43 protein-coding genes and 1 pseudogene (1 of these 44 running past the window's edge) are annotated in these 57671 nt (G+C 72.4%); 23 read left to right on the top strand and 21 right to left on the bottom strand.

Going from position 1 to position 57671, the window contains the following annotated elements; all coding sequences use genetic code 11:
• Positions 1–60, bottom strand: partial view of an LVIVD repeat-containing protein gene (locus ACYVOM_RS11520; protein WP_460303282.1) — the beginning only. 1365 nt of this gene lie to the left of the window's left edge; only the first 60 of its 1425 coding nucleotides appear in the window; the start codon lies at positions 58–60; the stop codon falls past the left edge of the window.
• Positions 61–229: 169 nt separating this feature from the next.
• Here ACYVOM_RS11520 and ACYVOM_RS11515 point away from each other — a divergent pair, with 169 nt between their 5' ends.
• Together ACYVOM_RS11515 and ACYVOM_RS11510 are read left to right on the top strand one after the other, a co-directional pair.
• A complete protein-coding gene (locus ACYVOM_RS11515; RefSeq protein WP_460303281.1) occupies positions 230–847 on the top strand; it encodes a DUF305 domain-containing protein in 618 nt (205 codons plus the stop codon).
• 91 nt (positions 848–938) lie between these two features.
• Positions 939–1415, top strand: coding sequence for a hypothetical protein (locus tag ACYVOM_RS11510; protein WP_460303280.1), 477 nt, complete (start codon positions 939–941; stop codon positions 1413–1415).
• Here the strand turns inward: ACYVOM_RS11510 and ACYVOM_RS11505 are convergent.
• A complete protein-coding gene (locus ACYVOM_RS11505; protein WP_460303279.1) occupies positions 1408–2373 on the bottom strand; it encodes an AraC family transcriptional regulator in 966 nt (321 codons plus the stop codon). The genes ACYVOM_RS11510 and ACYVOM_RS11505 overlap by 8 nt on opposite strands.
• A gap of 111 nt (positions 2374–2484) precedes the next feature.
• Between ACYVOM_RS11505 and ACYVOM_RS11500 the strand changes: the two genes are divergently transcribed.
• The gene (locus ACYVOM_RS11500) at positions 2485–2958 is read left to right on the top strand and encodes an anthrone oxygenase family protein (protein ID WP_460303278.1); all 474 of its coding nucleotides are present in this window, start codon (positions 2485–2487) and stop codon (positions 2956–2958) included.
• An 81-nt stretch (positions 2959–3039) separates the two neighbouring features.
• Here ACYVOM_RS11500 and ACYVOM_RS11495 read toward each other — a convergent pair whose 3' ends face one another.
• Positions 3040–4329, bottom strand: coding sequence for a cation:dicarboxylate symporter family transporter (locus ACYVOM_RS11495; RefSeq protein WP_460303277.1), 1290 nt, complete (start codon positions 4327–4329; stop codon positions 3040–3042).
• A 176-nt stretch (positions 4330–4505) separates the two neighbouring features.
• Here ACYVOM_RS11495 and ACYVOM_RS11490 point away from each other — a divergent pair, with 176 nt between their 5' ends.
• Entirely contained in the window at positions 4506–5414 is a 909-nt protein-coding gene (locus ACYVOM_RS11490) for a LysR family transcriptional regulator (protein WP_460303276.1), read from the top strand.
• A 48-nt stretch (positions 5415–5462) separates the two neighbouring features.
• Here ACYVOM_RS11490 and ACYVOM_RS11485 read toward each other — a convergent pair whose 3' ends face one another.
• The 9 genes from ACYVOM_RS11485 to ACYVOM_RS11445 form a co-directional block, all read right to left on the bottom strand.
• Positions 5463–6425 (bottom strand): fumarylacetoacetate hydrolase family protein, encoded by a 963-nt coding sequence (locus tag ACYVOM_RS11485; protein WP_460303275.1) that lies wholly within the window; start codon positions 6423–6425, stop codon positions 5463–5465.
• Positions 6425–7360, bottom strand: coding sequence for a VOC family protein (locus ACYVOM_RS11480; protein ID WP_460303274.1), 936 nt, complete (start codon positions 7358–7360; stop codon positions 6425–6427). The genes ACYVOM_RS11485 and ACYVOM_RS11480 overlap by 1 nt, the downstream gene beginning before the upstream one ends.
• Positions 7357–8358, bottom strand: a complete 1002-nt coding sequence (locus ACYVOM_RS11475; protein WP_460303273.1) for an amidohydrolase family protein — start codon at positions 8356–8358, stop codon at positions 7357–7359. Before ACYVOM_RS11475 ends, ACYVOM_RS11480 begins: the two co-directional genes overlap by 4 nt.
• Positions 8355–9455, bottom strand: coding sequence for an FAD-dependent oxidoreductase (locus ACYVOM_RS11470; protein ID WP_460303272.1), 1101 nt, complete (start codon positions 9453–9455; stop codon positions 8355–8357). The genes ACYVOM_RS11475 and ACYVOM_RS11470 overlap by 4 nt, the downstream gene beginning before the upstream one ends.
• A 16-nt stretch (positions 9456–9471) precedes the next feature.
• On the bottom strand, positions 9472–10428 hold the full coding sequence (locus ACYVOM_RS11465; RefSeq protein WP_460303271.1) for a cyclase family protein: 957 nt from the start codon (positions 10426–10428) through the stop codon (positions 9472–9474).
• Positions 10428–11399 carry a fumarylacetoacetate hydrolase family protein gene (locus tag ACYVOM_RS11460; protein WP_460303270.1) on the bottom strand — a complete coding sequence of 324 codons (972 nt, stop codon included), beginning with the start codon at positions 11397–11399 and terminating at the stop codon, positions 10428–10430. The genes ACYVOM_RS11465 and ACYVOM_RS11460 overlap by 1 nt, the downstream gene beginning before the upstream one ends.
• 134 nt (positions 11400–11533) lie before the next feature.
• Positions 11534–12736: an MFS transporter gene (locus tag ACYVOM_RS11455; protein WP_460303269.1), complete on the bottom strand. Its 1203-nt coding sequence runs from the start codon at positions 12734–12736 to the stop codon at positions 11534–11536.
• Between the two features lie 121 nt (positions 12737–12857).
• Positions 12858–13304, bottom strand: a complete 447-nt coding sequence (locus ACYVOM_RS11450; protein WP_460303268.1) for a TetR family transcriptional regulator — start codon at positions 13302–13304, stop codon at positions 12858–12860.
• 231 nt (positions 13305–13535) lie between these two features.
• A complete protein-coding gene (locus tag ACYVOM_RS11445; protein ID WP_460303267.1) occupies positions 13536–14483 on the bottom strand; it encodes a hypothetical protein in 948 nt (315 codons plus the stop codon).
• 143 nt (positions 14484–14626) lie between these two features.
• Here ACYVOM_RS11445 and ACYVOM_RS11440 point away from each other — a divergent pair, with 143 nt between their 5' ends.
• The 8 genes from ACYVOM_RS11440 to ACYVOM_RS11405 all read left to right on the top strand — a co-directional run bounded on the left by ACYVOM_RS11440 (position 14627) and on the right by ACYVOM_RS11405 (position 23334).
• On the top strand, positions 14627–15460 hold the full coding sequence (locus tag ACYVOM_RS11440) for an EamA family transporter (protein WP_460303266.1): 834 nt from the start codon (positions 14627–14629) through the stop codon (positions 15458–15460).
• Between the two features lie 140 nt (positions 15461–15600).
• The gene (locus ACYVOM_RS11435) at positions 15601–16920 is read left to right on the top strand and encodes an ABC transporter substrate-binding protein (RefSeq protein ID WP_460303265.1); all 1320 of its coding nucleotides are present in this window, start codon (positions 15601–15603) and stop codon (positions 16918–16920) included.
• Complete coding sequence (locus ACYVOM_RS11430; RefSeq protein WP_460303264.1) at positions 16910–17860, top strand: carbohydrate ABC transporter permease; 951 nt, start codon at positions 16910–16912, stop codon at positions 17858–17860. Before ACYVOM_RS11435 ends, ACYVOM_RS11430 begins: the two co-directional genes overlap by 11 nt.
• Positions 17857–18678, top strand: coding sequence for a carbohydrate ABC transporter permease (locus tag ACYVOM_RS11425; RefSeq protein WP_460303263.1), 822 nt, complete (start codon positions 17857–17859; stop codon positions 18676–18678). Before ACYVOM_RS11430 ends, ACYVOM_RS11425 begins: the two co-directional genes overlap by 4 nt.
• Positions 18675–20681 (top strand): alpha-xylosidase, encoded by a 2007-nt coding sequence (gene yicI / locus ACYVOM_RS11420; protein WP_460303262.1) that lies wholly within the window; start codon positions 18675–18677, stop codon positions 20679–20681. Before ACYVOM_RS11425 ends, yicI begins: the two co-directional genes overlap by 4 nt.
• Positions 20678–21907 (top strand): GH1 family beta-glucosidase, encoded by a 1230-nt coding sequence (locus ACYVOM_RS11415; protein ID WP_460303261.1) that lies wholly within the window; start codon positions 20678–20680, stop codon positions 21905–21907. Before yicI ends, ACYVOM_RS11415 begins: the two co-directional genes overlap by 4 nt.
• 36 nt (positions 21908–21943) lie before the next feature.
• The gene (locus tag ACYVOM_RS11410) at positions 21944–22948 is read left to right on the top strand and encodes a LacI family DNA-binding transcriptional regulator (RefSeq protein ID WP_460303260.1); all 1005 of its coding nucleotides are present in this window, start codon (positions 21944–21946) and stop codon (positions 22946–22948) included.
• A gap of 23 nt (positions 22949–22971) precedes the next feature.
• A complete protein-coding gene (locus tag ACYVOM_RS11405; RefSeq protein ID WP_460303259.1) occupies positions 22972–23334 on the top strand; it encodes a YybH family protein in 363 nt (120 codons plus the stop codon).
• A 15-nt stretch (positions 23335–23349) separates the two neighbouring features.
• Here ACYVOM_RS11405 and ACYVOM_RS11400 read toward each other — a convergent pair whose 3' ends face one another.
• The 3 genes from ACYVOM_RS11400 to ACYVOM_RS11390 all read right to left on the bottom strand — a co-directional run bounded on the left by ACYVOM_RS11400 (position 23350) and on the right by ACYVOM_RS11390 (position 25710).
• A complete protein-coding gene (locus tag ACYVOM_RS11400; RefSeq protein WP_460303258.1) occupies positions 23350–23775 on the bottom strand; it encodes a hypothetical protein in 426 nt (141 codons plus the stop codon).
• A 147-nt stretch (positions 23776–23922) separates the two neighbouring features.
• On the bottom strand, positions 23923–24789 hold the full coding sequence (locus ACYVOM_RS11395; protein WP_460303257.1) for an LLM class flavin-dependent oxidoreductase: 867 nt from the start codon (positions 24787–24789) through the stop codon (positions 23923–23925).
• A gap of 177 nt (positions 24790–24966) precedes the next feature.
• Positions 24967–25710 carry a sporulation protein gene (locus ACYVOM_RS11390; RefSeq protein WP_460303256.1) on the bottom strand — a complete coding sequence of 248 codons (744 nt, stop codon included), beginning with the start codon at positions 25708–25710 and terminating at the stop codon, positions 24967–24969.
• A 148-nt stretch (positions 25711–25858) separates the two neighbouring features.
• Between ACYVOM_RS11390 and ACYVOM_RS11385 the strand changes: the two genes are divergently transcribed.
• The 7 genes from ACYVOM_RS11385 (at position 25859) to ACYVOM_RS11355 (ending at position 46620) form a co-directional block, all read left to right on the top strand.
• Positions 25859–26422, top strand: coding sequence for an HAD domain-containing protein (locus tag ACYVOM_RS11385; protein ID WP_460303255.1), 564 nt, complete (start codon positions 25859–25861; stop codon positions 26420–26422).
• Between the two features lie 87 nt (positions 26423–26509).
• Entirely contained in the window at positions 26510–26878 is a 369-nt protein-coding gene (locus tag ACYVOM_RS11380) for a hypothetical protein (RefSeq protein ID WP_460303254.1), read from the top strand.
• 57 nt (positions 26879–26935) lie between these two features.
• Positions 26936–27442, top strand: coding sequence for a carbonic anhydrase (locus tag ACYVOM_RS11375; protein ID WP_460303253.1), 507 nt, complete (start codon positions 26936–26938; stop codon positions 27440–27442).
• 567 nt (positions 27443–28009) lie between these two features.
• A complete protein-coding gene (locus ACYVOM_RS11370; RefSeq protein ID WP_460303252.1) occupies positions 28010–40981 on the top strand; it encodes a hemopexin repeat-containing protein in 12972 nt (4323 codons plus the stop codon).
• A gap of 12 nt (positions 40982–40993) precedes the next feature.
• Positions 40994–43756 carry a hypothetical protein gene (locus tag ACYVOM_RS11365; protein ID WP_460303251.1) on the top strand — a complete coding sequence of 921 codons (2763 nt, stop codon included), beginning with the start codon at positions 40994–40996 and terminating at the stop codon, positions 43754–43756.
• Between the two features lie 104 nt (positions 43757–43860).
• The gene (ligA, locus tag ACYVOM_RS11360) at positions 43861–45924 is read left to right on the top strand and encodes an NAD-dependent DNA ligase LigA (RefSeq protein ID WP_460303250.1); all 2064 of its coding nucleotides are present in this window, start codon (positions 43861–43863) and stop codon (positions 45922–45924) included.
• A gap of 366 nt (positions 45925–46290) precedes the next feature.
• Positions 46291–46620 carry a hypothetical protein gene (locus ACYVOM_RS11355; RefSeq protein ID WP_460303249.1) on the top strand — a complete coding sequence of 110 codons (330 nt, stop codon included), beginning with the start codon at positions 46291–46293 and terminating at the stop codon, positions 46618–46620.
• Positions 46621–46781: 161 nt separating this feature from the next.
• Here the strand turns inward: ACYVOM_RS11355 and ACYVOM_RS11350 are convergent, their stop codons facing one another.
• A complete protein-coding gene (locus ACYVOM_RS11350; RefSeq protein WP_460303248.1) occupies positions 46782–48140 on the bottom strand; it encodes an MFS transporter in 1359 nt (452 codons plus the stop codon).
• A 186-nt stretch (positions 48141–48326) separates the two neighbouring features.
• On the opposite strand from ACYVOM_RS11350, the pseudogene ACYVOM_RS11345 reads away from it, so the two are divergent.
• A pseudogene (locus ACYVOM_RS11345) lies at positions 48327–49205 on the top strand (LysR family transcriptional regulator).
• Positions 49206–49233: 28 nt separating this feature from the next.
• Here ACYVOM_RS11345 and ACYVOM_RS11340 read toward each other — a convergent pair.
• Entirely contained in the window at positions 49234–49605 is a 372-nt protein-coding gene (locus tag ACYVOM_RS11340; protein WP_460303247.1) for a hypothetical protein, read from the bottom strand.
• A gap of 177 nt (positions 49606–49782) precedes the next feature.
• On the opposite strand from ACYVOM_RS11340, the gene ACYVOM_RS11335 reads away from it, so the two are divergent.
• The 3 genes from ACYVOM_RS11335 (at position 49783) to ACYVOM_RS11325 (ending at position 53746) form a co-directional block, all read left to right on the top strand.
• Complete coding sequence (locus ACYVOM_RS11335) at positions 49783–50241, top strand: hemerythrin domain-containing protein (RefSeq protein ID WP_460303246.1); 459 nt, start codon at positions 49783–49785, stop codon at positions 50239–50241.
• Between the two features lie 32 nt (positions 50242–50273).
• Positions 50274–50474, top strand: a complete 201-nt coding sequence (locus ACYVOM_RS11330; RefSeq protein ID WP_460303245.1) for a hypothetical protein — start codon at positions 50274–50276, stop codon at positions 50472–50474.
• Between the two features lie 161 nt (positions 50475–50635).
• Positions 50636–53746, top strand: a complete 3111-nt coding sequence (locus tag ACYVOM_RS11325) for an ATP-binding protein (protein WP_460303244.1) — start codon at positions 50636–50638, stop codon at positions 53744–53746.
• 14 nt (positions 53747–53760) lie between these two features.
• Here ACYVOM_RS11325 and ACYVOM_RS11320 read toward each other — a convergent pair whose 3' ends face one another.
• The 4 genes from ACYVOM_RS11320 to ACYVOM_RS11305 form a co-directional block, all read right to left on the bottom strand.
• Positions 53761–54603, bottom strand: coding sequence for an ABC transporter permease (locus ACYVOM_RS11320; protein WP_460303243.1), 843 nt, complete (start codon positions 54601–54603; stop codon positions 53761–53763).
• Positions 54600–55571: an ATP-binding cassette domain-containing protein gene (locus ACYVOM_RS11315; protein WP_460303242.1), complete on the bottom strand. Its 972-nt coding sequence runs from the start codon at positions 55569–55571 to the stop codon at positions 54600–54602. The genes ACYVOM_RS11320 and ACYVOM_RS11315 overlap by 4 nt, the downstream gene beginning before the upstream one ends.
• 224 nt (positions 55572–55795) lie before the next feature.
• Positions 55796–56740 (bottom strand): ADP-ribosylation family protein, encoded by a 945-nt coding sequence (locus tag ACYVOM_RS11310; RefSeq protein WP_460303241.1) that lies wholly within the window; start codon positions 56738–56740, stop codon positions 55796–55798.
• Positions 56741–56941: 201 nt separating this feature from the next.
• Positions 56942–57466, bottom strand: coding sequence for a winged helix-turn-helix transcriptional regulator (locus ACYVOM_RS11305; protein WP_460303240.1), 525 nt, complete (start codon positions 57464–57466; stop codon positions 56942–56944).
• Positions 57467–57671: the final 205 nt, after the last annotated feature.

Genomic DNA, 57671 nt, shown 5'->3' with positions numbered 1-57671 from the left:
CGCGGCGAGCAGGGCGGTCACGAGGCGGGCGGTCGGTCTGTGTAGGACTCTGGAGGCCATACGGGAGCTCCTTTGGCGGACACTGATCGATCGCCGCGAGTATCACCTTTTTCCCGGCATGTAAGGGAAGTTCGAACAAGGCTGTAATGATGTTGGTACGACGCGATATGCCCACTGGGCGTCCCGGGTTGTTACCTTCACGTCGCGAGCGGTGAAGGGAGTGCGTCGAATGGGTGTTGTCGGACGCGGTACGGGTGCCCTGGCCGTCGCGGCGCTGGCCGCCGCGCTGCTGGCCGGATGCTCCGGCGGCGAGGAGCCGGTCGCGGGTCCCACCGCGACGATGCTGGCCCCGGGCCGCCCCGGCGAGCCGAACGCGACGATCACCTCGGGCCCGACGGCCGAGCCGGAACCCGCCGAGGCCGACGTCGCGTTCATGCGCATGATGATCGTGCACCACGGCCAGGCGATCGAGATGTCCGACCTTGCCCCGACCCGTGCCGCCGATCCCCGGGTGAAGTCCCTGGCGTCCCGCATCAGCGCGGCCCAGACCGGCGAGATCGCCGTCATGCGCGACTGGCTGCGCGACCGCAAGAGGCTTCCCGCGACGGGCCACGACCACGCCATGCCCGGCATGATCACCGAGCAGGAGTTCGACGCGCTGGAAGAGGCCCGCGCCGCGGAGTTCGACCGCCTCTACCTCACCCTCATGATCAAGCACCACGAGGGCGCGCTCGCCATGGCCGACACCGTCCTGGCCTCCGGAACCGACACCCTCTCCCTCCAGCTCGCCAAGGACGTCGCCACCACCCAGCAGTCCGAGATCAACCGCATGCGCGACCTCCTCTGAGCACCCCACGGCAAGCCCGGGATCTCTGTATTGTGCGCATCGTCAGCGGCATGTGCCCTGGCGTACCAGACCTCCCAGAAAGGCACTCTTCGTGCGTAAAGCCGTCGCCGTGCTCGCCGCCTGCTCCCTCTTCGTCGCGCTTCCGGCACCGCCCGCCGCCGCGGCCGCGCCCAAGCTCACCTCGCAGGGCTACGGCAAGCTGAAGATCGGCCAGACCAAGGCCAAGGCCCTCAAGACCGGCCTGATCAAGCTGACGGGCGACGCGGGCTCGGGCTGCACCACCTTCGTCTTTAAGAAGAAGCCGAAGGCCGCGAGCGGTTACCTCTCCAACAAGTACGGCGTCATCGCCATCTTCGCGGCGAAGTCCATGAAGACCCCGAAGGGCATCGGCATCGGCTCCACCAAGGCCGCCGTGAAGAAGGCCTACCCCAAGCTCAAGGACACCGTGAACGTCTCCTGGGTCCCCGCCCCCGGCAGCAAGGTCGCCCAGTACAACTTCCTGTTCGGCCCCGACAAGAAGGTCTACGAGATGGGCCTCGTCCACAAGAAGCAGCACTGCTTCAACTGACCGCGGCCTCCCGGCCGGCCTGCGCGGCGCTGACCGCGCGGTGTTCGGCCGGGGTCGTCCCGCGGACGCGTTTGAAGGCGGCGCTGAGCGCGAACGACGTGCCGTAGCCGACCCGGCGGGCGATGGCGCCGAGGGTGAGGGACGGGTCGGCGAGGAGGTCGGCGGCCAGGTCGAGGCGGTGCCCGGTCAGGTGGGCCATGGGGGGCGCGCCGACCAGCGCGGTGAAGCGGCGGGTCAGGGTGGAACGGGAGACGGCGAGTTCGGCGGCCAGGGCGTCGACCGTCCACGGGTGGGCGGGGTTGTGTTCGAGCAGGCGCAGCGCCCGGCCGACGAGGGGGTCGGACTGGGCGCGGTACCAGGCGGGCGGCTCGGCGTCGGGGCGGGTGAGCCAGGCGCGCAGCACGGTGACGGTGAGCAGGTCGAGGAGGCGGTCCAGGACCGCGGACTGGCCGGGCGCCTCGGTGGTGATCTCCGCGGCGAGCGCCGAGACCAGCGGCTCGCGGGACGCCTCGGCGGGGAGCACGAGCAGCGGAGGCAGCGCCGACAGGAGGTCGCGCGAGGTCTCGGCGGCGGTCTCGTACGTGCCGGTGAGCATGACCGTCCGGCCGTCGCGGCTGTTCCCCCAGGTGCGCAGGCCCTGCGACATGCGCTCCTCCAGCCGGGTGCCGTCGAGGGAGGCGCAGACCTGGCCGGGGCCGATGGAGATCTGCGGCGAGGTGTCCGGCGCGTCCGCGACGGTGTACGGATCCGGGCCCCGCGCCACCGCGACGGCCCCGGGCGTCACCTCGACCGGCGGTCCGGCGGCGGGCGTGAGCCAGGCCGTCCCGCAGGCGAGGACGACGACGGTCAGCGGCGCGCCGTCCTCGATCCGCATCGACCACGGAGGGTCCATGACCGAGCGCAGCAGGAACGCGCCGCGGGCGCGTTGACCGTTCAGGAGTGCGGCGAGGGCGTCCATGCCAGGACGGTAGCGCGTGACCCGCGCGCGTATGCCGCCGCGCGTCTCGGCGATGGAGCCTGGGCCGCTCCGGCGGTGGGATGGAGGCATCCGAGATCCCGAGGGGGAAACATGGTCCGCGCACTGCTGCTCGTCTCGACCGTCGGCGCCGGGGTCGGCGCCGGCGTCTTCTTCGCCTTCTCCACGTTCGTCATGCGCGCCCTCGGCACGCTGCCGCCCGCCGAGGGCGCGGCCGCCATGCAGGCGATCAACCGGGCCGCGCCGCATCCGCTGTTCATGCTGGTGCTGTTCGGCTCCGCCGCGACGGGCGTCGCCGCCGGGATCTCCGCGCTGCGCGACATCTCGGCGCCCGGAGCCTGGTGGACGGTCGCCGGGGCCGTGCTCGTCCTCGTCCCGGTGATCCTGACGATCGTCTACCACGTGCCCTACAACGACCGGCTGAACGCCCTCGACGCGTCGGCCCCGGCCACCGCCGACTTCTGGGCCGCCTACCTGTCGAGGTGGACGGCCGCCAACCACGTCCGCTGCCTGAGCGGCATCGCGGCGGCCGTCTCCTTCGCCGTCGCCTACCGGTCCGCCCGATGACGCCCGCCTCCCGGGCGGGGGAGGGTCGCTCGGCCTCGACCTGCGGCGGGGCAGGAGGACCCCTGCGACGAGGTCGGGCCGTCAGGTGGTGGCGGGCTCCGGGGACGCGGCCGGGCGGTGCGCGAGGGTGGCGCGGGCCCGGCCGAGGTCGAGGGTGCCGGTCCACTTGGCGATGACGAGGGCGGCGACGGCGTTGCCGGAGAAGTTGACGAGGGCGCGGCACTCGGACAGGAACTTGTCGATGCCGAAGATGAGCATGATCCCGGCGGCCGGGACCGTGCCGAGGGTGGCGAGGGTCGCGGTGAGCGCCAGGAAGCCCGCGCCGGCCACGCCCGCGGCGCCCTTGGACGTCAGCAGCATGACGGCCAGGAGCGCCACCTGGTCGCCGACGCCCAGGGGAGTGTCGGTGGCCTGGGCGATGTAGAGGGTGGCCATCGACAGGTAGAGGGCCGCGCCGTCGAGGTTGAAGCTGTAGCCGGTCGGGACGACGAGGCCGACCACGGACCGGTCCGCGCCGAGCGCGGTGAGCCCCCGCATGAGCCCGGGCAGGGCGGGCTCCGACGTGGACGTGCCGAGGACGAGGAGGTACTCCTCCTTGAAGTAGCCGATCAGGCGGAAGATGTTCAGCCTCAGGTACACCGCGAGCAGCCCGCCCAGCACGACGACCACGAACAGGACCGACGTCGCGTAGAACAGCGCGATCAGCGCCCCCAGGCCGGTGAGCGCGGTGAGGCCGAACGCGCCGACGGAGTAGGCCATCGCGGCGAACGCCCCCAGCGGCGCGGCCCTCATCACCATGCCGAGCACGTGGAAGACGACCTCGGTCAGCCGCCGCACCCCGTCCAGGAGTGGTGCGCCGACCGGCCCGACGGCCTGGAGCGCGACGCCGAACAGCACCGCGAGGAAGATGATCTGCAGGATGTTCCCCTCGGTGAACGCCCCGAAGAAGCTGTCGGGCACCAGGCCGGTGAGGAACTCCCACCAGCGCCGCTCCCGCCCGCCGTCGATGTAGCGCTGCGCCGTCTCGGTCGCGGCGAGTGCCGACGGGTCGGCGTGCACGCCCTCGCCGAGCCGGAACACGTTGCCGGCGACGAGCCCGGTGAGCAGGGCGACGAGGGTGCCGACCTGGAAGTAGGCGAGGGCCCTGACGCCGGTCGCGCCGACCTTCCTCAGGTCGGAGACGCCGCCGATGCCGCCGAGGACCGTCAGGAAGACGATGGGGCCGATGAGCATCTTCATCGCGGCGACGAAGGTCGTCCCGACGGGTTCGAGCGCCTTGCCGAGCTCGGGCCACTGCCCTCCGACGAGGACGCCCGCGCCGATGGCGACCACCACTTGGGCGTAGAGCCGCCGGTACCAGGGTCTCGCCATCGGGCCTCCTCGCTCGGGCGCTGCCGCGACCACGGTGGCGGTGGCCGCGGAGCCCGTCAAAGACCGACGCCCCGCCGATCCCGCGGCGAGGGGCCGCCTTGACGCGGACGCGACCCTGATGATCGGTAAGAAAGATGGTCTAGGGCTGGGGTATCGGTCCGGTCTATGCTGGGTGGGTGCAACTCGAAAGCCTCGACCTCAACCTCCTGATGGCCCTGCACGCGCTGCTCGAAGAGCGCAACGTCACCCGCGCGGGCCGCAGGCTCGGCCTCAGCCAGCCCGCGATGAGCGCCAACCTCGCCCGGCTGCGCCGCCACTTCGGCGACGAGCTCCTCATCCGCACCGGCAACGTCTACGAGCTGACGCCGCTCGCCACCGCCCTCGTCGACGCGACCACCCACGCCGTGGGCGTCGTCGAGCGCGTCTTCTCGGCCCGCCCGTCGTTCGATCCGGCCACCAGCGACCGCGAGTTCACCCTCGTCACCTCCGACTACGCCGTCAGCGTCATGGGCGAGGAGCTGATGCGCGTCCTCGGGGAACGCGCCCCGAACGTCCGCATCCGCTTCCTCCAGATCAACGTCCCGCGCATCGACGACGTGGACACCACGCTCCGCTCCTCCGACGGCGTGATCATGCCGCACGGCTTCATCACCGGCTACCCGTCGGTAGACATCTACGAAGACCGCTGGGTCGTCCTCGCCGATCCCGGCAACCCCGCTCTGGCCGACGGCCTGACCATGGACCACCTCAGTACCCTCCCCTGGGTGGCGACCTTCCGCGGCCCGACAGCCGGCGCCTCGGCCGCCCGCCAGCTCAACCTCCTCGGCGTGAAGCCCCGGGTGGAGATCGTCGTGGAGAACTTCCAGTCCCTGCCCTTCCTCATCGCCGGCACCGGCCGCATCGCCCTCATCCAGGAACGCCTCGCCCGCAAACTCGCCCCCTCCACCCCCTGCGCCATCCACCCCGCCCCCTACGAGGCGGTCCCCGTCCTCGAAGCCCTCTGGTTCCATCCCGTCCACCAGTCCGACCCGACCCACCGCTGGCTCCGCGAGACCCTCATCGAAGTGGGCGCCGGCATCCCCTGATCCTGCGGGCCCGCCGGAAGGGCCGCCGCGGTGCGGCGGCCCTTCCGGTCACCCGCGGGGGCGGGTTCTCGGCCGGGGGCGTGCTGCGGGGATCGGGACCGGGGCGGCCCCGGGGACGATCCTGTTCACGAGGGCGCCGATGCCCTCGACCGTCAGGGTGACCTCGTCGCCGGGGCCCAGGGGCGGCGGTTCGGAGGCGCCGGCGCGGCCCCAGAGTTCGGCGAGGCAGCCGCCGTTGCCGCAGGTGCCGGAGGCGAGGACGTCGCCGGGGCGGAGCTCGGCGCCTCGGGAGGCGTAGGCGACGAGCTCCTCGAAGGGCCAGCCCATGTTCGACAGCAGGTCGCGGCCCACCTCCTCGCCGTTGACCTCGGCCGTCAGGCCCAGGCCGAGGAACCCGTCGGCGTCGCGGTACGGCTCCAGGTCGGCGGCGGGAACGATCCAAGGGCCGAGGGTGGAAGCGAAGTCCTTGCCCTTGCAGGGGCCGAGGCCGACCTTCATCTCCAGGGACTGCAGGTCCCGGGCGGACCAGTCGTTGAAGACCGTGTAGCCGAAGATGTGGTCGCGGGCCTGTTCCGGGGTGAGGTCGCGGCCCGCCTTGCCGATGACGACCGCCACTTCGAGTTCGAAGTCGAGGACCGCGCTGCCGGGCGCCATGGCCACCTCGTCGCCGGTCGCGACCAGCGAGTGCGGGTTCGTGAAGTAGAAGGTGGGGGCCTCGTACCACCGGTCGGGGACGCCCGACACGCCGTCGACGCTCTTGCGGACGCCCTCGACGTGCTCCTCGAACGCCACGAAGTCCCGGACCGTCGGCGGATCGAGCGGGGGGAGCAGCCGGACTTCCGCGACCGGAACACCGGGCTCACCCAGCGCGCGCCCCACGGCCGCCTCCTGCTCGGCGGCGGTCCACCCGACGAACTCCCGCATCGAGGCGGCGTCGAGCGCGTGCACCGTCTCGTCCGCCGCGACGCCGCACAGGGTGCGGCCCGCGTGGACATAGGTGAGGTACCGCATCAGACGGGCGGGGCGACGAAGATGCCGCGGTCGACGTCGTTGAACGATTCCTTGGCGACGAGCTCGTTCATCGGGTTCGCCGTCCCCCACTGGTCGGTGACCTCCGGCTGGGAGAAGTCATGGACGGACGGGTGCCAGGTGTCCTCGTCGAGGAGTTCCAGCTCGGTCGTGTACTCGACGGTGTTGCCGTGCGGGTCGAGGAAGTACGTGAAGGTGTTGTCGCCCGCGAGGTGTCGCCCCGGCCCCCAGATCTTCTTCGCGCCGGAGCGGATGACGCGCCCGGAGCCGCGCATGTACTCGTCGACGCCGCGCAGCTCGAACGACAGGTGGTGCACCGACGTGTGCGGCCCCTTGGCGATGGCGAGGCTGTGGTGCTGCGGGTTGCAGCGCATGAAGTGCATGACGTCGCCCATGTGCGGGCTGGACAGCGTGTCGGAGAGCGCGAAGTCCAGGTGCGTCTCGTACCAGGCGCGGGTCGCGGCGAGGTCGGGGGAGTTGAGCACGACGTGCGACAGCCGGACCGGAACCGACTCCTTCTCCTCGATCTTGCGGTGCGCCCGCACCGCGACGTCGGCGGAGATCTCGATGGTCCGCCCGTCGAGGTCGAAGAACCGGAAACCGTAGCCGCCGCCGGGCGTGTCCAGTGTCCCCGGCTCGGTGACGAGCCTGACGTCCGCGGCCCGCAGCCGCGCGGCCAGCGCGTCCACGTCGGCGGGCGTCTGCGCGCCGAACGCCACGAGGTCGAGCCGCTTCTCGGCGGCCTCCCGGATCCGCACGACGTACTGCTCCGGCGAGCCCGCGGCGGCGAGGAACGACAGTCCGGTGTCCGTCGCGACCTCCTCCAGCCCCCAGACGCCGGCGTAGAACTCGCGCTGCTTGGCGAAGTCGGGCACGGCGAGGTCGACGTGCCGCAGATGGGTGATCAGTCGTGTCACGGGGTCACTTCCTTGATTCCGAAGAGTCGGGCGGCGGTCTCTCCCGCGACCGCCGCGCGCTCGGCGGCGGTGAGGCCCGCCGCGTCGAGCCGGGCCAGCGGGTCTTCGACGCCCATGTCGAAGGGGTAGTCCGAGCCGAGGACGACCCGGTCGGCGCCTGCGGCGGCGACGAGGGCGCGCAGTACGCCCGCGTCGTGGACGAGCGAGTCGCACCAGAGGCGGCGCAGGTAGGCGCTCGGCTTCTCCGCGCAGGTACGCGCCTCGGGCCGCACCTCCCAGCCGTGGTCGGCACGGCCCAGGTACGTCGGCAGGTAGCCGCCGCCGTGCGCGGCGACGATCTTCAGCGCGGGATGCCGGTCGAGGACCCCGGCGAAGATCAGGTGCGAGAGCGCGACGGCGTTCTCCACGGGCTGCCCGACGATGTTCGACAGGTAGTACCTGTCGAGCCGCTCGTCCAGCGTGCAGCCGAAGGGGTGCACGAAGACGACGGCCCCGGTGGCGGCGGCGTGCGCCCAGAACGGCTCAAGGCGTTCGTCGGAGAGCTCGACGCCGGGGGCGTGCGAGGAGATCTCGACGCCCTTCAGACCGGCGGCGAGCGCGTGGTCCAGCGCCTCGACCATCAGCGAGGGGTGCTGGAGCGGCACGAGCCCGAGCCCGTGCAGCCGTTCGGGGGCCTGCGCGCAGTGCGCCGCAGTGCCCGCGTTCGCCAGCTCCCAGACGGTCCGGGCCGCGGTTTCGTCCGTCCAGTAGTGGTAGTGCGATGGCGAGGGGCTCACGATCTGCACGTCGACGCCCTGGGCGTCCATGTCGGCGAGCCGCACCGGCACCTGGGTGAGCTTCGGGATCCGCGAGCCGACCATCGGCCCGGAGACCGCCAGGGAGGCGGCCCCGTTGCGCCGCGCGTCGAGCGCGCGGTGCTCGGCGAGGCCGGGCAGGTCGGCGACGGCGGCCTCGATCTCGGGGAGGATGACGTGCGCGTGCACGTCCACGGTGGTCACGGCAGCTCCGTCAGCAGCGCGGAGGTGCGGCCCATGGTGCCGGGCACGTCGCCCTGCTCGCCCGCGAGCTGCCACGCGCAGATCTGCACCGACGCCTCCACCACGGCCCGCACGCGCGGCAGCCGCCGCTCGGTGTACCCGTCGAGGGGCTTGCCGGCCAGGAGCGTCTCGGCGAGGACCGCCGCGTCCTCCAGGCACATCGCCGCGCCCTGCGCGATGGTCGGCGGGCAGGCGTGCGCGGCGTCGCCGACCAGCACGACCCGGCCCCGGTGCCACGGCTCGTCGACGAGCAGCGCCTCGAACCAGGTGTAGTTCACCCGCGCCCCCTCGGTGAGGTCGGCGCGGATCTCGGCCCACTCGCCGCCGTAGCCCTCGGCGAGCCGCCGCATCTCCGCGATCGGGTCGAGCCCGGCGACCTCCTCCTTCGACCGGGCCTTCTCCACGAGGTAGGCGTACATCTCGGTCGGGCTCGTCGGGCAGTACCCGGCGATAAAGCAGGGCCCGCCGTACGCGAGGTCGGTACGGGTGACGCCTTCGGGCCGGCGGGTGTGCACCCGCCAGATGCCCATTCCGACGGGCTCGGGCCGCGCCTCGATCCCGATGAGCTCCCGGACGTGGGAGCGGATGCCGTCCGCGCCCACCACGAGGTCGTAGGAGCCGGTCGTGCCGTCCCGGAAGACGACGTCCACGCCGTCACCGGTGTCCGTCAGCGCGTCCACGGTCGTGCCGAACCGGACGGTGACGCCCGCCTCCAGCACCGCCGCGTGCAGGATCTCGGCGAGTTCCGGCCGGTTCATCCCGAGGGTGGCGGGCAGGTCAGGCCCGCCGGTGCGGACGTCGGGGATCTCGGCGAGCACGGTGCCGTCCGGCAGCCGGATGCCCAGCTCGTCGAACGCGAAGCCCTTGGCGCGCACCGCGTCCCACACGCCGAGGGCGCGGAGCTGGCGCAGGGCGTTGCCCTGGAGGGTGATGCCGGAGCCGAGCGCGGACACGTCGGCGTTGATCTCGGCGATCTCGACGGCGACGCCGCCGCGCGCGAGCAGGACGGCGAGCGCCGACCCGGCGACGCCGCCGCCGACGATGAGGACTGAACGCATGGGGTGGTCGCTCATTTCACTTGAGGGCGAGGGGATTCACGGGGGAGCCGACCGCGCCGGTGATCGGCAGCGGCGGGGCGGCGAGGAGGAACGCGTACGAGCCGTCGGCCGCGCAGTCGGCCGCGAGCTCCTCGAAGTCCCACATCTCGCCGATCAGCAGGCCCATGTTGGGGATGACGACCTGGTGCAGGGGTTGGAAGGCGTTGTCGAATTCGTTGGGGCGGACTTCGAAGCCCCAGGTGTCGGTGGCGATGGCGGCGATCTCGGTGCGGTGCAGCCAGCCCGCCGTGGTGAACGAGAGGCCGGGGGCGGGTCCTCCGGCGTATTCGCCCCAGCCGTCGCGGCGGGCGCGGGCGAGTTGTCCGGTGCGGACGCAGACGATGTCGCCGGTGCCGATCGTGACGCCGTGGGCCTCGGCGGTGGCCGTCAGATGCGCCTCGGTGATCGCGAAGCCGTCGGGGAGCTCGCCGTCGCCGATCACCCGGCCGACGTCCAGCAGCACACCGCGTCCGACGACCGGCGCGGCGAGGGTCTCGATGCCGGTGACGAGGTCGCCGTCGGAGGTGACGACGCGTTCGGCGGGGCGGCCGTTCCAGGCCTTGCCGTGGTCGAAGATGTGGCCGAGGCCGTCCCATTGGGTGGAGCACTGGAGCGGCATGGCGATGACGTCGTCGGCGCCGCCGATGCCGTGCGGGAAGCCCTGGTTGCCCAGGGCGGCGTCGGTGCCGGTGTCGAGCATGGTGTGCACCGGGTTGGTGCGCCGCCGCCAGCCCTTCTGCGGCCCGTTCATGTCGAAGGACTGCGCGAGGGAGAAGCTCACGCCGCGCCGCACCAGGGCCGCCGCCTCGCGCCGCTTGGCCTCGGTGAGGAAGTTGACGGTCCCGCGCACGTCGTCGTCGCCCCAGCGCCCCCAGTTGGAGTACGCGGCGGCGGCCTTGGCGATCTCGCCTTCGGGGTCGGTCCGGTCGAGCATCAGCCTGCCTTCCGCACGATCCGGTTGCGCTGCGCGCCGAGGCCCGTGATGGAGCCCTCCATGACGTCGCCGTCCTGGAGCAGGACGCCCCAGTGCATCCCGTTCCCGGCCGGGCTGCCGGTGAGCACGAGGTCGCCGGGCAGCAGGCGCGCGGACTGGGAGATGTACGACACGAGCCGCGCGACGCCGAAGATCATGTCCTGGGTTGACTCGTCCTGGTAGGTCGTGCCGTTCACGTCGAGGCGGACGGTCAGGTCCGCGACGTCTCCGACGAATCCGGCGGGCACCAGGAACGGGCCGAGCGGCGTGAAGCCGGGGATGTTCTTCGAACGCTGCCAGTCGGTGCCGATCTCGGGCATGTCCCGCCGGAACACCGCCTCGCGCGCGGTCAGGTCGTTGGCGATCGTGTAGGCCGCGACGTGGTCGAGGGCGTCGGCCTCAGAGACCTGGTAGGCCTCCTCGCCGATGACGGCCGTCAGCTCCAGTTCCCAGTCGGGCTTGGCGACCCAGTCGGGCACCGCGATGTCGTCGTACGGGCCGGTGATCGCGCTGGGCAGGCCGGTGAAGACGTAAGGCAGGTCCTCTGCCGCACGGCGGTCCATCAGCGCTGCGGTGTCGCGGCGGATCTCGTCCGCGGTGCGCGCGTCGTCGGGGGCGCGGTGCGCGACGGCCAGGTCGATGACGTGGGTGCGGTAGTTCGCGCCGGACTGGAAGACCTGCCGGGGCTCGACCGGGGCGAGGACGCGCAGGTCGGCGAGGGCGAGCCGGGGCGCGTCGGACGCGGCGAGCGCGGCGAGGCGGGGGAGCGCGGCGGCCCAGTCGGCGAGCAGGCCGCGGGTCGTCTCGGGCAGGCCGGAGCCGGTGAGGTCGAGGACCCGGTCGCCGGTGACGAGCCCGGCGAACCCGCGGCCGTCGGCGTCCTGGAAAGTGCCGACCGCGAACGGCCCGGCGGGTGAGGCAAGAGCGGACATCAAGGGTTCCTTCCGTGAATGCGCTTCCACTGTGGCCGCCGTCACGTGATTTGGGAAATCGATAACGGGTATGTCTTTCATCCGTTCCATGGATGATTAGGACGGGCGGGCCCGGTGCGGACCCGCCCGCAGGGTCAGGCCGAGGCCCGGCCGAACGCTGCCGCGTGCTGCCCGGAACCGTCCCTGAGCAGCACCGCGACCGCCAGCGCCAGCGCCAGCGAAGCGCCGCCGACGATCCCGAGCGCACCGCCGAGCCCGGCCGTCGCCGCGGCGAGTCCGCCGACGGCCAGCGGCGACAGGAACTCGCCGAGGAACAGCGCCGAGGTCCACACGCCCGTGCCGCGTCCGCGCTGGGCGAACGACAGCCCGTCCACCGCCCAGGTGAGCAGCGTCGGCAGCAGCAGGCCGGTGCCGAACCCGGTGAGCACCGCTCCCGCGACCACCACCGGCACCGACCCGGCCGCGCCCACCAGCAGCAGCCCCGCGCCGGAGATCGCGAACTCCGCGACGAGCAGCGGCCGCAGCCCCAGCCGGGTCGCCTTCGCGAACAGCCCGGCCCCGACCGCCGTCGCCAGCGACATCAGCGCGGTGACGCCACCGATCGCGGCGCTGTCGGAGACACCGGCCTCGTCGAGCACGTACGAGAGCTGCACGATCAACGTGTAGAACACCAGCCCGCCCGCGACCGTCACGAGCACCGGGACGGCGAGGCGGCGGGCCGGCACCGGCTCGCCGGTGTCCTGCTCGGGCCGCTCCGGCTGCCATAGGAACCGCGCCATCGGCAGCGCGACGACCGCCGCGACGAGGTACAGCCAGAACACCGTGCGCCAGCCGCCCGCGCCGAGCGCCCCGCCGAGCGCGAAGAACACGGTGGCCGAGACCGTCGTGACGAGGGTCTGCACGCCGAGGTAGCGGATGCGGCGCGCGCCCGTCCAGTAGTCGGCGATGAGCGTGGTGCAGCAGGTCATGATCGCCGCCTCGCACACGCCGACCAGCGCGCGGCTGACGAGGATCGCGTGCAGCGAGTCGAGGTAGAGGGGCGCGGTGCCGAACACCGAGTAGGCGACCATCGTGCCGAGCAGCAGCCGTCTGCGGTCGAAGCGGTCGGCGATCGCGCCGGCGAAGGGCGCGCCGAGCGCGATGAACAGCGCGGGCAGCGTCAGCACGACCGGCACGAGGATCTCCGCGCCGCCGACCGACGCGAACTCCTCCTCCATCCGCGGCAGGACGGGCGACAGCAGCACGGCGCCGAGCACCGGCATACAGCTCCCGACCAGCAGCAGGACGAGCTGGACGGGCCCCGCCGCACGCGGGGGCACCGAAGGGGGATGGGACATGGGGTGGCCTCACCAGAGCGTTCCGGGGATGTGATGGCCATCACTATGTGCCGGAAGCCCGGGATGCGGAAGGCGGCTCTTTCGTATGTCTCCCATCCACCGGGTGGATACCCCGTGCGGCTCAGCCGAGGATCGCCTCGACGCCGAAGGCGAAGCGGTCGGCGAAGGAACCGGTGTCGAGGTGGGGCAGGACGCGGCGCAGCGCCGGATGCGCGTCGGCCGGCAGCGCGGCGGCCAGCCGGGACTCGCCGGGCGCGGCCTGCTCCTCCTGGGTCAAGCCGAGGGTGAAGTACAGCAGGGTCCAGGCCGTCCAGGCGGCCTCCTTCTCGGGGCGGCCGGTGTCCAGGAGGGCCGCCCGGAACCGGCCGACCAGCTCGCGGACCCGCTCGCGCGGCGCGTCGGGCAAAGCGTCGAGGGGCGCCTCCCCGGTGACGGCGTCGGCCATCAGCTCAAGCAGCCGGGTCTTGGTCTTCACATGCCACAGGACGGTGTTCATCCGGACCCCGAGGCGGTCGGCGACGGCCCGGGTGGACAGGCCGTCCAGCCCTCGGTCCTCCAGGACCTCCACGGTGCGGCCATGGAATCTCGCAAAGAAGAACAGCACTCTCGGCTGATCGCCGGGGCGGCGATGAGGGCCGGGGGAGCGGGGCCTCGGGGCGCGACCGCGACTTCGAGCCGCATGCGTTGGGCGCCGGGGAGCGCGGTCTTCGGTTCGCCTCGGACCCCCGTCTTCGCGGCAGGCGTCCATGACGGCCTGGCGGCGCTGGTCCGCGCGGGCGGCCCCGTGCGGGCCGCCGGGTCAGCGCGGGAGGCCGAGCCGCTGGAGTGACAGGGCGGCGAAGCCCTGGAGGGAGCGGTCCCAGGGGAGCGGGAAGGAGTCGGCGGGGACCGGATGGGCCGGAGCCTCGACGAGGAGGGTGAGGGCGCGTTCGGGGAAGGGGTCGGCGGCCCGGTGGGCGAGCGCGACCGCGGCGGTGAGGGCGACGGCCCGGTGCGGGGCGTCGAGCAGGCCGGTCAGGACCTCTGCGACGGCAGGGTCGGCGGCGGGCAGATGGGCGAGCGCGAGGTTGGCGCTGGCCCGGACGGTTTCGCGCCCCTCGGCGGGGACGGCGAGGAGCGCGGCCACCGCCGCGGGAGAGGCGGGATACCAGGCGAGGAGTTCGGCGGCGCCCGCGGCCACGACCGGATCGGGATCCGCGGTCCAGGCGACGATCCGGTCGTGGACGCGGCCCGCGGCCCGATGGCAGTCGCGGGCCCAGAGGACGACGACGTCGTTCATATCCGCCTCATCCGCCTCATCCTCCTCGGGCAGGTCGTCCTCCGCGTCTTCGTCTTCATCGTCCTCTTCGTCATACCCGTAGAGCCTGCGGGTCGCGGCTTCGGCGCGCTCCGGCGTCAGGCGCTCGGCGCGGGCGAACGCCGCGCCGACGTCGAAGGGCAGATCGGCGTCGTCGCGGTCGCCGAGCGCGACCGCCCGCAGCAGCCCCATGACGGAGCCGCGCCCGGGCGTCCCCGGATCGTCCAGGAGCGCGGCGAGGAACGGCACGACGTACGGGCTGGCCTCCCAGCGTGTGCCCTGATGGTAGACGTTCCCGTAGAGCCCGCGCGCCGCCTCCCGCGCCTCCGGATCGGCCGACGCCAACGCCCGGAGCTGCCCCGGCACGTCCTCGGCCGTCCCGTACGCGTGGTGCAGCGACGCCCACGCCACCTCGTCCAGCCCGTCCAGCGGACCCGTTCTCCCGGCCACCCGCGCAAGGCTAGTGCCGGAGGGCGATCACGCGCCGGTGAACCGGGTGACGAGGACGGCGACGCGTTCGGCGACGCCGGTGCGTCCACGATCGAGGGCCGGTATCCCTTCCCGTATCCGTCGCGGCACGGTGAAGTGCCCTCATGGTCACCGCAGCAGCCGTGCTCTTCGCCGGCTTCCTTCACGCCGTCTGGAACGCCCTGGCCAAGGCGGTCCCGGACAGGTACTTCGCCTTCGCCGTCATCGGGCTCGCCTCTTCGCTGGTCTGCCTGCCGCTCGCGCTGACGGGCCTGCCCGCCGCCCCCGCGTGGCCGTACCTGCTGGCCTCGGTGGTGATCCACATCGGCTACCTGCTGCTCCTCGCCCGCAGCTACACGCTCGGCGACTTCAGCCAGGTCTACCCCGTCGCCCGCGGCAGCGCCCCGCTGGTCGTCGCCCTGGCGGCGGCTCTGCTGGGCGAGCATCTGAGCGGCCTCCAACTCGTCGGCCTCGCCGCGGTCTGCGGCGGCCTCGCCGCCCTCGCCCTCGTCGGCCGGAGCGCGGCCCCCACCGGACCCGCCCTCGCCGCCGCCCTCGCGACGGGCCTTGCGATCGCCGCCTACACCGTTGTGGACGGCCTCGGCGTACGTGTGGCGGACGGAGCCCACAAGTACACCGCCTGGCTCTTCCTCCTCGAAGGCTCCCTCACCGCCCTGGGCGTCGTCCTCCTCCGCGGCCGCCGCGTCCTGTCCGCCCCCCGCAAGCTCTGGGCCATGTCGGCGATAGGCGGCCTGGTCTCCACCCTCTCCTACGGCATCGTCATCTGGGCCCAGACCCGCGGCGCCCTCGCCGAGATCGCCGCCCTCCGCGAGACCGGCGTCATCTGGGGCGCCGTCATCGGCGCCCTCTTCTTCGCCGAGCGCCTGGGCCCCCGCCGCATCACCGCAGCCGCCATCGTCGCCCTCGGCGTCATCCTCCTCAACCTCCCCCCGGCCTAGGCGCGTTCTGGGAGCGCTCCCAAATGCTGGGAATTGGGGGGTTGTGTCGTGGGTCACGGCGGCCTAGTCTGTCGAAGCGCTTCGAATCGAAGCGCTTCGACAGCAGACGTCGGGGGCGCTACCCACCCCTGGAGGACCCGATGCAGAAGAAGAGCAGGATCCCCGTCCTGCGTGGGCTGGCCGCGCTGGCGGTCGGCATGCTGGCGCTGACCGCGTGCGGCGGCGGAGCCGAGGACGAAGGGCCGTCCGGTGCCAAGGAGCTGCGGCTGTGGCACTACGAGAGCGCCGACGGCGCGATGGGCAAGGCCTGGGCGGCGGCCATCGCGAAGTTCGAGGAGACGCACCCGGGCGTCAAGGTGAAGTTCGAGGAGAAGTCCTTCGAGCAGATCAACCAGAGCGGCGCGATGGCGCTGAACTCCAATGAGGCCCCGGACATTCTCGAATACAACAAGGGCAACGCGACCGCGGGCCTCATCGCCAAGCAGGGCCTGCTGACGGACCTGTCCGACGAGGTGGCCGAGCGCGGGTGGGACAAGCTCCTCAGCCCGTCCCTCCAGACGACGGCCAGGTACGACGAGCGCGGCATCATGGGCGCGGGCAACTGGTACGGCATCCCCAACTACGGGGAGTTCGTCACCGTCTACTACAACAAGGATCTCTTCGAGAAGTACAAGCTCGAAGTCCCCACCACCCTCGACGACTTCACCAAGGTGATGGACGCGTTCGTCGCCGAGGGCATCACCCCGCTGGGCAACGCGGGCGCGGAGTACCCGGCGCAGCAGTACCTGTACCAGCTCGCCCTGTCCAAGGCCGACCGCGCCTGGGTGGACAAGTACCAGCTCTACAAGGGCAAGAACGACTTCAAGGACCCGGCCTGGACCTACGCGGCGACGACCTTCGCCGACTGGGTGAAGAAGGGCTACATCGCCAAGAACTCCGCGGGCACCAAGGCCGAGGACATGGGCGTCGCGTTCATGAAGGGCGACTTCCCGATCCTGGTCTCGGGCAGCTGGTGGTGGGGCCGCTTCCAGCAGGAGGTCAAGAACTTCGAGTGGGACTCGTTCCTGTTCCCCGGCAACGCGCTCAACGCCGGATCGAGCGGCAACCTGTGGGTCGTCCCTGAGAACTCTAAGGCCAAGGACCTGGCCTACGACTTCATCGACATCACGATGAGCAAGGAGATCCAGAACATCCTCGGCAACGAGGGCGGCGTCCCCGTGGCGGCCGACCCCGCGGCCATCGAGGACCCCAGGTCCAAGCAGCTGATCGAGCTCTTCGGCAAGGTGAACTCCTCCGACGGCCTCGCCTTCTACCCCGACTGGCCCGCGCCCGGCTACTACGACGTGCTGGTCCAGAACACCCAGAAGCTCATCAACGGCAGCGCCACCCCGGACCAGTTCCTCGACGGGATCGCGGGCCCGTACGACGAGAACATCGAGGATCAGGGCCTTGGCGACTGAGGTCCGCAAGGGCGGGCGGGCGGCGGACGTCTCCAAGGGGACCCCGCCGCCCGTGCGGCCCAAGCGCACCGCGTCCTACTGGCTGTACCTGGTGCCGAGCGCGGTCCTGTTCACTGTCGTCATCGGCGCCCCGTTCGTCGCCAGCACCGTGCTCGGCTTCACCCGCTGGCAGGGCATCGGGACGCCGGAGTGGATCGGCTTGGAGAACTACTCCCGGCTCTTCCAGGACGAGCGGTTCTGGCAGTCGTTCGAGCACAACCTCGTGCTGATCCTCGCGATGGCCGTCATCCCAACGTTCCTCGGCCTGGTCCTCGCCTCGGTCCTGTTCGACTTCGTCGGCAGGTTCTACGGCCCTCGGACGGCGAGCGGACTGCGCGCGGCGTTCTACCTCCCGCAGGTGCTGCCCGTCGCCGTCGCCGGCGTGGTGTGGACGTGGATCCTGAACCCGACGGCGGGCGCGCTGAACGCCGTCCTCGAAGCGATCGGGCTGCCCGGCCAGGACTGGCTGGGCGACGAGAGCCTCGCGCTCCCCAGCGTCGGCGGCATCCTCGTGTGGCTCCAGATCGGCTACCCCGTCGTCATCTTCATGTCCGGCCTCCAACGGGTGGACCCGTCGCTTTACGAGGCCGCCGAGATCGACGGCGCGGGCTGGTGGCGCAAGTTCCGGCACATCACGATCCCGCAGATCCGCCCGGAGATCTTCGTGGTGCTGCTGACCTGCACGATCGCCGCGCTGAAGGTGTTCGGCCCGATCTACGTGCTGACGCGCGGCGGGCCCGGCGGGGCGACGAACGTCCCGTCCTACTTCTCCTACCAGAACTTCTTCCAGAAGACGCAGGTCGGCTACGGCTCGGCGATCGCGACGGTGCTGACGCTCGTCATCGTCGTCGTGACGTTCCTGTTCCTGCGCGCCCAGCGACGAGGGGAGGAGACGCCGTGATCGCCCTGCGCAGGCACGCCGTCCTCACCGCGCTCATCGTGCTCGCGGTCGTCATGCTCGTGCCGTTCGCCATCGTGCTCATGAACGCGGTGAAGACCCCTGCCGAGTACTCCTCCGGAGGCCCGCTCGCGCTGCCGGAGTCCATCCATATAGAGGCGCTGAAGACGTTCTGGGAGCGGGTCGACTTCGGCCGCAAGCTGTGGAACAGCGCCCTCATCGCCGGGACCGTCGCGGTCCTCGCGGTGCTGCTGTCGGTGCTGAACGCCTATGCGTTCGGGATCGGCAGGGTGAAGGGCAGCACCTGGATCCTCGCGGTGTTCCTGCTGGCCAACACGCTCCCGCAGGAGCAGCTCGTCTACCCGCTGTACTACGGCGCGAAGTGGCTCGGCCTGTACGACACGAGGCTGTCGGTGATCATCATCATGACGGTCATCCAGGCGGCGTTCGGGACGTACCTGCTGTCGGCCGTCTTCGGCACCTTCCCGCGCTCGCTGCTGGAGGCGGCCGAGCTCGACGGGGCGGGCCGCTGGCGGGTGCTGTGGCGGGTCGTGGTGCCGATCAGCCGGCCCACCCTCACCGTTCTGATGATCTTCTTCTTCATCTGGACGTGGAACGAGTTCTTCCTGCCACTGGTGTTCCTCATCTCCAACGACAACCAGACCGTCCCGGTCGCGCTGGCGACCACGGCGGGCGACAAGTACATGGACGCCACGATGCAGAGCGCCGCATCGCTCCTCGGCGTCCTCCCCGCGATCGTCTTCTTCCTGCTCTTCCAGCGGACGCTGACGCGCGGCATCACAGTGGGGGCCATCAAGTGAAGTTCACCGACGGGTACTGGCTCATGCGCGAAGGGGTCGAGGCCGCCTACCCGGCCGAGATCCTCGATGCCTCCGCCGGTCCCGGCTCGCTCACCCTTCGCGCGCCGGTCGTGCACGTGCGGCACCGGGGCGACCTCCTCAAGGGCCCGATGCTCACCTTCGAGTGCTCCGCGCCTGCCCCGGACGTCGTCGGCGTGAAGATCACCCACTTCGCGGGCGGGTTGGACCGGGGGCCGGAGTTCCCGCTGGACACGGCGCCGCCGGAGACGTCGGGGGAGATCGGTGACGAGTACGCCTCGCTCACCTCCGGCGCGCTGACCGTCCGGTTCCGGCAGGGCGACTCGGCTTGGCGGATGGAGGCCGTCGCGGAAGGCAAGGTCCTCACCGCGACCTCAGCCAAGTCCACCGCCTACCTGACGACGCCCGAGGGCGCGTTCGTGCGCGAGCAGCTCGACCTCTCCGTCGGCGCACACGTGTACGGCCTCGGCGAGCGGTTCGGCCCGCTGGTGAAGAACGGCCAGACCGTCGACGTCTGGAACGCCGACGGCGGCACCGCGTCCGAGCAGGCGTACAAGAACGTCCCCTTCGTGCTCACCGACGACGGCTACGGCATCTTCGTCGCGCATCCCGGCCACGTCTCGTTCGAGGTCGGTTCGGAGAACGTCTCGCGGCTCCAGTTCTCCGTCGCGGGCGAGTCCCTCGCGTACTACGTCATCTACGGGCCCACGCCGAAGGACATCCTGCGCAAGTACACCGCGCTGACCGGCCGCCCCCCGCTGCTGCCGGACTGGTCGTTCGGCCTGTGGCTGTCCACGTCCTTCACCACCTCCTACGACGAGCAGACCGTCACGTCCTTCATCGACGGGATGGCCGAGCGGGACATCCCGCTGTCGGTGTTCCACTTCGACTGCTTCTGGATGAAGGAGTTCCAGTGGTGTGACTTCACCTGGGACTCCCGCACGTTCCCCGACCCGGCCGGGATGCTGAAGCGGCTGAAGGACCGGGGATTGAAGATCTGCCTCTGGATCAACCCCTACATCGCGCAGGCGTCCCCGCTGTTCGAGGAGGGCAAGGCCGGCGGCTACCTTCTGAAGCGCCTGGACGGCTCAGTCTGGCAGTGGGACCACTGGCAGCCCGGCCTCGCGATCGTCGACTTCACCAACCCGGACGCCCGCGCCTGGTACCAGGGCAAGCTCGCCGCGCTCCTCGACATGGGCGTCGACTGCTTCAAGACCGACTTCGGCGAGCGCATCCCCGTGGACGTCGCCTGGCACGACGGCTCCGACCCCGAGCGGATGCACAACTACTACACCCAGCTCTACAACGAGGCGGTCTTCGACCTGCTGCGCGAGCGGCGCGGCGAGGGCGAGGCGATCCTGTTCGCCCGCTCCGCGACGGCCGGCGGCCAGAAGTTCCCGGTGCACTGGGGCGGCGACTGCGAGTCGACGTTCTCGGCGATGGCCGAGAACCTGCGCGGCGGCCTCTCGCTCGGCATGTCCGGCTTCGGTTACTGGAGCCACGACATCGGCGGCTTCGAGGGCACACCCGACCCCGAGCTGTTCAAGCGCTGGACGGCGTTCGGCCTGCTGTCCTCGCACAGCCGCCTGCACGGCAGCCAGTCCTACCGGGTGCCGTGGGCGTTCGACGAGGAGGCCGTGGACGTGCTGCGGCACTTCACGAAGCTCAAGGAGCGGCTGATGCCGTACCTGCGCGGCGTCGCCCGCGAGGCCCACGAAGAGGGCCTGCCGATGATGCGGGCGATGGTGCTGGAGTTCCCCGAGGACCCCAACTGCGCCTACCTGGAACGCCAGTACATGCTCGGCTCCGACCTGCTCGTCGCGCCGGTGTTCGCCGCTTCGGGGGACGTCACGTACTACGTCCCTGAGGGAGAGTGGACGCACGTCCTGTCGGGGGAGACGTTGACGGGGCCGCGCTGGGTGACCGAGAACCATGACGTCATGAGCCTGCCGCTGCTGGCGCGGGCCGGAGCGGAGGTGCTGTGACCTTCCCGGAGGACTTCGTCTGGGGCGCGGCGACCGCCGCGTTCCAGATCGAGGGGGCGCTGGACGCGGGCGGGCGCGAGCCCTCGATCTGGGACGCGTTCCCGCACGTCCTGAACGGCGACACCGGCGCCGTCGCCTGCGACCACTACCACCGGTACCCCGAGGACGTGAAGCACCTCGCGGACCTGGGCGTCACCGCCTACCGGTTCTCGATCTCCTGGCCCCGGGTCACGCCCGGCGGCAGGATCGAGCCGCGCGGCCTCGACTTCTACTCGCGGCTCGTCGACTCCCTCCTGGAGCACGGGATCACCCCGTACGCCACGCTCTACCACTGGGACCTGCCGCAGCGGCTCCAGGACCGGGGCGGCTGGACGAACCGGGAGACCGCGTACCGGTTCGCCGGATACGCGGCGGTCGTCGCGGGCGCGCTCGGCGACCGGGTGTCCGACTGGATCACGTTGAACGAGCCGTGGTGCTCGGCGTTCCTCGGGCACGACACCGGCGACCACGCGCCGGGGCACCGGTCGCGGGTCGAGGCGCTGACCGCCGCGCACCACCTCAACCTCGCGCACGGCCTCGCCGCCCGGGTCCTGCCGGGCCGCGTCGGCGTCACCCTCAACCCGCACGTGTTCCGGGGCGAGGCCGAGGCGGTCCGCCGGGCCGACGCGCTCGGCAACCGGATCTTCTTCGGCCCGATGCTGGACGGCGCCTACCCGGCCGACCTCATCGCCGACACCGCGTCCGTCACGGACTGGTCGTTCGTGCACGACGGCGACGAGGCCACCGCGCACGCCCCGCTGGACTACATCGGGTTGAACTACTACGCGCCGCACTACGTCACCGGGGGCGACCCGGACGCCCCCGTCACCGACATGGGCTGGCCCGTGGACGCGTCAGGGCTGACCGAGCTGCTCGCCCGGTTCGCCCGGGAGTATCCGGATCTGCCCGTTCTCATCACCGAGAACGGCGCGGCCTACCCCGAGGAGGTGTCCGACGAGCGCCGCGTCGCCTACCTGCGCGACCACCTCCAGGCGGTCCTCGACGCCCGGGCCGCGGGCGCCGACGTGCGCGGGTACTTCGTGTGGTCCCTGCTCGACAACTTCGAATGGGCCTTCGGGTACGCCAAGCGATTCGGCATCATCCACGTCGACTACGCGACGCAGCGCAGGACGTGGAAGGACAGCGCGCACTGGTATCGCAAGGTCATCGCCACCGGGCGCCTGTGACGCCCTAAGGTGCCGATGACGGAATGAGGACGGGCTTTGGTCAAGATCAGTGATGTGGCGCGGCACGCCGGGGTGGCGCCGAGCACGGTTTCCTACGTGCTCAGCGGCAAGCGCACCATCTCCGAGGACACCCGCCTCCGGGTGCAGGAGGCCATCGAGGCGCTCGGCTACCGGCCGCACGCCGGGGCGCGGGCGCTGGCCAGCAACCGGTCGAACGTCCTGGCGCTGATGCTGCCGCTGCGGCCCGGCATCCACGTGCCCGTCGTCATGCGGTTCGCCGCGTCCGTCGTCACCTCGGCGCGCGCGCACGAGCACGACGTCCTCCTCCTCACCCAGGAGGAGGGCGCCGACGGCCTGCGCAGGGTCACCGGGAGCGCGCTGGCCGACGCGCTCATCGTCATGGACGTCCAACTCCACGACGACCGGATCCCGCTGCTGCGCGAACTCGACCGCCCCTCGGTGCTCATCGGCTTCCCGGCCGATCCCGGGGGCCTGACCTGCGTCGACCTCGACTTCCGGGCGGCGGGCGCGCTGAGCGTCCGGCACCTCGCCGAACTCGGCCACCGGTGCGTCGACCTCGTGGGCTCCCCGCCCGAGGTGTACGAGCGCGAGACGGGCTTCGCCCAGCGGGTCGCCGAAGGCTTCACCGAGGCCGCCGCCCACTACGGCGTCACCTCGGCCATCCACCCCTGCGAGGCCACCCCCGAAGCCGCCCGCGCGATGGCCGAACGCCTCCTGTCCCTCCACCCGGAGCTCACCGCAGTGGTGGTGCACAACGAGCCCGTCGTCGCACCCCTCGTCACGGCCTTCCGCGACCTGGGCCTGCGCGTCCCCGAGGACCTGTCGGTCGTGGCCCTCTGCCCCGACGAGATCGCCGAACAGGCGGCCTTGCCCCTGACGTCGATCGCCATCCCCGCCGACGAGCTGGGCTCCCGCGCCGTCACCCTCCTCATGGCCAAACTCGACGGCGCCGACGTCCCCGACGCCACCCTCCTGCCCCCTCACCTCACCATCCGTGCCAGCTCGGCCCCCCGCCGCTGACGAACCAGAACAGGACCCCGCAGATGGACCACGCCGCAGCGAAGCGTTTCGCCGCCGAATGGGAAGCCGCCTGGAACAGCCACGACCTCGACCGCGTCCTGGCCCACTACGCCCCCGAGGTGGAGTTCCGCTCGCAGCTCGCCGCCCGGCTCATCGAAGGCTCCGACGGCGTCATCCGCGGCATCGACCAGCTCCGCGCCTACTGGACCGAGGGCCTCCGCCGCAACCCGGCCCTCCACTTCAAGGTCACCGACGTCCAACTGGGCCTCGACACCATCGTCATCGCCTTCCACCACGAAACCGGCCAACACGCCACCGAAATCCTCACCTTCCACCACGACCGCATCATCTGGGGCATGGGCGCCCGCTCCCCCCACCCCTCCTGAGCCTCGGCGATTCCGTCATGACGCCTGATCGGTGCCGGCCGGGTCCGGGGTGCGGGCTCGATCGGACCACACCGAATATCGTGGTCGACTCTCGAACCGGGGAATCTCCCGGCCGTCGACACCCAGGATTTTCCGTTTCCCCAGCGGCGCGTCGAGCGGCACCTCGGCCTGAAAAGTGATCCCGGCGCCGATGCACAGTTCCTCTTCGACATCCGCGTCGAGGGAGACCGAATCAGCGCTCTCCTCGCCGGCTATTTCGACGCTCACGGTGCACGATGAGCCGTCATAGACCGCGATGAGCCGATTTGGGTGCGCCTCATCGATCCAGACTCCCCAGATCGGGCTTACCTGCGCAACGGGCAGGGGTTCCTGCTCGGCGCAGGCGACCAGCAGTGCGAGGAGAGCCCCGCCGATGACGCTCTGGACCACTCTGTCCGGCAAACGCTTCTCCCGACGATCTCCATTCCGGGACGCGGGGCCTCCGGAAATTCCATCCTAAGGGCAGCCGCAGGCCAAGATCTTCTGAAGAGAGCAGGGCGCAAAGGTCGGTGAAGCGGGCGAGATCGGTTCGCGAAGGGTCGACAGGTCCTAGGCGTCGGCGACGGCTTGGGCCAGGAGGTCGATTTGGGGTTGGGCGGAGGTGGTGGGGATGAAGATGAGTTCGTCGCAGCCTTGGGCTTCGAAGGCGTTGGCGGTCTCCTGGACCATGTGGGGGGTGATCGAGGCGGACTGGGCGACGGCGTTGGCGGCGGCTTCGCCGAGGAAGGCGTAGTAGCCGCGGAGGTAGGTGTCGGCGTGCTCGCGGGCGTCGGGGCCGAGGGCGAAGTAGGTCAAGGCGAGTTTGCGGGGGACGCCTTCGCGGCCCGCGGCCTGCCAGGCGGCGTCGACGGCTCCCGCGGCCTGCGCGAACTGGTCGGGTGAGCCGCCGCCCATGATCCAGCCGTCGCCGATGCGGGCCACCCGCTGGAACGCGGCCTCGGACGCGCCGCCGATGATGAGCTCGGGGCCTTCCTCGCCGACGGTCTCGGGCCCGATCCGGTGCACGGGATCCGGCTCGGACCAGATCCGCTTCATCTCGTCGAGCTGCTGGTCGAACCTGCGGCCGCGCCGCTCGGTGCCGAGCCCGCTGACGGTGTAGTCGTCGCCGCGCCCGCCCAGTGCCATGCCCAGCACGAGCCGCCCCCGCGAGATCCGGTCGAGGGACGCCGCCTGCTTCGCCAGCAGCGCCGTGTTGGTGTAGAGGGGCGCGATCAGCACGCTCGTCGTCAACCGGATCCGGGTGGTCGCCGCCGCGGCGGCCGTCAGCGCGATCAGCTCCTCATACCCCGAGTGCGCGAGCCTCCCGATAGTGCCCAGCGTGCTGAACCCCGCCGCCTCGGCCCCCTGCGCCCACGTGCAGAGCGCCGGCCCGTCCGTCCCGATGACGGTGTTGGGCAGCCCGATCCCGATGTCCATCCAGCCCTCCGGTCCTGCGCGGTCGGTGTGGAGGCGTCCCGCGGGCGTACCTCACATCCCTCCTGTATTCCCGGCGCACCCCCGTCCCGGGAAGCCGGGCGGCAAAGACTGCCCCATGCCGTACGGATCGCTCAGATCAGGCGCGGGCGCCGTTCGCTGCATGCCGCCGCGGACCGGTCAGCGGCGCCAGTGGGCGTCGAGGTGGGAGGTGAGCCACGTGGCGGCGGCTGCGGCGTCGAGCGCGGGGTCGAGGGGGTAGGGGCCGAAGGTGCCGAGGATGAGGGCCAGGGAATCGGGCCGGGCGGCGAAGACGAGGGGGAGGCGGTCGCCGGGGGAGCGGCGGTAGGCGGAGGGGAAGAACGCCTCGATCTCCTGCCAGAAAGGGAGGGACCGGGTGGCGTCGCCTCTCAGGTTGCCCTGTTTCACTGCGGATTCGCCCAGGCGGAAGCCGAGGGTCGTCAGGGCCTGGAGGAGGGCGTCCTGGGCGGGGAGGGCGTGGACGGCGATCTCGTCGAAGTCGCCGCGGTCGATCGCGGTGTCGATCTTCAGCGTGGTGCGGAACGCGGCCCGGGTCCCGCGCAGGCGGCGGCCGTCGGCGTGCGTCAGCGGCATCTCCCACGGGACGGCGCATTCGACGCGGCGCACGAGGGTCTCGCCGGCCGCGAGGGTGAACGCGGGGAGTTCGAAGGAGGCGACGGGTTCCGGCCGCTTCCAGGCGAGTTCGCCGCCGTCCTGTTCGAGGGCCCCGACCCGGATGACCAGCTCGATCGCCAGGGCCTCGACCCGTACGTCGGCGCCGCCGCCCTGCAGCGTCACGGTAGCGCCGACGGGCTCGCCGGGCCGCAGTGCCGTCCGGTCCAGCACCGTCTCGACGTGCGGCGCCTTCGCGCCGAGCGTGTTGAAGAACGTGCGAAGCCCCATGGAAACCCCCGTCGCGCCCGCGCTGCCGCGCCACTCTAGGGCCCGGCCGTCCCGGCCGCATGAGGCCGGTGTCCCGCTCCGGCCGTGACGTGGAAAACCGGCTGACTTCCCGCGGACGTCGATGCATGCTGAAAGCCGTGAGAGCCGCATGACGCATGCGCGACTGGAGGACATGGCCGTGTCCCGACCCCCCGCCCTGCTCGTCGACGTCGACGGCGTCCTCAACCCGTTCCGCAGGCGCTCGGCGGGCTTCACCGTGCACCGGCTGCAGCCCTCGGGCGGCACCGCGGAGTACGACGTCGCGCTGAACCCCGCGCACGGCGGCCTGCTGACCGCGTTCGCCGCCCGTCACGGCGTCGAACTCGTGTGGGCGACGATGTGGACCGACGATGCGAACCTGCTGATCGGCCCGCTGGTCGGCCTGCCGGAACTGCCTGTGGTCCCGATCCCCCGGCAGGATCTCGCCGACCCCGGCAGGGCGACCCTGGGCGCGTGGAAGGCGCAGCACATCGCTGCCTGGGCCGACCGCCGCCCGTTCGTCTGGCTGGACGACGAGAGCGACGCCGCCCATCATCTGGCACTGCGCCGCGAGGCGGGCGAGGTGGGCGATCATCTCGTCGTCCGGGTGCCCTCGGGGTCCGGGCTGACGCCCAGGCATCTGGCCAAGGCGGCCAAGTGGTTCGCGGCGGTCAGCGGACCGCTGTCCGCGTGAACCGCATGCCCGGACCACTTTTGAACCGCGCCCCCGCTGGTAACACTGAGTAACCAGCGGGCATCCTCGACGGACGGAGGGGGAGCGTTGGGCGCGAGGCCGATGATCTGGTCGATCATGCTCGCGTTGGCGCTGCTCGTCCCGCCGCTGACGGGCTCCGGGGCCGAACGCCCGATCCGCGCGCTCGCGAGCGCGGTGTCCGCCGCGCCGGCGCCCGGCGGCGCGGCCCCGGAACAGGACCGCAGGGACACCACGGCCACCGAGGACGCGAGCGCGTTCCCGGGCACGACCCGGCCGCGCTCCGCACCGAGGTCCCGCTCCGCCGAACGTCTCGCCTCCCCGCCGCGGCTCCGCTCGCCTTCGCGGGCCGAGCCCTTCGTCGCGCGTCCGGCGGCCCTGCCGCGCTCGGCGCACGGCCCCAGGACGCAGGCGCTGCTCCAGGTGTTCCGCTGCTGACAGGTGCGTGTTCCCGCATCCACCGTCATCCGGCACGCCTTTTCGAACCGAGGAACCATGGAGCCACTCACGCATGCCCGCACGGCGCCCGCCGCCGCGGCCCGCACCCTGCTCATCGCCTGCTGCGACGCCCAGCTCGATCCCGCGCGGCTCGCCGGCGCCGAACCCGGCACCTGCCTGGAACTGCGCACCTTCGGCAACGTCGTCCCGCCGTACCGTCCGCACCGCGTCACCGCCGAGGCCGCCACCATCGCCTACGCGACCGAGATCCTGGGCGTCGCGGAGATCGTCGTGCTCGGCCACTCCGGCTGCGGCGCGGTCGCCGCCCTGCAACCGGGCGGGCTGCGCATCCGCGGCTTCGACGCCTGGTGGTGGCTCACCCGCAGCGGCAACACCGCTCCGCCCGGCCCTGAGGACCCCGGCCTGACCCACCTGCGCGTCCAGGTCGGCAAGCTCCTCCGCTACCCGAAGATCAAACGCCGCCTCGCCGAAGGCCGCCTGACCCTGCGCGCCCACTACGCCGACCAAGACGCCATCACCACCCTGGAGCCACCTCACGCCTGACCCGAAGGGCCCCGGCCGCCGTCGACCGGGGCCCGCACACGTTGACGGCCCGATGCCGAACGGGCGCGACGCCCTCGCCCGCTCCCCGGCGACGCGCCCGGTGACGGCCCGGACGGGCGAATCGGTGGCGCGGATCCTCTTCGAGGGTCGTGCCGGACCCGCCGCCGGACGCTTCCGCATCCGGCCACCGGGTCTTCTCTTGATCGTTCCAGTGACTCCCCGAATCATCCTGAATGGCCTTATGGAAACACGCGGTGGTCCATGTCCGGTCCCGCCCGGGGGAGATTGACGTTCTCGTGCGCGCCGGATTGCGGCGGCTGACGAATTTCGTGTCGCGCGGTGCCGTCGAGCGGCGATGTCTGATGTGACGGCCCGTGATGTGTCATTTCCCGTGGAACCGCAACCGCTGTCAATCCAGGCATTCGGGACGTGCAGCAGTGCGCGCTGAACTGGACCTTTCCCCCGAACGGGCGATTTGTCCGATAGTTGGGTTTTTGGTGTGGTGGGAAATGAGGATGGGTTCTATGGCTTTTTAGTAAGTGGTCGGGATTGTCGGCTTTCGGGAGCATGAGGCGCCGTTCCTGCGGCGGCCTCGGCGACTGGGAGATGAACACGATGGTGAGTGAGCGAACGTCACCCGACTACGCGCGTCTGTTCGGTGAACTGCGCTTTTCCGAACGCGACGACGCACGGTCGGTCTGGTCGCCGGCCGCGTATTTCGTGGAGCTGCTCGGGCTGCTGGAGGGGACGTTCGACCGCCCGGAACTGCTGGAGCGGCGGCCCGATCTGACCCGGATCGTGCTGGACAAGGAGAACACCTTCACCGAGACCGCCTACCTCGACATCGTCAACGAGGTGCTGGAGCGGCTCGTCGGGGATCAGCCGTATGAGACGCTGCGCAAGGCGGTGCACCCGTTCGGGCTGCCGTTCTCGCTCAAGTCCGAGCGGTTGCGGGTCGCCTTGGAGGAGCTGAAGGCGACGCCGGAGGAGCTCTACCGGCTCTTCGCCGCCCAGGTCGACCACGACGTGGCCGCCCGCGAGTACCTCGGGCTCACCCCCGAGGACGTCGCGGTCATCACCACCACCGCCGCGGACACCGCGGCGATCGGCGCACGCTACGGTCTCGCCGCCGACGAGACCCTCGCCGCGCTGCGCGTCACCCGCCGGTTCGCCGAGGCCACCGGCCTCACCGACGCCCAGATCCGCGAACTCGTCGCGCTCCCCAGCCTGATCCTCCCCGACGGGCGGACCGCGCTCAACGCCGACGAGACGTCGCTCGCCCCGTCCGCCGACACCGACCTCCCGCTCGCCTGGCTCGACCGCGCGCACCGCCTGATCCGGCTGGCCCGAAGGACCCGTCTGACCCTCACCGACCTCGACCTCGTGCTGAGTTCCTGCGCCGCGGGCCGCCTCGACCTCGCCGCCCTTCGCGCGGTCGCCGCCGTGGTCCGGCTCGGCAAGGCGCACGGACAGGCGCCCGCCGACGTCTGCGGCCTGGTCCTGCCGTGGAAGCCGGCCGTCGGCGTGACCGTCGAGACCTGCGCGGGCGACATCCTCACTCCCGCCAACCGCGACTACAGGTTCCGTCTCTCCCGGCTCATCGGCGTCGCCGAGCCCGACCTCGTCCAGGTCGTCCGCCGGTACCGGGAGCACTACGCCGACCGCGAGCCCAGCCCGTTCGACCGGGGCGTGGTCGGGCTGCCGGAGATCTCCCTGCTGCGCCGCACAGGGCTGCTCGCGGCGGCGCTCGGCCTGGGCACGGACGAGTTGTTCGACGTGATCGTGTCCCTGGAAGGAGACCCGTCGCTCCAGCGGTACACCACGTTCGGGGTGCTGGGCGGGCCCGGCAAGGAGACCCGCGACCTGCACAGGGTGCTGGAGGGCGGCGCGCCCGAGCAGGCACTGTGGCTCGCGCAGACCCTCTTCGCGGTCGTCGCGTGGATGCGGACCTCGGGGTTCGACGGCGCCGAGCTCGCCGGAATCCTCGGCGGAAGGCCCGAGCCGGTCCAGAACGGCGGCACCGCGCTGTTCGCGCGGCTCCGCACCGAACTCGGCGCGGTCGCCTTCACCCCGCAGACCCTGCTGTCGGACAGGTTCACCGCCCGCTCCGCCCGGGTGCTGCACGACGTGCTCATCACCCGCCGGGACGGTGTCGTGGCGGCCGTCGGAAGCAAGCTGCTGGAGGTGGACCGACCGAAGGCCGAGGCGGCGGCCTACCTCGCCGTCACCGACCTCGGCGCGGTCTTCCCGTCCGACTTCACCGGCCTCGGCCTGGGCGACCGCCTCCAGGAGAAGATCTTCCGCAACCTCGTGTTCCGGGGCGTCGTCGGCGCGGACGGGTCGCTCGCCGCGCCGCCCGACGCGCTCGTCCTCGCCGAGGACTTCCTGCCCCAACGCGCCGCCCTCTTCGACCTCATCGCCGACGAGGCCGACGGCGCCGCGGCGTTCCACCCGTCGCATCTGGAGCGGCTCGGCGGGCTCGCCCCGGCGCTGCGCGCCGAGCTGTACGACAACCTCCTGCACCTCGGCCACGTCACCGAGGACGGCGAGCTGACCGATCCCGACTTCTTCCGTGACCCGGCCAACGTCGAGTCGTTCGCGGTGAACGTCGATCTGACGGACGCAGCGGAGCCCGTCGCCGAGCTGCTCCTCGACCGGCTCGCCTTCTTCCGCGACGAGCCCCTGGCCCTCGACCCCGCGGTCCTGGCCGGCCTTCGCCTCACCGACGCCCAGCAGGCCCGGCTCGTCGAGAGCCTGCGGTTCAACGGACACCTCGACGCCGACGGCGACTTCACCGACAAGGCCTCGCTCCTGCACCTGGATCCCGCCGAGTTCGGACTCGCCACCGAGTTCGCGGTGCTGCGCCAGGGAGTCCTGCGCGCCCTGCGCGGCCAGGTCGCCGAGTTCCGCGCCGAGCTGACGACCTTCACCGCCGAGGACTTCGCGGCCCTCGCCGACGGCCTCGCCGCCCGCCGCGCCTTCACCGCGCTCAACGGCTTCGAGCTGGAGGACGGCCGCGTCACCGATCCCGCGGCGTTCACCGACCCGGAGGGCTCCGTCGACCTGGGCGTGCACTTCACCGCCGCCGACGCCGCCGCGGTGTTCCAGCGGCTCGCCGGAGTCGTCAGCGCCGAGGCCCCCTACCGGCTCGCCCCCGGCGCGCTGACCCGCCTCGGTCTCGACCCCGAGCAGGCCGAAGCATTGCTCGACCACCTCGTCGCCACCGGGGAGCTCACCGACCGGCACGCGGTGTCCCGGGCCCGCCTCGGCTACTTCGCCAGCGCCGACAACTCCCTGGACTTCGCGCTTCCCCGCATGGGCGACTACGCGCGCGAGGTCTTCTTCCTCCTGCACGACGTCGCCAAGGCCCTGACCTCCGCCATCACCGAGATCGCCGACCGGCTCACCGCGCTCGCCGCCAAACAGGATGAGACCCTTCACGCCTGCCTGTCCGACGTCCTCGGCCTCGACAAGGAGACGGTCAAGGCGCTCACCTCCTGCGTCGCGGGCGGCGAGCGGGAGGTCCGCGCCCTGTTCGCGCGGCCCGCCCTCGACCTGGAGACGCCCCCCGACGATCCCCGGCTGCTCCTGGCCCACCGCAGGATCCACAGGTTCGCGCTGCTGGCGGCCAAGCTCGGCCTGCGCGCCGCCGAGGTCCGCGCGGTCTTCGCCGACCAGGACCTCACCGGCAAGTTCCCCGAGCCCCTCACCCTGCCGCCCGGCGTCACCCGCATCCAGGCCCTGCTCGACGCGGGCGACGGCGTGATCCTGCTGTTCGGCGACGACGGCGGCTACTGGACCTACTCGGCGGACACCCGGGCCCGCACGAGCTCCGCGCGCAAGCCGCTGGCCGACCTCTCGCCGCGCCTCGCCGCCGTCACCGTCGTGGACGCCGCGTTCGTCCGTCCCGACGGAGTCTCCTGGCTCGTCGGACGCGACGCGCAGGGCGCCACACTCGTCTTCACCCGCGAGAAGGGCGGCACCCGCTGGGCCCTCAAGACGCAGGCCTGGGGGAAGGTGAAGAACGCCTTCGCCGACCCCGCCCGGATCGACGGCGCCTTCACCGACTCCGACGGCCGCACGTTCCTGTTCGCCGGAGACCAGTACGTGCGCTACTCCGCCGGATACGACGCCGTGGACGAGGGCTACCCCCGCGACGTCGCCGAGTGGCGCTCCCGCGAGAGCCTGCCCGTGCCGCCGGTCCGCGAACCCGTGGACGCCTGCTTCCAGGACCCCGACGGCGTCGTGCACGTGTTCGCGGGCGACCGCTGGATCACCGCGGCCGGGACGCGGCCCGCCGCCGAGGTGTGGGGGAGGACCGGCTCGGCCTTCGCCGATCCCAAGAACATCCACGGCGCCTACGCGACGCCCACCGCGGTCCATCTGCTCGCGGGCGCGGAGGAGCTGCGGTACTCCGACAGCATCGAGAACCCCGGCGTCCGCGCCGACGAAGGCGCCTCCCGCAAGCTCCAGGGCGTGCCCCCGTACTTCGAGAACGGGATCGACGCGGCCTTCACCGACCCGTCCGGGATCCTGCACCTGTTCAAGGGCGGCAAGACCCTAGCGCTCGCCGGCCCGAGCACCTCGACCGCCGAGACCGCGGAGCGGTGGGGCAGGCTCGCCCCGCCGCTGCCCAGCGGCAGGGTGGACGCGGCCTTCGCCGGACTCGACGGCCGCACCTACCTGTTCAGCGGCGACACCTACCTGCGCTACTCCACCGGCGACTACTCGGCCGTGGACTCCGGGTTCCCCCGGCGGATCGCGGGCGACTGGGGCGGCCTGACCAAGGTGGACGCCTCCTTCGTCATGGACGGTCGCACCTACCTGTTCGGCACCGGCGGCGTGCTGCGGGAGATCCCCGCAGACCACCAGCCCGACCTCGACGCGGGGCGGCTCACCCCCGCGCTGCGCGCCCTCTTCCTTGAGCACGGCCTCACCGTCACCGCGCTGAAGGGCGCCGCGCCGCGCTGGGAGCTCACCACCGGGGAGGGCGTCGCGGTCACCGTCGTCAAGGAAGGGCTGCGGCTCAAGGCGCGCGGAGACGGCGGAGCCTTCTACGTCCGCTACTCCGGCCGCGACTACCGCACGCCGGACGCCGGCTTCCCCAAGCCGCTGTCCGACAACTGGTGGAACATGCCCGACAAGATGCGGCTCGGTCCGGTGGACGCGGTCTTCACCGGAAGCGACCAGCGCACCTACCTCTTCTCCGGCGACCGGTTCGTCAGGTTCGACGCCAGGCACCGGTGGTGGTCGGAGCCGATGACGCTGGCCGAGAAGTGGGACAGCCTTCCCTTCCCGCGGGTCGACGCGGCCTTCGTCGGCGTGGACGGCCGCACCTACCTGTTCTCCGGCGACCGGTACGTCCGCTACTCCACCGACGACTACACCGAGGTCGACGACGGCTACCCCGCCGCCATCACCGGCCTGTGGGGGCGCGTGCCGCACACCCTCGCCCGCAGCGGGCGGGTGGACGCCGCGTTCGCCCTCGCCGTCACCGAGAAGATCGACGGCGTGGACGTCACCCGCGACCGCACCTACCTCTTCTCCGGGGACCAGTTCGTCCGCTACACCGGCACGGACCTGTCGGTGGTCGACCCGGGCTATCCGCGCCGGATCTCGGCGCTCTCCGGCGAGCCCGGCCTGGGCGCGCTGCCCGTCACCCTCGACGGCGTCGACGCGGCCTTCGCCGACCGGCGCACCGCGTACCTGTTCCGCGACGGCGAGTGCCACGCCGTCTCCACGACCTCCTACCGCCGCTACGACGACCTGCCCATCGCGGGCCTGCGCTGCGCATACGTCGAGGACGGCGCGATCATCGCCGAGACCGCCCAAGGCTGGCAGCGGCTCTCGGCGCTGGAAGCGCGCTCGGTCACCTCGGCCCCCTTCCGGCCGCGCGCCCTGCGCACCGTGCCCTCCCGGTACACGAGCGGCCTGGACGCCGTCCTCACCGGAGCGGACGGCATCACCTACCTGTTCCGCGGCCCGTCCTGCTTCAACACCCAGGTCGGCCGCGACTACCCGATCGCCGAGGAGTGGGGCCGCCCCCGCGACGTGCTGCGCGAGACCGGCACCGTGGACGCGGCCTTCGTCGGCCGCGACGGGAAGACCTACCTGTTCAGCGGCGACCAGTTCGTCACGCACGCGCCCGGCGCGGCGGCGGCCGAGGGCGACCCGCAGCCGATCGCCGCGCACTGGGCCGGGCTCGACGGCGTCGCGCTGGCCTACGTGCACCGCGACCGGACCCACCTGTTCAGCAGGCCGGACGCCTCGGGAATGGTCCGGCACGTCGTCTACTCCGGCGACACCTACACCGTGCCGGACCGCGGCTACCCCGTCACGGTCGAGGCCGGCGCCGTGTTCGCGGGCGCGCCCGGCGACCTGGCCTTCCCCGACGCCGTCCTCGTCGAGGGCGGCAACCTGGTGCTGCTGGCGGGCAAGGAGTGCGTCTCCTACGACGACCGGACCGGGGCCTGGTCGATCGTCCGCCCGATCGAGCGGCTCTACCCCGGCTTCGGCCGCGACCTCGACGCCCCCGACGGCCTGCGCTCGGCGCTGCGGGCCGCCGACGGCACCCTCTGGTTCTTCTTCGCCGACACGTGCGCGCCGTTCCGCGACGAGGCCTTCGGCGCCCGCGTCCGGGTCCGCGACCAGTGGGGGCGCACGCCCAACCCGTTCCTCGCCGCGGGCGCCACGGTCGACGCGGCGTACGTGTGGCGCGGCGGGCAGACCTACCTGTTCTCCGGCGACCGGTACGTCCGCTACACCGGCCGCCTCTACCGGCACGTCGACCCGGGCTACCCCAAGCCCATCGCCGGGAACCTGCGCGCCGAGGAGCCGTTCCGGAACCTGCCCGAGGCGTTCGAGGACGCCCTGGACCGGCCCCTCGACGCGGTCGTCGGCAACGACAGGACCGTCCACGTGCTCACCGGCGGGATCTGCCACACCGCCTCCGCGGAGCCCGCCGCGTCGTTCCCGCTCGGCGTGCTCGGGCGGATCCGCAACAACCTCGCCGAGACCGGCCGGGTGGACGCCGCGCTCGTCCGGGACCGGAGGATCTACCTGTTCTCCGGCGACCAGTACGTCAGGTATTCCGGCTCCGACCGCACGGCCATAGACGACGGCTACCCCCGCGCGCTGGCCGACCTGTCCGCCGAACTGGGCCTGCCGCCCCTCCCGCCCGCCTTCCAGGACGGACTGGACGCCGCGTTCCGCGGCCCGGACGGCGTCGTCCGCCTCTTCAAGGGCCGCCAGGTCCTGGCCGCCGGGGCCGTCGAGGCGGTGGCGGGCCGCTGGGGCAGGGTCCGCAACGCCTTCGACGGGGGGAAGGTGGACGCCGCGTTCACCGCGCCGTCCGGCGAGCTGTACGCCTTCAGCGGCGACCAGTACGTCCGCTACCCGGCCGCAGGACCGCTGGAGTACGTCGAGCCCGGCTACCCCAGGACCGTCCGGGACGACTGGGGCGACGCCCCGCCGGAGTTCGAGGCGGGCCCCGACGGCGCCTTCGTCCTCGACGGCCGCACCTACCTCCTGAAGGGCGACCGGTACCTGCGGTACTCCGGCCCCTACCACCAGGTGGACCGGACCTTCCCGCAGGAGTTCCGGCACCGCTGGTCCGGCACCGCCGACTACCGGCTGACCGACGTGCACGCGATCGTCCGGTTCGCCGCGCTGTGCCGCCAGGGCAGGGACGGCCTCGCCGCGTTCTTCCTCGACGGCGCCGAAGACCCCTACGCCTACCTCGCGACCACCTTCGGCTGGCCCCTGGAGGAGGTGAGGTGGGCCCGCCGGAACATGGGCCTGCTGCGGCCCGACACCCGCGAGGAGCACCTGTTCGAGATCGAGTTCCTGCTCACCCTCACCGACGCGTTCGGCGCCGCGGGCAAGCTCGGCCTCGGCCTTCCCGAGCTCTACGACGTCTGGACGAAGATCTTCGGCCCGGCCCCCGACCTCGACGCCGCCTCCGCCGCGCTGCGCGCCGCGGTGGAGCGCAGGACCGCCCCGCAGGAGTGGAAGAAGGTCTCCGGCGCGATGCGGGACCGGCTGAACGTCCGCAAGCGCGACGCGCTCGTGGCCCGGCTGACCCCGTTGCACGGCAACTCGCGCGACCTGTACGAGCGCTACCTCATCGACGTCGACATGGGCGGGCAGGGCACCACCTCCCGCGTCCGCGAGGCCATCGCCGCCACCCAGCTCTACCTCCAGCGCTACCTGCTCGGCCTGGAGACGGTGAAGCTGCCCGCGGGCGCCGACCCCGAGGCCGTCCGGAGCCGGCTGCGCACCTGGTGGGGCTGGATGCGCAGCTACCGCACCTGGGAGGCCAACCGGAAGGTCTTCCTGTACCCGGAGAACTACCTGCGGCCCGAACTGCGCGACCGCAAGACCCCCGCGTTCTCCGCCCTCCAGGACGACCTCCTGCAAGGCGACATCACCGCCCCCGCCGTCCAGGCCGCCTACAAGCGCTACCTCGACGAGTACACCGAGGTGTCGCGCCTGACGATCGCGGGCGGCTACGTCTACCGGCCGGACGGGGCCGCGGCGGACGTGCGGCGGCTCGTCCTGTTCGGCAGGACCCGCACCGAGCCGCGCCGCTACTACCACCGGGAGGCGGAGTTCCGCGACGGCGGCAAGCTGTCGGCCGCCTGGCAGCCCTGGCAGAAGGTCGACGCCCAGATCAGCGCGGACCGGGTCGATCCGGTGCACGCCTTCGGCCGGGTCTTCGTGTTCTGGTCGGCGGTCGAGCCGGTGCCGCCCGCGGACCCGTCGAAGATCACCGTCACCGCGACGACGTCCGGGGACAGCCAGAAGGTCAGCACGCCGCCGCCGCGCTACCAGGTCAAGATCTACTACTCGTTCCGCAACCTCGACGGCGCGTGGGTCGGCTCGCAGGTCCTGGCCGCCGACACCGAACGGATCGGCCAGATCACCGACGTCGGCCTGTACGTCCAGGCGTCGCGGACGGTGCTGGACGGCAGCGCGCACGACTCGATCGTCGTGCAGTGCACCTACAAGGACGCCGGCGGGACGGCGGTCACCTCGGCGTTCACCCTCACGCCCGAGCTGTACGGGCTGCCCACCGCGACGGTCGTCGCCCCGCCCCGGTCGGCCGACCTGTCCCGGCTGTTCGCCGAACCGGCGGGCACCCCCATCACCGAGGCCCAGGTCGTCAGGTTCAACGCGCCCGCCGACGCCCAGGACGGGCCCTGGTTCAGCGTGGACCACAAGGGCGGCAGCTTCCTGTGCCGCCCCGTCGCCGGCCCCGCGGACCCGGCCCCGCTCCAGCCGTTCAAGGGCAACGCCGACCGGCTGCCCACCACCTGGGACCGGGTGGACGCCGCCTTCCGCCTCGCCGACGGCACCCTGTACTTCTTCGACGCGGCGGGAGGGAAGTACATCGCCGCCGCGCCGGACAAGGTGACGTCCCGGCAGACCCGGCAGACGACCGCCGACCGGTTCGGCGTCATCGGCACCCGGCTGCTGAGCACGGGCACCGTCGACGCGGGGCTCGTGCGGGGCGACAAGGTCTTCCTGTTCAGCGGCGACGAGTACTACCGCTACCCGACGGAGCCGTTCGGCGCGCTCGACCCCGGCTACCCCAAGAAGATCGCCTCGAACACCGAGAACCTGCCGCGGTGGACGGGCATCGACGCGGCCTTCACCCTCCCGGGAGGCGCCGAGGGTTTCTACTCGCGCTCCCTCGACGGCTTCGTCACCTCCACCGCGCTCGGCACCGTCCGCTCGACCCGCGAGTGGCCGCTCGGCGGGAGCGGCATCGACTGGGTCCACCAGAAGGACGGCCAGGTCTTCCTGGTGCGCAACGGGCAGTACGTGCGGCTGAGGCCCGACGGCACCGCCGACCATCCGCCCCGCCCGCTCTCCCGCAACCCCGACGGCCTGCCTCCCAGCCAGCCGGGGCCCGTGCTGCGGTTCGGCTCCACCACCCTCGCCTTCGACAACCCGAAAGGCGTCTACACCCTCACCGGCGACGGCGGCACTGAGCAGAAGCCGACCCGCGACCTCGGCCGGGTGCCGACCGAGTTCGGCAGGACCGGGGAGGTCACGGCCGCCTACATCACGGGCGGAAAGCTGTTCCTCGTCGGGCCGCGCGAGTACGTCAGGTACACCCTCGCCGCCGACGGGACCGTCCCCGAGTACATCGACGCGGGCTACCCGAAGCGCACCGCCCAGCCGATCCAGGCGGTCCTCACCCGCGGCGACCAGCGGTACGCCTTCGCCTCCGCCGGCTACGCCCCCGTCGGCGCGGACTGGGAGCCCGGCACACCGGTGGCGCTCCTGCCCTACCAGGGCAACTGGCGCGCCCTGCCCGCGGGATTCCCCGGCTCCTTCACCGGGGCGCTGGAAGGCGACACCCACCTGTACCTGTTCCTCGGGCAGGACTACGCCGCCTACCCGTTCGGCGAGGCCGTCCCGCGGCCCTACGAGGTCGCCGGACTGCCCACCGAGCTGATCCGGCTCACCTCAAGCACGGCCGCCGAGCTGAACCGGCGGCTGCTCACCGGCGGCGTCGCCGCCCTGCTCGACCCCTCCACCCAGGAGCTCGACGAGCTGCCCGCCTTCAGCACCGCGGCCTCCGACGCCTCCACGATCCGGATCCTGCCGCGGATCTCCCCGCACGTCCCCGTCAGCTCGCACCTGGACTTCGACAGCGCCAACGGCCTCTACTACTGGGAGATCTTCTTCCACGCGCCGCTGCTCATCGCGCAGACCCTCAACGGCGCGCAGCGCTTCGAGGATGCCAGGCGCTGGTACGAGTACGTCTTCGACCCGACCCGGCTCACCCGCTACTGGCGGTTCCTGCCGTTCCTGGCCGCCGACGTCGACGCCCTCGTCGCCGGCACCCGCGAGGCCGCGGCCGAACTCGGGTCGAGCACCGTCGAGACGCGGCTCGCGCCCGTGCTCACCGCGCTCCAGGCGCTGACGCCCGCGTTCCGGCGGGCCCGGGACCTCACCGGCACGGAGCTGGCCTACCTGGCCGACCTCGCAGGGAACGGCCTCGACCCCGTCAAGAGCGCCCTGGCGGCCCTGCCCCGCGACGCCCGCCGCGACGCGCTCGCCGAACGCGTCGCGATGATCGGCCGCCTCCGCCGCCAGTACGACCTCATGGGCGACCGCCGCGCGCTCATCCAGGCCTACCTCGACGACCCGTACGACCCGCACGCCATCGCCGCCCTGCGGCCCGAGGCCTACCGGCGCGCCGTCGTCATGGCCTACATCGACAACCTCCTCGACTGGGGCGACCTGTTGTTCCGGCAGTACACCGCCGAGACCGTCGACGAGGCGCGGATGCTCTACGTCTACGCCTACGACCTGCTCGGGCCCCGCCCCGTCACGCTCGGCCCCGCCGCGCTTCCGCCCGCCGCGCCCTACGCCCTCACCGAAGGGGACGGACCCGGCGAGACCGGGCACATCACCGCCGACGGGACCCTGCTGAAGGAGAGCGGGGCCGTCCACGCCGGAGTCGCCAACCCCTACTTCCACGTCCCCGGCAACGAGCTGTTCCAGGAGTACTGGACCCGCGTCGAGGACCGGCTCGCCAAGATCCGGGCGTCGCTCGACATCATGGGCGTGGCCCGGCCGCTCCCGCTGTTCGACCCGCCCCTGGACGTCATGGCGCTGGTGCGCGGCGCGGCCGAGGGCGGCGGCGCGGACCTGGCGATCGCGGCGGCCGCGGGGCCCGCCTCGGTGTACCGGTTCGACTTCGTCCTGCAGCGCGCCCGCGAGCTGACCGACCGGCTCCGCCAGCTCGGCACCGACCTCCTGGAGGCCATCGACCGGCGCGACAACGAGGAGCTGTCCCTGCTGCGCCAGCGCCAGGACGGCGAGATCATCGCGCTCACCCGGAAGATCAAGGAACTCCAGGTCAAGATCGCCGAGGAGGGCGTCGCCGACGCGATCGACGCCAGGGCCGCGGCCGAGATGCGCGTCGGGCACTACCAGAAGCTCATCGACGACGGCATGTCCCCGTGGCAGAAGGCCCAGATCGCGATGATGTCGCTCGGCGCCATCGGCCAGTTCGTGTCCGCCGGACTGAAGATCGGCTCCGGCATCGCCGCGGCCGTCCCGCAGGGCAAGGTCGGTCCCTTCATCGTCGGCATCGAGACCGGCGGCCTCCAGATGAGCAAGTTCCTGGACGCGGCCGGAGAGGTCTCGGCCAGCCTCGGCGAGGGCTTCAGCATGATCGGCGAGGTGCTCGGCATCCGGGCCGAGTTCGACAGCCAGGAGCAGGACTGGAGGTTCCAGCTCGCCACCAGCCGCTCCGACGTCGTCCAGGTCGGCCACCAGGTCGTCACCGCCGACCTCCAGCTCGCCATCGCCCGCCGCGAACTGGAGATCCACGACCGCGAGGCCGCCCAGCACGCCGCCGTCACCGACTTCCTCACCGCCAAGTTCACCGGGCCCCAGCTCTACGGCTGGATGGTCGGGCAGGTCTCCGGCCTGTACTTCCAGACCTACCGGATGGCCCACGACATGGCCCGCGCGGCCGAGCGCGCCTACGAGGCGGAGCGGGGCGCCGCCCCCGGGCTCATCCGGCCGAACTACTGGGACTCACGGCGCAAGGGCCTGCTCGCCGCCGACCAGCTCTCCTTCGACCTCGACCGGCTCGGCCAGGCCTACTTCGACACCGACGCGCGCGGCCTGGAGATCACCAAGCGGGTGTCGCTGCTCGCCCTCGACGCGCCCGCCCTGCTCGCCCTGCGCGACACCGGACGCTGCGAGTTCGCGCTCACCGAGACCCTGTTCGACCGCGACTTCCCCGGCCACTACCAACGGCGCATCAAGACCGTGAGCGTCTCCTTCGTCACCGCCGAAGGCCCCGTGACCGCCAACGCCACCCTCACCCAGATCGACAACAAGACGGTCCTCACCCCCGACCCCAAGGCCGTCCGCTTCCTCCTCGACCCGAAGGGGGAGCCGCCGGAGAGCCTGCGCGGGGACTGGCGGCCCGGCCAGCGGATCGCGCTGTCGGAGGTCGAGGGCGGCGACGACAGCGGCATGTTCGAGCTGCGCTACGACGACCAGCGCTACCTGCCGTTCGAAGGCACCGGCGCGGTGTCCCGCTGGCGGCTGGAGACCCGCAGGGCGCCCGCCGGACTCGTCGACGTCGTGGTGACCGTCCGCTACACCGCGCAGGACGGAGGCGAGGCCTTCGGGACCGCCGTGCGCGGACTCCTCAAGCCCTACCCCTCGGCGGTGTTCGTGGACGTCGCGACGGCGTTCCCCGAGGAGTGGGAGGAGTTCACCGCCGGTGACGGCAAGGAACTCCTCCTGCCCGTCACCCCCGACCTGTTCCCCGGGATGTCCGGACGGCAGGTCACCGGGATCGTCGCGCAGTACGGCACGCCCGGGGGAGAGGGGCGGTTCCTGCTGCACGGCGACCCTTCCCTCGCGCTCACCGCGGGCCGGCTCGTGCAGACGCCCGGCCTGAACGCCGACAACCGCCCCTGGCGCCTCACCGCCAACGGCGACCCCGCCGCGCTCGACGGCTTCGCCCTCGTCCTGCTCTACCGCGCGATCCCCTAGGAAGCGATCACTGTGCTCAGCTCCTCCACAAAGCGGAAGAACTCCAAGAAGAAGCGCTCCCACGACGGCGGCGACGGCGGCGACGCCGGAGGCGGCGGAGGCAGCAGCCTGTCCGACCGCTCCTCCTCCGCCCTGTCGAGGTCGGATTCGTCCGACGACGACGGCGGCGACGTCGGAAGCACGGCGAAGAAGGCCCGGACCGACGGCGACGACGACGGCGTGAGCCCGATGGACACGACGGGCTCGTTCTCCGGGTCATCCGGGAGCGGGCGGACCTCACCGACCTCCGGCAGCAACTCCCCGTCCCGTCCGGCGACGAAGCAGGACCGGGTCGCGAACAACCCCCAGGCTCCCCGGACGTCGGGCGTTACGCAGGCAGCGCGGCGGGTCGCGTCCGGCGACGGCGGGTCCGGGCCGGACGGCGCCGACGCGAGCGCCGACGGGCAGGACGGCGCCGACCAGGACGGCACCGGGCCGCAGTCCGGGAAGCGGATCACGCTGGTGCCGTACGTCAAACTCGCCAACGGCCTCATCAAGGCGGTCAAATTCGGCCGCGAGCGCACGCCGTCGCCGTTCAAGAGCGCCATGGGCGACCACACGAGCTCGTGGGCCTCGGTCGTCGACGGCATGCACGCGATGGTGTTCGGCAAGTCCGTGGGGGACGCGGTGAACGTCCTGGAGGCGCGGCAGAACGCCGCGAAGGCCTGGATGTCCGACCCGGCCTCCGACGGGCAGCGGCTGTTCGAGGCGCTGCCCGACGAGGAGCAGGACTACCGGCGGCCGCTGCTGGAGCATTACGCCACGAGGGTGAACGAACTCCTCACCCAGGCCCGGGCGGAACTCGCCTCGGGCTCCGTCGTCGACGGCCTCAGCGCCGAGACCCGCGCGGCCGACCTGCTGGCCGACGCGATGAGCCACTCGCTCGCCTACGGCAACTTCCTGCCCAACGCCACGGTGCGCGCCGCCGACGACACGGGCTCCAGCGGCTCGGGCGAAGGCTCGGCACGGGCGAACGTCGTCGCCTACGAGCGGCAGCGCGAGACGGAGATCAGCCGCGCCGAGCAGCGCGGCGAGCGGCGCGATCCGAGCCTCCGGGTCGCCCTGGGACTCAAGAATCCCAGCGCCGCGCTCAACGGGGAGCTCTGGAAGCTGTTCTCGATGGAGGCCGCGATCCGGGCGGCCGACCTCGAACGCGTCGTCGCGCCCCAGGCGGCCAAGGAGAAGGCGGCCAGAATGCGTGAGCTGGAGAAGGTCGCCCAGGACCTCGCGGCGGCGATCCCGCACTTCCTCGTCCCGGCCAAGTCGGCGCAGTCTCCCGGGGCCCCGGCCGCGAAGCGGACCGCCGCCCTGCCCAAACTCCCGTCCGGCACGGACACGCTGACGCTGCGTTTGCTCAGGCTGCCTACCGCAGCCGGTCCCCGGCCCGCCGCAGGCACGGTGCGACTGGACCAGCTCCACCTGGTGAGCGGCCGCGTGCAGCAGGTCGCCGACGCCGCCAAGCTGTACACGGCGGACTACGTGGCGAACGAGCGCGGCGACCACCGCGCGATCGTGGCGCTGGAGCAGGCGATCGCCGAGGCCGCCAGGCAGTTGAGCAGTCTGATGGGCAAGGTGAAGCCCTCCGAGTCCGACAATCTGGAAAAGGCCAAGGCCGCTTTGGCGAGCGCTTCGGCGAACGTGCTGGCCAAGGCCGCCTATCTGGAGGAGGATCCGTCGGCCACCCGGGAGCTCCCCGCCCTCATGCTCGGGCATCTGCTGCACGAGTTCCAGAACAACGTGGCGGGCAGCTACCCGGAGACCGCGGCGAAGGCCGCGTTCCTCGGCGACGACGCGGCCAAGGCCGCCACCCAGGCGCTCACCGAAGGACTGCGCCAGGCGGGGTTCAGGAAGCTCGACGACGCGGAGGTGCGGAACCTCGCCGACGGGATCGAGGCGGTGCACACCCGCCTCGGCCCCGTGAAGCTGGCCGCCGACGCCCGCTGGATCATGGACGCCGACACCGACGGCCTCCTCGTCGCGTTCCGCGACGGCGAGCTGGCCATCCAGGGCCGCCCCGCCGCCCCCGTTGGGATCACCGGCATGGGCGCGCACACGACGTCCTGGGTGACCGAGGTCATGGCGGTCGAGCAGCTGCTGAAGGAGCACAAGAGGAGCGGGATCAAGGCGGAGCTCGACAAGGAGGTCAAGAAGGACCTCAAGGGGCCCCTGATCCGGGACCTCGCGGCCCTGCTGCCCTCCGCCCAGCTCCAGGGCGGTCAACTCAACGCGGTCTTCGCCGCGGCCCAGCGTGCGCTGGAGGCCGACACCGCGGAGGAGTCGATCCAGGCGTACCTGAGCTTCCGCAACCTCCTGCCCTTCGCCACCGTCGCGGCCGGCAGCCCCGACGGCAAGGGCGAGGGCAGGAACGCCTCGAAGAACGCGAACTACGACGCGGGCGCGATCGAGGCGGTCATCACGCTCAAGAACGACGAGTACAAGGCGGAGAATCTTCGCAAGACGGCCGATCGGCTGAACGGCGCCGCAACGGCGCTGAGCACGGCGCTCAGCGCTCCGGCGGACATCGCCCCCGACGGCACGACGGCGAAGACCTGGCGCGATCGCCCCGAGATCGACGACGCGGTCCGCAAGACCATCGCCGCGCTCCGCGCCGAGGCCGGCGAGCTCGAGCAGGCCCGGACGACCAAGACGAACATCGCGGCGGACTCCCACACCGACAAGATCCGCACGGTCCGCAGGACGGCGCACAACGCCGTCTGGAACATGGGGCACCCGTGACCCGCCCGTACCGCCGCCCGGCGGTCTCCGGCTGAGCGGGGCGACGCCGTCGAACGCGGTCGGGCCTCGGCGGGAATGTCAGACCCGGGCGGCAGGATGTGACCATGAGCAACGTTGCGCCGACCGCGATCGTCGACGAGGCAGCCTACGCGGCGGCCGTCGAACTCGCCGTCTCCTCGGCCGCCGCCTACTACGGCGACGGTTCGTCCACCCTGGACGACGACACCTACGACCAGACGGTGCGGGCGATCGCCGCGTGGGAGGCCGAGCATCCAGAGCAGGTGCGGCCCGACTCGCCGACGGGCAAGGTCGCCGGCGGGGCCGTCACCGGCGACGTGCCGCACACCCGGCCGATGCTGTCGCTCGACAACGTCTTCTCGGCCGCGGAGCTCGCCAAGTGGGCCGAAGGGCTGGAGCGGCGGCTCGGGGCGCCGGTGCGGGGCTGGGCCGTCGAGGCGAAGCTCGACGGCCTGGCGATCTCCGCGCGGTACCGGGGCGGACGGCTCGTGCAGCTCGTGACGCGCGGCGACGGCATCGCGGGAGAGGACGTCTCGCACGGCATCGGCCAGATCGTCGGGCTGCCCGCCGAGCTGGCCGAGCCCGTCACCGTCGAGGTGCGCGGCGAGGTGCTGTTCACGACCGCGCAGTTCGAGGCGGCCAACGCGCTGCGGATGGAGCACGGCGGCACGCCGTTCGCCAACCCGCGCTCGGCCGCCGCCGGAAGCCTGCGCGCCAAGGACCGGCCCTACAAGGTGGAGTTCACGTTCTTCGGCTACGGGGCGCTGCCCTTCGAGGACGGCTCCGCGGACCTCCTCGCGCTGCCGCACACGGGCGTCATGGAGCACGTCGCGAAGCTCGGGGTGCGGACCAGCGCCGCCGCGCTGCCGGGCCCACTCGGCTACGACGCGCTGGAGGGCGTGACCGCGCGGATCGAGGAGATCGCGGCGGCGCGGGCCGAGCTCGCGTTCGGCATCGACGGCATCGTGATCAAGGCCGACAGCGCCGAGGACCAGGAGAAGGCGGGGCTCTCCTCGCGGGCGCCAAGGTGGGCGATCGCCTACAAGCTGCCCGCCGACACCCGCACCACGGTGCTGCGCGGCGTCGAATGGGCCGTGGGCCGCACCGGGATCATCGCGCCGCGGGCCGTGCTCGAGCCCGTGGAGATCGACGGCGTCACCGTCACCTACGCCACGCTGCACAACCCTGCCGACATCACCCGGCGGGATCTGATGATCGGCGACACCGTCAGCGTGAAGCGGGCCGGCGACGTCATCCCGCGCGTCGAGGCGCCGCTGGTGCAGGCGCGCACGGGGGACGAGCAGCCGATCGCGTTCCCCGAGACCTGCCCGCGTTGCGGCGGCGCGATCGACCGGAGCCAGGAGCGGTGGCGGTGCGAGCTCGGCCGTGCCTGCAACACCGTCGCGTCGATCTCCTACGCGGTCGGCCGCGACCAGCTCGACATCGAAGGGCTCGGCCAGACCCGGGTCGTCCAGCTCGTCGAGGCGGGGTTGATCGCCGACTTCGCCGACCTCTTCGCCCTCACCCGCGAGCAGCTCCTCGGCCTGGAGCGCATGGGCGAGACCTCCACCGACAACCTCCTCGCCGCGATCGAGGCCGCCAGGTCCCGTCCGCTCAGCAGGGTCTTCGCCGCCCTGGGCGTCCGCGGCACGGGCCGTTCCATGTCCCGCCGGATCGCCCGGTACTTCGCCACGATGGACCTCATCCGCGCCGCCGACGCCGACTCCGTCCAGAAGGTCGAGGGGATAGGCCCGGAGAAGGCCGTCGTCCTCGTCGCCGAACTCGCCGAGATAGCCCCCCTCATCGACAAGCTCGCCGCCGCCGGCGTCAACATGACCGAGCCCGGCGCCACCCCTCCCTCAGAGGACGCGGAGCCGGCCCCCGCCGAAGCGGCAGACCTGCCCCTGTCCGGCATGTCCGTCGTAGTCACCGGCGCCATGACCGGCCCCCTGGAGAACCTCTCCCGCAACGAGATGAACGAGCTCATCGAACGCGCCGGCGGAAAGGCCTCCTCCTCGGTCTCCAAGAAGACCTCCCTCGTCGTCGCGGGCGAAAAGGCCGGCTCCAAACTCACCAAGGCCACCGACCTAGGCATCCCCGTCATCACCCCTGACGAGTTCGCCGCCCGCATCACGCCCTTCCTCCCCTGACCCCCGAACCCCACCGACCGCACGCCCCGCCCAGCATGCCTGTCCGCCCCGGACCCCGCATCGGCGGCCACGGCAGCACGGAACGACGGTGCGCGCTGCGACGCCCGGCCCGACCCGCGGCCGGTGCGGCGCGGCTTTGCGGTGGCCCGTGAGCTGTTGCGACGCTCTTTCTCGGTCTCGACTCCAGGCGTGTGAAGGTCACGGCGGATGCGGTGCCGAGCGGGCGTCTTCGGCGGAGGTGAGGCACCCTCGCGGACGAGGCGGGCGGGTCGTCCCGCGTCGTTGGTGCGGCCCGGGGAAAGAGGTTCCGAGAAGTTCGGTGGGAGTCGGCAGGTTCCGGGGGTCTGGCGTTCGGGAGGATCTGTCGTGGCCTACTGTCTGACGTTCTTCTGTCGGAGCGGTGCGGAGAACGGAGCGGCGGCGCTGGCGAGGCTGCTCGCGGAGGTGGCGGAGGACGGTGCGCCTCTCCTGGTCAGGCGGGATCCTGTCGGCCGTGTCGCCGAGGTCGACTGCTGCGACCTCGCGACGGACGACGGCTCGGGGCGGCCCGCGTCGGGCTGGCTCATCCTGAGCGGCGCAACCGACTGGCCGCTCGTCCACCGCCTCTGGGCCGCCCTCGCCACCCTCTGGTCGGCCGTCGCCTGGGACGAACAGTCCGGATTCGCCCTTGACAAGCCCACCCCGACACCCACTTGAGCCCGCCGAGATCACCGTCGGGAAGCCTCACTCCGGCCAGTCGCGGACCTTCACCCTCTTGCTCGGGGCGGCGCCGGACAAGGCGGCCGCGAGGGCCGCGCTGCCCGGACGGCGCCACCCGCGTGGGGCGGGCCTCCGGGCGGCTCGGGTCGGGGGAGGAGTCACCGGTGCCCTGACGGCGCCGCGGCTGGCGCGCTGCGCGAGCGGGCGAACCAGAGGGCGGAGGCGGCGCAGACCGGGGCGGCGAGGGCGAGGGCGCGGCCGGGGCCCGTCGCGGCGGCCAGCGAGCCCATGGCGGCGACGCCGATGGTCGCGCCGACCTGGCGGACGGCGTTGAGGAGGCCGCCGGCGGAACCTGCGGCGCCGTCAGGTGCGGCCTGGACGATGGCGGCGACCAGGGCGGGCAGGACCAGTGAGACCCCGTAACCGCAGACGAAGAGCCCGGCGGCCAGCCACGGGTAGGGGGCGGCCGTGCCCGCGGCCACGCCTACGGCCGCCCCGCCGCACGCCAGCGCGCCCAGGCCCGCCAGTACCGGGGGACGCGGGCCGAACCTGGCGACGAGCCGGCCCGTCACCGGCGGGTTCAGCGCGAACGGCACGGTCAGCGGCAGGAAGGCCCAGCCCGTCGCCGCCGCGGACAGGCCCCGGTCGCGGAGCAGCAGTGGCAGCACGAACAGGATCCCGTTCAGCGCGAAGCCGACCGCCGCGCCCGCCGCGATCCCGGCCCGCGCGCCCGGAGACGCCAGCAGCGCCCGGTCCGCGACGGGCGCGGGACTGCGCCGCTCCCGCACCGCGAACGCCGCGGCGGCGGCCAGCGCGCCGAGCCCGGGCCACCATGCCCCCGCGGGGTCGTCGGATCCGGCTCGGATCAGCGCGTCCGTCAGGAGCGCGAGCGCCGCGCCCGCCGCGAGCTGCGCGGGCCAGTCGATCCGCCGGTCCGACGCGGGCACCGCTGCCGCGCGGCTCGCCGTCGCCGCCAGCACCGCCACCGCGAGCGGCGCGTTCACCACGAACACGGCGCGCCAGCCCGCCGCGTCCACGAGCAGCCCGCCGCACACCGGGCCGAGCGCGACCGCCGCGCCGCTCACCGCCGCCCACGTCGCGACGGCCCGAGCCCGCTCCCGTGCCGCCGGGTACAACCCAGCGATCACCGCCAGGGACGCCGGGACGCACGCGGCAGCCGCCGCCCCCGTCACCGCCCGCAGCCCGCCGAGGATCGCCGCCGACGGCGCAGCCGCGCTCGCCAGCGACCCGATCGCGAACAGCGCCACCCCGCCCCGGAACACCCGCTGCGCTCCGTACCGGTCGGCCAGCGCCCCGCCCGCCGGCAGCAGCGCCCCGAACGCCACCGTGTAGGCCGCCACCGCCCACTGCAACCCGCCGACATCCGTCCCGAGCGACGTCGCGAGATCAGGCTCCGCGACGGACAGCACGGTCAGATCCAGCAACACCATGAAATATCCCAGCGAGACACCCAAAAGGGCGATCCTCCGCCGACCGGTCGAAAGAATCACGTTCATGGCGCATCACCCTGCGCCCCCACTCCCGCCGGCTCGACCGGACCACCCGAACACCCCGTTCGGTTCTCCCGAACACCCGCCCTACCCCCGCCCTCACCGCCCTACAGGTCCTGGTGCTCGTGCCTCGGGCGGCGGGTGGTGTGATCGTTTCGGAGATATCGTTGGTGTTCGGATCGCGGGGGGAAGATGGATCTCGCTGGGCTTCGGGTTTTCCAGGCCGTGGTGCGGCATCGGACGGTGCAGGGGGCGGCGGTCGCGCTGGATCTCGCGCCGTCGAGTGTGTCGGCGCGGATTCGGGCGCTGGAGGAGTCGCTGGGCGTCGCGCTGTTCACGCGGACGCCGCAGGGGATGGTGCTGAGCGGCGCGGGGGAGCGGCTGGCGCCGTGGGCGGTGCGGTTGCTCGGGCAGGCCGAGCAGGCCAGGGCCGAGGTGGCGGGGAGCGCGCCGGAGCTGCGGCTCGGGGCGTTGGAGAGCCTCGTGGCGGAGTGCGTGCCCGGGGTGCTGGCGCGGCTCGCCGCGCGTCGGCCGGACACGCGCGTGCGGGTGGCCGCGTCGGTCAGCCGCGCCGAGCTGCTCGCCGATGTCGCCGCCGGCGAGCTGGACGCCGCCCTCGTCCTCGACGCCGGCCCGGCCCTGGGCGGGCTCGGCTTCGCCGCGCCGCCCGATCCCGTCGCGTTCGCCGACGTCGAGGACGTCCCCCTCGCCCTCGTCGCGGCCCCCGGCCATCCGCTGGCCGCGCGATCCGACCTCACCCCGGACGACCTGGCGCGCGAACGGCTCCTGGTCAACGCCCCCGCCTGCTCCTTCCGGCTCGCCGCCGACTGACTGCTCGGGCCGGGACCGGAACGGGTCGAGGTCGGCGGCCCGTCCGTGATGCGCGCCTGGGCGGAGCGGGGGCTCGGCCTGGCGCTGCTCCCGGAGTTCGCCGTCGCGGGCGCGCTGGCTTCGGGCGGCCTCGTCCGCCTGCCCCTGGCCGTCCCGCCCCTGGCCCTGCGCCTCGTCTGGCACGCGGCCCGCGAAGACCTCCCGGGCCTGCGCGACGTCCTCTACGCCGCCGCCTCCTGACGGCAAGGGCCCGATCGGCGCGGGCACGCTACGGGCGCGTGAGCAGCCAGCGCCATCTCGGCAGTTCCAGCACGACGGCGCCTGCTGCGAGCACCGCGACGGCGCCCGCCGCCCATCCGGGCCAGACCAGCCAGGAGCAGACCACCGCGGCGACGATCTGGAGCAGCACCAGGAGCACGGTGACGGACCCCGGAACGGGGACGATCACCTGAGCCTTGTCGCCCGGGGTGGCGAAGACCGTCGGAAGCCCGATCAGCACGAGGACGGAGAGGACCGCGGCCCACCAGGCGTACCCGGCCAGCGCCCACGGCGTCGCCACCCAAGCGACGAGTTCCGTCGCGAACCGCAGCACGGAGGCCGCCCGGTCGTCCGGACGCACGGGGCCGGTCTGCTCGTTCATGCCGCGGACGATCTCACATTTCGGTGCATCTCCGCCAGAATGCCGATTCTGGTGGCGGCCCCGTGGCGCCTCGGTTAGGGTCGTGACCAACGTCGCGTGTCGATGGCGGGCTGCGTCAGGCATGGAGGCGTCGGATCCGGAAGGCGGTCGTCATGACCCTTTCCCCGTTCCCCACCCGTGGGTGAGGGCGAGAAGAACAGGCTCATCGCCTGGCACCGTGAACTCCAGGCCGCGCATCACCGGTTGCGCCACGCGCTGGAAGTCGCCCGCGAGTCCGCCGAGGACGCCTCGGCCCGCACCGAACTCCTCCTGTACTGCAAGGGCTTCTGCGCCGCCCTCGACGGCCACCACACCCGCGAGGACGAAGGTCTCTTCCCGGAGCTGGCGGCGCGCCACCCGTCGCTCCGGCCCGTGCTCGCGAAGCTGCGCCAAGACCACGACATGATCGCGACCCTCCTCGCCGGATTCGACCGCGCGATCGCCTCGGCGGCCCCGCCGACCGAGCTGTTCCGGCACCTCGACGGCCTCGCCGCGATCATGGAGTCCCATTTCCGCTTCGAGGAACGCGAACTCCTCGGCGTCCTGGCCGCCCTCGACGTCGAAGCCGACCCCCGCGACCTCCTGGGACCCCTCTGACCGCTGCCTATGAGCGAACCCTCTACTCCGGCATGCGCGCCTCCACCGGCATCGAACTCCTCGGCACCGTGATCACCCACTGCCCCGGCGATCTCCCCGTGGCCCTCGCCGCCTGGGAAGGCCGCATGCGCCCCTTCATCGCCGCCCGCCAGTCCCTGGCCGTCAAGGAGCGCCTCATCCTCACCCCCGACGACCGCCGGGAGATCCTCGTCCGTCGCGGCATGATGAGCTGATGACGTCCCCCGGACCACCGCCGCCCTCATGAGGAACGGCACCCGAGGCATACGGGCCGAGTACGCGGACCTCGCCGCCCCCTGACGCACCCGGACCACGGCGAGGGGCGGATCGCGATCATGGCGCCTCGGCCGTCGCCGCGGCGGCCTAGACTTGGGGGATGCCGATCGAACTGCGCCTGCTCGACGGGGTGCGGTGGCGAGGGCAGGCCGTGGTGGGGGAGCGGGCGCAGGCGCTGCTGGCGGCGCTGGTGCTGGCGGGGCGCGCGGTGCCCGCCGACAGGCTGGTGGCGGAGGTGTGGGGTGCGGACGAGCCGGGCAATCCGCTGAAGGCCCTGCAGGTGCTGGTGTCGCGGACCAGGGCGGTCGTGGGCGCGGAGGCGCTCGTCACGGAAGGCGGCGGATACCGGCTCGAAGTGGCGGCCGAACGCGTGGACGCCCTCGTGCTGCGCGGGCTCGCCGGGCGCGCGCGGGCCCTGCTCGCGGAGGACCCCGCCGGGTCGGTCGCGGTGGCCGAGGAGGCCCTCGCGATGGGCGGCGGAACACTGCCCCCCGAGGGCGACGGACCGCTCGCCGAGGTGCGCGCGCGGGCGGAGAACGATCTCGCGGGCCTTCGCGCGGTGCTCGCCCGGGCACGGAGCCGTGGCGGCGATCACGAGGCCGCGCTCGTCCAGCTCGAAGCCGCCGTGCGGGCCCGCCCCGACGACGAAGGGCTGCTCGCCGATCTGCTGCGCAGCGAGGCCGCGGTGCGCGGGCCGGGCGCGGCCCTCGAAAGGTTCGAGCGGTACCGGGCCGATCTTCGCGACCGGACGGGCTCCGATACCGGTCCCGAGCTGCGCCGCGTCCACCAGGAGGTGCTGGCGTTCGACAGTCCGGTGCGCGTCGGCGTCCGGTTCGACACGACCCCGCTGCTCGGCCGCGACGACGACCTCCGCAGGATCCGGGCCCTCCTCGCGACGTCCCGGGTCGTGTCGATCCTCGGCCCGGGCGGACTCGGCAAGACGAGGCTCTCCCACGTCGTCGCCCGCGCCGCGGCACAGCCGGTCGTGCACTTCGTCGAACTCGTCGGTGTGACCGCGTCCGAGGACCTCCTCGGTGAGCTCGGCTCCGCCCTCGGGGTCCGCGACTCGGTGACGGGCCGCCGCACGCTCACGCCGCAGCAGCGCGCCGACGTCCGCTCCCGGATCGCCCAGCAGCTCGACATGGCCCCGACCCTGCTCGTGCTCGACAACTGCGAGCACCTGGTCGAGGCGGTCGCCGAACTCGTCGCCCAGCTGGTCGCGACCACACGGGAGCTGCGCGTCCTCACCACGACCCGGGCGCCGCTCGCGATCGCCGCCGAACGCGTCTACCCGCTGCCGCAGCTCGGCTCCGGCGACGCGGTCGCCCTGTTCCGCGACAGGGCGACCGCGGCCAGGCCCGGGGTGCGCCTCACCGAGCCCGACGTGCGCGCCGTCGTCGACCGCCTCGACGGACTGCCGCTGGCGATCGAGTTGGCCGCCGCGAAGGTCAGGGTGATGTCCCCGACCGAGATCGCCCGCCGCCTCGACGACAGATTCGCCCTGTTGCGCGGCGGCGACCGCAGCGCTCCGTCCCGGCACCAGACGCTCCTCGCGGTGATCGACTGGTCCTGGAGCCTCCTTGACGAGCGGGAGCGCCGCGCCCTGCGCCGCCTCTCGGCCTTCCAGGACGGCTTCACCCTCGACGCCGCCGAAGAGGTCCTCGGCGACGACGTGCTCACCGACATCGCCGAACTCGTCGACCAGTCCCTGCTGACGGTCGTGGAGACCACCGAGGGCGTCCGGTACCGGATGCTGGAGATGGTGCGGGAGTTCGGCCGGATGCGCCTGGACGAGGCGGGGGAGACCGCCGCGGCGCGGGCCGCCGTGCGGGACTGGGCCGTCGGCTACGCCGCCCGGGAGAGCGCCAAGCTGTACTCGCGCAGCCAGTTCGAGGGGATGGACGCGATCCGCGCGGAGGAGGCGAACCTCTCCGACGTACTGCGCGAGGTCCTCGCCGAGCCGGATCCGGAATCCGCCGTCGTCCTGCTGTCGGCGCTGGGCGGCTTCTGGGCCATCCGCGGCGACCACGGGCGCACCATCGTGCTGGCCCCCGCCCTCGTGGCGGCCGTGGCAGGCTGGACACCGCCCGAACGGCTCCTGGACCGGACCAGGCTCTCCGTGGCCGTCACCCTGTTCAACGCGCTGGTACTCTCCCTCGACACCGTGGAGTCGCTGACGGGGTTGCTCGCCGATCTCGGCACCGAAGGCGCGAGCCCGGCGGTGCGGGCGCTGGTCGTCTCGCTGCTGGCCTGGGTCGCCGCGCCCGAGGGCGTCAACACGGAGCTCACGACCGACCCCGACCCGCTGATCCGCGCGATCACCCTGCACTGGCTGAGCCACGGCCTGGAGAACGCCGGCGACGTCCGCGGCGGGATCGAGGCGGGGGAGGCGGCCCTCGCCGAGGTCGGCGAGGAGGGCGGCCCGTGGCACCGTGCGCTCCTGCACACCCATCTGTTCGGGCTGCACGAGCACGTCGGAGACTGGGAGGCGGCCTCCCGGCACGCGGCGGCGGCACTCCCCGTGCTGGAGCGCCTCGGCTCGACCGACGACCTCGTCCAGATCCGCGCGGTCCTCGCCGGCAAGGCCCTGAAGGCGGGCCGCCGTGACGAGGCGGCCCGGATGATCGACGAACTCGACGAACTCGCCCGTCACGGCAATCAGATCGAGGCCCTGATGGTCGCGACGGTCCGCGCGCAGCTCGCTTTCGTGGACGGCCGCAACGCCGAAGGGCTCCAGCTGTACCGGGAGGCCTCCGCGGCGTTCAAGAACATGCCCCTGCCCGGCGTGCGGACCGAGTCCTTCCCGTGGATGATGCTCGGCGACGCCGTGGCGCTCTCGGCGTTCGCCCAGTACGGCGAGGGAGACGACGGAGCGGACATCTACGCCGCGGTGAAGACGCAGCTCCCGACCATGTTCACGGACGAGGAGCCCCCGCGGGACATCCCGATGACCGGCATGGTGTTCGCCGGGCTGGGCATCTGGGGCCTGCTGAAGAAGGCGATGCCCGCCGAGGAGGCGGTCCGGCTGCTCGTCCTCGCCGACCGCTTCTCCTACAACCGGTTCGCCTCGACGCTCCAGTGGCCCGTCCTGTCCGGGCACGCCGAGCGGATCGCGCCGGGCGCCCTCGCGCGGATCGAGGCGGAATACGGCGAACGGCGCGGCCTCGACCTGCTGGACGAGGCGCGCGCCGTGCTTGATCGGGTGCTCTGAGGCGATCCGGCCGACTACATCTTGCGGGAGTACGACCGGACCGCGAGCGGGGCGAAGATCGCGACGACCACGACGCAGCCGACGAGCGCCCAGCCGACCTGGGCCGTCACCTGGCCCTCGTTGAGCAGGTCGCGCACCGCCGAGACCACGTGGGACACCGGGTTGACCTTCACGAACGCCTCAAGCCAGCCGGGCAGCGTGGAGGCGGGCACGAACGCGTTCGACAGGAAGGTCAACGGGAAGAGGATCATCATCGAGATACCCTGGACGCTCTGCGCGGTCCGCGCGATCGTGCCGAGCCAGGTGAAGATCCAGGCCATCGACCAGCCGGCCGCGACCGTCAGCAGGATGCCGCCGACGCAGCCGAGCACGCCGCCGCCGGGTCGGTAGCCGATGGCGATGCCGGTGGCGAGCGTCAGGACCGACGCGACGCCGTAGCGGATCAGGTCGGCGACCATCGGCCCCGCGAGCGGCGCGATCCGCGCGATGGGCAGCGACTTGAAACGGTCGAAGACGCCCTTGTCCATATCTTCGCGCAACTGCACGCCCGTCGCCATGCACGCGGTCAGCGACGTCTGGGCGAGGATGCCGGGGATCAGAACGGGCAGGTAGTCCGAGACGCTGCCGGAGACCGCGCCGCCGAAGATGAAGGCGAACATCGCGGTGAACAGCAGCGGCTGGATCAGCACGTCGGCGAACTGCTCGGGGTTGCGCCGCATCTTGATCGTCGCGCGCCAGGCCATCGACAGGGTCTGCGACCAGGCCTCGACGGGGGAGTTGCGCGCGGTCGTCCGGGCGACGACGGCGGCGGGGTCGATCCGCGGGGCGGCGGGGGCGGGGGCGGTGGCGGTGGTCATCGGGCGGCCTCCTTCTGGGGTTCGTCGTCGGCGCCGTGGCCGGTCAGCGCGAGGAAGACCTCGTCGAGCGTCGGCTTGGCGACGCTCACCGAGGTGATGGCCAGGCCCGCCTCACGCAGGCCGATGAGGACGTCGGCGGCCCGGTTCGGGTCGGGCAGCGGCACGTTCATGCGGCCCGACTCCGGGGTCAGGACCGGCTCCTCGCCGAGCAGGCGGCGGACGACGTTCGAGGCCAGGCCTGTGTCGGCGCCCTCGGCGAGGCTCAACTGGAGGGTCGAGTCGCCGACCTGGGTCTTGAGGGCGTCCGGGGTGTCCTCGGCGACCTTGCGGCCCCGGTCGATCACCGCGACGCGGTCGGCGAGCTGGTCGGCCTCGTCGAGGTACTGGGTGGTGAGCAGGATCGTGGAGCCGTCGCTCACGAGGTCGCGGATCGTGTCCCACATCTGGCCGCGGGTCCGCGGGTCGAGGCCGGTCGTCGGCTCGTCCAGGAAGATCAGCGGCGGGCGGGTGATGAGGCTCGACGCGAGGTCGAGCCGGCGGCGCATGCCGCCGCTGAAGTTCTTCAAAGCCCGGTCGGCGGCCTCCTCCAGCCCGAAGCGGCCGAGCAGCTCGTCGGCGACGGCCTTGGCCCGGCCGCCGGACAGGCCCTGCAGCCTGCCGAACAGCCGCAGGTTCTCCAACGCGGTCAGATCCTCGTCGACCGAGGCGTACTGGCCGGTGAGGCCGACGAGCTGCCGGACGCGGTGCGGCTCCTTGCGGACGTCGACACCGAAGATCTCGGCCCGCCCGCCGTCGATCGGCAGCAGGGTGCCGAGCATCCTGATCGTCGTGGTCTTGCCCGCCCCGTTCGGCCCGAGCACCCCGAAGATCTCCCCCTGCCGGATCTCCAGGTCGACGTCGTCGACGGCCCGGAAGTCCCCGAAATCCTTGACGAGCCCTACAGCCCTGACGGCGCTGAGGTCCCCCATAGCGTGTTCTCCTTAATCCACCGGGCGCGTCCCGGCGACAACAAGAGCATCCCCGCCGCCGCCTTCGCCCCGGTTTCGCCCCGGTTTCACCGGAGATCGACGGCTTTCACCGAAGCTCGCCGTGAAACCGGCGGGCCCGCCCCGCTGGTCGGCGACGGCGTCGGTCCTCGCGGCGGGTGTAACCGGAGGGTTCGGCGGCTGGGGAGGCCCGCCGACCGTCCGCGCTACCGGCCTGGCGCGACGAGGACGTCGACCGATGGCAGGTCGCGGTGGGCGGAGTGGACTTCGGCGATCTCGGCCAGCGCGTCGCGGCCGAGGCTGCGGTAGGCGCCCGCGAGGAGTTCGCGCGAGGTCTCGCGGTAGGCGTCGCCGTCCAGCCAGTGGAGTTCGGCGCCGACCGTCAGGGCGAGGGCGGGGCGGCCGTCGGCGAGCTCGCGGGCGGCGCGGGCGATCCATGCGGCGGCCTCCGGGGCGCCGGAGTGGAGCGCCTTGAGGCGGGCGCCGGTCTCCTCGGCGAGGGGATCGCCGCTGCCTGGCGGGAGCGCCGGGGAGGGCGCGACCCCGTCCCAGCTGCGGCGGACGGAGGCCCAGCGGGGCGGTCCATCGGCCTCCAGCGCCTCGTGTTCGGCTTCGGCGAACCAGTCCAGGGCGGCGGACAGGGGCGCGAGGATCTCGGCCTCCTCGCCGTCGCCGCCGTAGTCGGCGGCGACCCGCTCGATCCCTTCGCGTATCACGTCCAGCAGGGTGCGGCCGCGGGTCCGCCAGGTCTCGGCCGAGTCGCGCGCGTAGTTGTGCACGACGAACGACGGCAGTTCGGCGGGATCGTCGTACCAGAGCCCGTGGTGCAGGCCGTCCGAACCGCCCGCGAGTACGGTGACGAACTCCGCCGGATCGCGCCGGTACCTCCCGTGCAGACGGGGATCGAGGCCGTCGCGGCCGACCAGCTCCAACCCTCCGTCGGCGAAGTACTCGGTGAGTCCCATCGGGCCCGTCTCCAGGTACCGCCACGCGCGCCGCTCGGCCTCGTCCGCGCCGGCCCACAGGGCGCAGAACACCGCGAGGTGCCGCGGAATCCGCAGCCCCCACTCGGCCCGCACCTTCGCCGCCACCGCCGGGAACCGCTCCTGCGCGGTGGCGAGAGCGGCCCGCCTCCGTCCGTCGACGTCCATACCGGCACGCTAGCGGCCCCCACCGACAGAACTCCGGGAGACGCCCGCACCAGCGTGCGGACGCAGCCGAGTCCTAGGGGCGCGGGCGAGGGGCGCGGCCGAGAGACGCGCCGACACGCGCCGAGCAGTGCGACGGCCGGTGCCGACGGACGCGGTCCGCGGAACCAGACGGACGCGGTCGGCCGGTGTCGGCGGAACCGCTCAGGCGTCGAGGACGAGGGGTTCCAGGAGGCGCCTCGGCTGGAGGAGGGCGCGGCTGACCGGGTCGGCGGGGTCGGGATCCAGATCGGGGCCGGGCAGCATCAGGACCTCCCGGACGGGGACCATCCGGGCGCAGTAGGGGCACTCTCCGCAGACGTCGAGTTCGGTGCCGCAGACCGCGTGCTGGAAGAGGCGCAGGGTCTGGCCTCCCGCGTGCTCGCGGCCCCACCGGCCCAGGACGCGCAGCGTCGGCCAGAGCGCGATCCCCATCTCGGTCGGCACGTACTCGTCGCGCGGCGGAGAGTCCTGATAGCGACGCTTCTCCAGGATCCCGTCGGCGCACAGCGCCTGCAACCGCGCCGCGAGCACGGCACGCGGCGCGCCCAGATGAACCAGGAAGTCGTTGTACCGCCGCACTCCGTAAAGGGCGTCCCGAACGACGAGCAGCGTCCACCGCTCGCCGATCCGCTCCAGCGCACGAGCGATCGAACACTCCTGTGTCGCGTAGTCCTTCCCCAGCGCCATACCCCCACCCTATCCGCGATCCCCCGCAGGTTCAATCAACGAACCTTCAATGCTACGGTGCTACCACATAGGTTCAATGAACGAACCAAGGCGCCAGAATCCCCCGCCTGCCCCCGCAGGTACGAAAGGACCGCCCGCCATGCCCGAAGCCGCCCCGACCCCCTCCCACCCCGACCCCCTCGAACCCCCCACCCCACCCCAGCCC

The organism is Actinocorallia aurea (genome assembly GCF_054783995.1).
Note: the sequence above shows the minus strand (reverse complement) of the source record. Positions and strands in the feature narration are given on the sequence as shown.

Coding starts and splice junctions, on each gene's coding strand:
- ACYVOM_RS11515 (WP_460303281.1), top strand. CDS start 230: ATGGGTGTTGTCGGACGCGGTACGGGTGCCCTGGCCGTCGCGGCGCTG.
- ACYVOM_RS11325 (WP_460303244.1), top strand. CDS start 50,636: ATGCCGATCGAACTGCGCCTGCTCGACGGGGTGCGGTGGCGAGGGCAG.
- ACYVOM_RS11465 (WP_460303271.1), bottom strand. CDS start 10,428: ATGCTCGACCGGACCGACCCCGAAGGCGAGATCGCCAAGGCCGCCGCC.
- ACYVOM_RS11330 (WP_460303245.1), top strand. CDS start 50,274: ATGCGCGCCTCCACCGGCATCGAACTCCTCGGCACCGTGATCACCCAC.
- ACYVOM_RS11500 (WP_460303278.1), top strand. CDS start 2,485: ATGGTCCGCGCACTGCTGCTCGTCTCGACCGTCGGCGCCGGGGTCGGC.
- ACYVOM_RS11340 (WP_460303247.1), bottom strand. CDS start 49,605: ATGAACGAGCAGACCGGCCCCGTGCGTCCGGACGACCGGGCGGCCTCC.
- ACYVOM_RS11390 (WP_460303256.1), bottom strand. CDS start 25,710: ATGGGGCTTCGCACGTTCTTCAACACGCTCGGCGCGAAGGCGCCGCAC.
- ACYVOM_RS11395 (WP_460303257.1), bottom strand. CDS start 24,789: ATGGACATCGGGATCGGGCTGCCCAACACCGTCATCGGGACGGACGGG.
- ACYVOM_RS11305 (WP_460303240.1), bottom strand. CDS start 57,466: ATGGCGCTGGGGAAGGACTACGCGACACAGGAGTGTTCGATCGCTCGT.
- ACYVOM_RS11470 (WP_460303272.1), bottom strand. CDS start 9,455: ATGCGTTCAGTCCTCATCGTCGGCGGCGGCGTCGCCGGGTCGGCGCTC.
- ACYVOM_RS11385 (WP_460303255.1), top strand. CDS start 25,859: ATGACGCATGCGCGACTGGAGGACATGGCCGTGTCCCGACCCCCCGCC.
- ACYVOM_RS11350 (WP_460303248.1), bottom strand. CDS start 48,140: ATGAACGTGATTCTTTCGACCGGTCGGCGGAGGATCGCCCTTTTGGGT.
- ACYVOM_RS11495 (WP_460303277.1), bottom strand. CDS start 4,329: ATGGCGAGACCCTGGTACCGGCGGCTCTACGCCCAAGTGGTGGTCGCC.
- ACYVOM_RS11310 (WP_460303241.1), bottom strand. CDS start 56,740: ATGGACGTCGACGGACGGAGGCGGGCCGCTCTCGCCACCGCGCAGGAG.
- ACYVOM_RS11440 (WP_460303266.1), top strand. CDS start 14,627: ATGGTCACCGCAGCAGCCGTGCTCTTCGCCGGCTTCCTTCACGCCGTC.
- ACYVOM_RS11455 (WP_460303269.1), bottom strand. CDS start 12,736: ATGTCCCATCCCCCTTCGGTGCCCCCGCGTGCGGCGGGGCCCGTCCAG.
- ACYVOM_RS11460 (WP_460303270.1), bottom strand. CDS start 11,399: ATGTCCGCTCTTGCCTCACCCGCCGGGCCGTTCGCGGTCGGCACTTTC.
- ACYVOM_RS11505 (WP_460303279.1), bottom strand. CDS start 2,373: ATGGACGCCCTCGCCGCACTCCTGAACGGTCAACGCGCCCGCGGCGCG.
- ACYVOM_RS11320 (WP_460303243.1), bottom strand. CDS start 54,603: ATGACCACCGCCACCGCCCCCGCCCCCGCCGCCCCGCGGATCGACCCC.
- ACYVOM_RS11315 (WP_460303242.1), bottom strand. CDS start 55,571: ATGGGGGACCTCAGCGCCGTCAGGGCTGTAGGGCTCGTCAAGGATTTC.
- ACYVOM_RS11435 (WP_460303265.1), top strand. CDS start 15,601: ATGCAGAAGAAGAGCAGGATCCCCGTCCTGCGTGGGCTGGCCGCGCTG.
- ACYVOM_RS11485 (WP_460303275.1), bottom strand. CDS start 6,425: ATGCGGTACCTCACCTATGTCCACGCGGGCCGCACCCTGTGCGGCGTC.
- ACYVOM_RS11370 (WP_460303252.1), top strand. CDS start 28,010: ATGAGGCGCCGTTCCTGCGGCGGCCTCGGCGACTGGGAGATGAACACG.
- ligA (WP_460303250.1), top strand. CDS start 43,861: ATGAGCAACGTTGCGCCGACCGCGATCGTCGACGAGGCAGCCTACGCG.
- ACYVOM_RS11375 (WP_460303253.1), top strand. CDS start 26,936: ATGGAGCCACTCACGCATGCCCGCACGGCGCCCGCCGCCGCGGCCCGC.
- ACYVOM_RS11405 (WP_460303259.1), top strand. CDS start 22,972: ATGGACCACGCCGCAGCGAAGCGTTTCGCCGCCGAATGGGAAGCCGCC.